The sequence below is a fragment of the Synergistaceae bacterium genome, assembly GCA_017450125.1.
GTDB lineage: Bacteria > Synergistota > Synergistia > Synergistales > Aminobacteriaceae > JAFUXM01.
On sequence record JAFSWZ010000007.1, the window covers coordinates 1 to 57671 of the forward strand.

The 57671-nt window shown below is 54.9% G+C and carries 52 protein-coding genes and 3 tRNA genes (1 of these 55 running past the window's edge); 23 read left to right on the forward strand and 32 right to left on the reverse strand.

The features are described 5' to 3' along the window. Nucleotides 1-514 (reverse strand): 30S ribosomal protein S2 (rpsB, locus tag IJT02_00135; protein ID MBQ7543335.1); only part of this gene is annotated, 514 nt, incomplete at its 3' end. A gap of 448 nt (nt 515-962) precedes the next feature. On the opposite strand from rpsB, the gene IJT02_00140 reads away from it, so the two are divergent. From IJT02_00140 to IJT02_00165, 6 genes are all read left to right on the forward strand, one after another. After that, entirely contained in the window at nt 963-2222 is a 1260-nt protein-coding gene (locus tag IJT02_00140) for a hypothetical protein (protein ID MBQ7543336.1), read from the forward strand. A 172-nt stretch (nt 2223-2394) separates the two neighbouring features. Beyond that, a complete protein-coding gene (locus tag IJT02_00145; protein MBQ7543337.1) occupies nt 2395-2868 on the forward strand; it encodes a hypothetical protein in 474 nt (157 codons plus the stop codon). Next, nucleotides 2855-3493, forward strand: a complete 639-nt coding sequence (locus IJT02_00150) for an HAD family phosphatase (protein MBQ7543338.1) — start codon at nt 2855-2857, stop codon at nt 3491-3493. Before IJT02_00145 ends, IJT02_00150 begins: the two co-directional genes overlap by 14 nt. Next, nucleotides 3486-4208: a glycosyltransferase family 2 protein gene (locus IJT02_00155; GenBank protein ID MBQ7543339.1), complete on the forward strand. Its 723-nt coding sequence runs from the start codon at nt 3486-3488 to the stop codon at nt 4206-4208. Before IJT02_00150 ends, IJT02_00155 begins: the two co-directional genes overlap by 8 nt. Beyond that, nucleotides 4205-4534: a hypothetical protein gene (locus IJT02_00160; protein ID MBQ7543340.1), complete on the forward strand. Its 330-nt coding sequence runs from the start codon at nt 4205-4207 to the stop codon at nt 4532-4534. Before IJT02_00155 ends, IJT02_00160 begins: the two co-directional genes overlap by 4 nt. Nucleotides 4535-4752: 218 nt before the next feature. Beyond that, nucleotides 4753-5487: a glycosyltransferase family 2 protein gene (locus tag IJT02_00165; GenBank protein ID MBQ7543341.1), complete on the forward strand. Its 735-nt coding sequence runs from the start codon at nt 4753-4755 to the stop codon at nt 5485-5487. Nucleotides 5488-5547: 60 nt separating this feature from the next. Here the strand turns inward: IJT02_00165 and IJT02_00170 are convergent, their stop codons facing one another. From IJT02_00170 to IJT02_00180, 3 genes are read right to left on the reverse strand one after another with little or no spacing between them, the layout of a single operon-like run. Beyond that, nucleotides 5548-6921: an amidophosphoribosyltransferase gene (locus IJT02_00170; GenBank protein ID MBQ7543342.1), complete on the reverse strand. Its 1374-nt coding sequence runs from the start codon at nt 6919-6921 to the stop codon at nt 5548-5550. Further along, on the reverse strand, nt 6914-7624 hold the full coding sequence (locus tag IJT02_00175; protein ID MBQ7543343.1) for a phosphoribosylaminoimidazolesuccinocarboxamide synthase: 711 nt from the start codon (nt 7622-7624) through the stop codon (nt 6914-6916). The genes IJT02_00170 and IJT02_00175 overlap by 8 nt, the downstream gene beginning before the upstream one ends. A gap of 38 nt (nt 7625-7662) precedes the next feature. Beyond that, the gene (locus IJT02_00180) at nt 7663-7878 is read right to left on the reverse strand and encodes a hypothetical protein (GenBank protein ID MBQ7543344.1); all 216 of its coding nucleotides are present in this window, start codon (nt 7876-7878) and stop codon (nt 7663-7665) included. Nucleotides 7879-7983: 105 nt separating this feature from the next. On the opposite strand from IJT02_00180, the gene IJT02_00185 reads away from it, so the two are divergent. Next, nucleotides 7984-11850, forward strand: a complete 3867-nt coding sequence (locus IJT02_00185; protein ID MBQ7543345.1) for a putative Ig domain-containing protein — start codon at nt 7984-7986, stop codon at nt 11848-11850. Between the two features lie 50 nt (nt 11851-11900). Here IJT02_00185 and IJT02_00190 read toward each other — a convergent pair whose 3' ends face one another. From IJT02_00190 to ilvB, 4 genes are read right to left on the reverse strand one after another with little or no spacing between them, the layout of a single operon-like run. Next, nucleotides 11901-13259, reverse strand: a complete 1359-nt coding sequence (locus IJT02_00190) for an MBOAT family protein (protein ID MBQ7543346.1) — start codon at nt 13257-13259, stop codon at nt 11901-11903. Further along, nucleotides 13256-14302 (reverse strand): hypothetical protein, encoded by a 1047-nt coding sequence (locus tag IJT02_00195; GenBank protein MBQ7543347.1) that lies wholly within the window; start codon nt 14300-14302, stop codon nt 13256-13258. Before IJT02_00195 ends, IJT02_00190 begins: the two co-directional genes overlap by 4 nt. A 59-nt stretch (nt 14303-14361) precedes the next feature. Continuing rightward, nucleotides 14362-14874 carry an acetolactate synthase small subunit gene (gene ilvN / locus IJT02_00200; GenBank protein MBQ7543348.1) on the reverse strand — a complete coding sequence of 171 codons (513 nt, stop codon included), beginning with the start codon at nt 14872-14874 and terminating at the stop codon, nt 14362-14364. A 15-nt stretch (nt 14875-14889) separates the two neighbouring features. After that, complete coding sequence (ilvB, locus tag IJT02_00205) at nt 14890-16629, reverse strand: biosynthetic-type acetolactate synthase large subunit (GenBank protein ID MBQ7543349.1); 1740 nt, start codon at nt 16627-16629, stop codon at nt 14890-14892. An 83-nt stretch (nt 16630-16712) separates the two neighbouring features. On the opposite strand from ilvB, the gene IJT02_00210 reads away from it, so the two are divergent. Beyond that, nucleotides 16713-18677 carry an FAD-dependent oxidoreductase gene (locus IJT02_00210; GenBank protein MBQ7543350.1) on the forward strand — a complete coding sequence of 655 codons (1965 nt, stop codon included), beginning with the start codon at nt 16713-16715 and terminating at the stop codon, nt 18675-18677. Here IJT02_00210 and mnmE read toward each other — a convergent pair. The 9 genes from mnmE to IJT02_00255 all read right to left on the reverse strand — a co-directional run bounded on the left by mnmE (nt 18585) and on the right by IJT02_00255 (nt 29876). Further along, on the reverse strand, nt 18585-19910 hold the full coding sequence (gene mnmE / locus IJT02_00215; protein ID MBQ7543351.1) for a tRNA uridine-5-carboxymethylaminomethyl(34) synthesis GTPase MnmE: 1326 nt from the start codon (nt 19908-19910) through the stop codon (nt 18585-18587). The two genes, IJT02_00210 and mnmE, sit on opposite strands and share 93 nt — an antisense overlap. Further along, nucleotides 19903-21198 (reverse strand): CCA tRNA nucleotidyltransferase, encoded by a 1296-nt coding sequence (locus tag IJT02_00220; protein ID MBQ7543352.1) that lies wholly within the window; start codon nt 21196-21198, stop codon nt 19903-19905. Before IJT02_00220 ends, mnmE begins: the two co-directional genes overlap by 8 nt. A 4-nt stretch (nt 21199-21202) precedes the next feature. Next, nucleotides 21203-22627 carry a hydroxyacid dehydrogenase gene (locus tag IJT02_00225; protein ID MBQ7543353.1) on the reverse strand — a complete coding sequence of 475 codons (1425 nt, stop codon included), beginning with the start codon at nt 22625-22627 and terminating at the stop codon, nt 21203-21205. After that, complete coding sequence (locus IJT02_00230) at nt 22617-23519, reverse strand: NAD-binding protein (GenBank protein MBQ7543354.1); 903 nt, start codon at nt 23517-23519, stop codon at nt 22617-22619. Before IJT02_00230 ends, IJT02_00225 begins: the two co-directional genes overlap by 11 nt. A gap of 112 nt (nt 23520-23631) precedes the next feature. Next, nucleotides 23632-23705 (reverse strand) — tRNA-Cys (locus tag IJT02_00235). A 57-nt stretch (nt 23706-23762) separates the two neighbouring features. Then, a complete protein-coding gene (locus IJT02_00240) occupies nt 23763-24908 on the reverse strand; it encodes an AI-2E family transporter (GenBank protein ID MBQ7543355.1) in 1146 nt (381 codons plus the stop codon). A gap of 92 nt (nt 24909-25000) precedes the next feature. Then, nucleotides 25001-26128: a hypothetical protein gene (locus IJT02_00245; protein ID MBQ7543356.1), complete on the reverse strand. Its 1128-nt coding sequence runs from the start codon at nt 26126-26128 to the stop codon at nt 25001-25003. Nucleotides 26129-26201: 73 nt separating this feature from the next. Next, nucleotides 26202-27215, reverse strand: a complete 1014-nt coding sequence (gene gap / locus IJT02_00250) for a type I glyceraldehyde-3-phosphate dehydrogenase (GenBank protein ID MBQ7543357.1) — start codon at nt 27213-27215, stop codon at nt 26202-26204. A 144-nt stretch (nt 27216-27359) separates the two neighbouring features. Then, entirely contained in the window at nt 27360-29876 is a 2517-nt protein-coding gene (locus tag IJT02_00255) for a flagellin (protein MBQ7543358.1), read from the reverse strand. Nucleotides 29877-30082: 206 nt separating this feature from the next. Here IJT02_00255 and IJT02_00260 point away from each other — a divergent pair. Then, nucleotides 30083-30157 (forward strand) — tRNA-Val (locus IJT02_00260). A 106-nt stretch (nt 30158-30263) separates the two neighbouring features. Here IJT02_00260 and IJT02_00265 read toward each other — a convergent pair. From IJT02_00265 to rpmH, 5 genes are read right to left on the reverse strand one after another with little or no spacing between them, the layout of a single operon-like run. Continuing rightward, nucleotides 30264-31016, reverse strand: a complete 753-nt coding sequence (locus IJT02_00265) for a Jag N-terminal domain-containing protein (GenBank protein ID MBQ7543359.1) — start codon at nt 31014-31016, stop codon at nt 30264-30266. A gap of 18 nt (nt 31017-31034) precedes the next feature. Continuing rightward, entirely contained in the window at nt 31035-31865 is an 831-nt protein-coding gene (locus IJT02_00270; GenBank protein MBQ7543360.1) for a YidC/Oxa1 family membrane protein insertase, read from the reverse strand. A gap of 3 nt (nt 31866-31868) precedes the next feature. Next, the gene (gene yidD, locus IJT02_00275) at nt 31869-32105 is read right to left on the reverse strand and encodes a membrane protein insertion efficiency factor YidD (GenBank protein MBQ7543361.1); all 237 of its coding nucleotides are present in this window, start codon (nt 32103-32105) and stop codon (nt 31869-31871) included. A 6-nt stretch (nt 32106-32111) separates the two neighbouring features. Continuing rightward, the gene (rnpA, locus tag IJT02_00280; GenBank protein ID MBQ7543362.1) at nt 32112-32438 is read right to left on the reverse strand and encodes a ribonuclease P protein component; all 327 of its coding nucleotides are present in this window, start codon (nt 32436-32438) and stop codon (nt 32112-32114) included. 4 nt (nt 32439-32442) lie between these two features. Beyond that, complete coding sequence (rpmH, locus tag IJT02_00285; protein MBQ7543363.1) at nt 32443-32583, reverse strand: 50S ribosomal protein L34; 141 nt, start codon at nt 32581-32583, stop codon at nt 32443-32445. Nucleotides 32584-32697: 114 nt separating this feature from the next. Between rpmH and rapZ the strand changes: the two genes are divergently transcribed. Then, complete coding sequence (gene rapZ, locus IJT02_00290; protein ID MBQ7543364.1) at nt 32698-33561, forward strand: RNase adapter RapZ; 864 nt, start codon at nt 32698-32700, stop codon at nt 33559-33561. Further along, nucleotides 33558-34637 carry a uridine diphosphate-N-acetylglucosamine-binding protein YvcK gene (gene yvcK / locus IJT02_00295; GenBank protein MBQ7543365.1) on the forward strand — a complete coding sequence of 360 codons (1080 nt, stop codon included), beginning with the start codon at nt 33558-33560 and terminating at the stop codon, nt 34635-34637. Before rapZ ends, yvcK begins: the two co-directional genes overlap by 4 nt. Here yvcK and IJT02_00300 read toward each other — a convergent pair. After that, a complete protein-coding gene (locus IJT02_00300; protein MBQ7543366.1) occupies nt 34634-35086 on the reverse strand; it encodes a hypothetical protein in 453 nt (150 codons plus the stop codon). The genes yvcK and IJT02_00300 overlap by 4 nt on opposite strands. Before the next feature lie 90 nt (nt 35087-35176). Between IJT02_00300 and IJT02_00305 the strand changes: the two genes are divergently transcribed. Continuing rightward, entirely contained in the window at nt 35177-37084 is a 1908-nt protein-coding gene (locus IJT02_00305; GenBank protein ID MBQ7543367.1) for a hypothetical protein, read from the forward strand. Nucleotides 37085-37202: 118 nt separating this feature from the next. Here IJT02_00305 and IJT02_00310 read toward each other — a convergent pair whose 3' ends face one another. Beyond that, nucleotides 37203-38864 (reverse strand): DUF4153 domain-containing protein, encoded by a 1662-nt coding sequence (locus IJT02_00310; GenBank protein ID MBQ7543368.1) that lies wholly within the window; start codon nt 38862-38864, stop codon nt 37203-37205. Between the two features lie 6 nt (nt 38865-38870). Further along, a complete protein-coding gene (locus IJT02_00315) occupies nt 38871-39611 on the reverse strand; it encodes a DUF2993 domain-containing protein (protein ID MBQ7543369.1) in 741 nt (246 codons plus the stop codon). 55 nt (nt 39612-39666) lie between these two features. Between IJT02_00315 and IJT02_00320 the strand changes: the two genes are divergently transcribed. Continuing rightward, nucleotides 39667-41361 carry a DNA primase gene (locus IJT02_00320; GenBank protein ID MBQ7543370.1) on the forward strand — a complete coding sequence of 565 codons (1695 nt, stop codon included), beginning with the start codon at nt 39667-39669 and terminating at the stop codon, nt 41359-41361. Here the strand turns inward: IJT02_00320 and IJT02_00325 are convergent. Further along, nucleotides 41353-42402, reverse strand: a complete 1050-nt coding sequence (locus IJT02_00325) for an FAD:protein FMN transferase (GenBank protein ID MBQ7543371.1) — start codon at nt 42400-42402, stop codon at nt 41353-41355. The two genes, IJT02_00320 and IJT02_00325, sit on opposite strands and share 9 nt — an antisense overlap. Before the next feature lie 52 nt (nt 42403-42454). Here IJT02_00325 and IJT02_00330 point away from each other — a divergent pair, with 52 nt between their 5' ends. After that, nucleotides 42455-43387, forward strand: a complete 933-nt coding sequence (locus tag IJT02_00330; protein ID MBQ7543372.1) for an ROK family protein — start codon at nt 42455-42457, stop codon at nt 43385-43387. Between the two features lie 40 nt (nt 43388-43427). On the opposite strand, the gene IJT02_00335 is transcribed toward IJT02_00330, so the two are convergent. The 6 genes from IJT02_00335 to IJT02_00360 form a co-directional block, all read right to left on the reverse strand. Beyond that, a complete protein-coding gene (locus IJT02_00335; protein MBQ7543373.1) occupies nt 43428-44687 on the reverse strand; it encodes a glycerate kinase in 1260 nt (419 codons plus the stop codon). A 78-nt stretch (nt 44688-44765) separates the two neighbouring features. Then, nucleotides 44766-45770 (reverse strand): tRNA (adenosine(37)-N6)-threonylcarbamoyltransferase complex transferase subunit TsaD, encoded by a 1005-nt coding sequence (tsaD, locus tag IJT02_00340; GenBank protein ID MBQ7543374.1) that lies wholly within the window; start codon nt 45768-45770, stop codon nt 44766-44768. Then, entirely contained in the window at nt 45770-45955 is a 186-nt protein-coding gene (locus tag IJT02_00345; GenBank protein MBQ7543375.1) for a hypothetical protein, read from the reverse strand. The genes tsaD and IJT02_00345 overlap by 1 nt, the downstream gene beginning before the upstream one ends. A 1-nt stretch (nt 45956) precedes the next feature. After that, nucleotides 45957-47054 carry a 2-C-methyl-D-erythritol 2,4-cyclodiphosphate synthase gene (gene ispF, locus IJT02_00350; GenBank protein MBQ7543376.1) on the reverse strand — a complete coding sequence of 366 codons (1098 nt, stop codon included), beginning with the start codon at nt 47052-47054 and terminating at the stop codon, nt 45957-45959. Next, nucleotides 47051-47647 carry a recombination protein RecR gene (recR, locus tag IJT02_00355; GenBank protein MBQ7543377.1) on the reverse strand — a complete coding sequence of 199 codons (597 nt, stop codon included), beginning with the start codon at nt 47645-47647 and terminating at the stop codon, nt 47051-47053. The genes ispF and recR overlap by 4 nt, the downstream gene beginning before the upstream one ends. Before the next feature lie 3 nt (nt 47648-47650). Further along, nucleotides 47651-47962 carry a YbaB/EbfC family nucleoid-associated protein gene (locus IJT02_00360; GenBank protein MBQ7543378.1) on the reverse strand — a complete coding sequence of 104 codons (312 nt, stop codon included), beginning with the start codon at nt 47960-47962 and terminating at the stop codon, nt 47651-47653. A gap of 86 nt (nt 47963-48048) precedes the next feature. On the opposite strand from IJT02_00360, the gene IJT02_00365 reads away from it, so the two are divergent. The 9 genes from IJT02_00365 to IJT02_00405 form a co-directional block, all read left to right on the forward strand. After that, nucleotides 48049-48753 (forward strand): DUF554 domain-containing protein, encoded by a 705-nt coding sequence (locus IJT02_00365; protein ID MBQ7543379.1) that lies wholly within the window; start codon nt 48049-48051, stop codon nt 48751-48753. 181 nt (nt 48754-48934) lie between these two features. Beyond that, entirely contained in the window at nt 48935-49816 is an 882-nt protein-coding gene (locus IJT02_00370; protein ID MBQ7543380.1) for a Coenzyme F420 hydrogenase/dehydrogenase, beta subunit C-terminal domain, read from the forward strand. A gap of 46 nt (nt 49817-49862) precedes the next feature. After that, nucleotides 49863-52511: a copper-translocating P-type ATPase gene (locus IJT02_00375; protein MBQ7543381.1), complete on the forward strand. Its 2649-nt coding sequence runs from the start codon at nt 49863-49865 to the stop codon at nt 52509-52511. A gap of 31 nt (nt 52512-52542) precedes the next feature. After that, nucleotides 52543-52625 (forward strand) — tRNA-Leu (locus IJT02_00380). A gap of 41 nt (nt 52626-52666) precedes the next feature. Further along, nucleotides 52667-53557 (forward strand): glucose-1-phosphate thymidylyltransferase RfbA, encoded by an 891-nt coding sequence (gene rfbA, locus IJT02_00385; protein ID MBQ7543382.1) that lies wholly within the window; start codon nt 52667-52669, stop codon nt 53555-53557. Continuing rightward, a complete protein-coding gene (gene rfbD / locus IJT02_00390; protein MBQ7543383.1) occupies nt 53550-54449 on the forward strand; it encodes a dTDP-4-dehydrorhamnose reductase in 900 nt (299 codons plus the stop codon). The genes rfbA and rfbD overlap by 8 nt, the downstream gene beginning before the upstream one ends. Next, nucleotides 54436-54993 carry a dTDP-4-dehydrorhamnose 3,5-epimerase gene (gene rfbC / locus IJT02_00395; protein ID MBQ7543384.1) on the forward strand — a complete coding sequence of 186 codons (558 nt, stop codon included), beginning with the start codon at nt 54436-54438 and terminating at the stop codon, nt 54991-54993. Before rfbD ends, rfbC begins: the two co-directional genes overlap by 14 nt. Beyond that, nucleotides 54990-55967 carry a dTDP-glucose 4,6-dehydratase gene (gene rfbB / locus IJT02_00400; GenBank protein MBQ7543385.1) on the forward strand — a complete coding sequence of 326 codons (978 nt, stop codon included), beginning with the start codon at nt 54990-54992 and terminating at the stop codon, nt 55965-55967. Before rfbC ends, rfbB begins: the two co-directional genes overlap by 4 nt. 20 nt (nt 55968-55987) lie before the next feature. Then, nucleotides 55988-57671, forward strand: partial view of a UvrD-helicase domain-containing protein gene (locus IJT02_00405; protein MBQ7543386.1) — the beginning only. It continues 2468 nt past the right edge of the window; the window shows 1684 of its 4152 coding nt (coding positions 1-1684); its start codon is at nt 55988-55990; the stop codon falls past the right edge of the window.

Genomic DNA, 57671 nt, shown 5'->3' on the forward strand with positions numbered 1-57671 from the left:
CGTTTTCTTCTCTGCGGGGGTCAATCAGGAAGATTGCATCAGGCGTGGAAGTCATGTTGGCGATGCCGCCCAGATACTTCTCGAGCTTGAGCTGTTCCTGCTTGATCATGGCGATTTCCTTCTTGGTGAACTCTTCCCACGTGCCTTCCTCGTCGTACTTCCTGAGTTCGAGCATACGGGAAATCCTGCGGCGTATCGTCGGGAAATTGGTCATCAGTCCTCCCAGCCATCTCTGGTTGATGTAGAACTGCCCGCACCTTGTTGCTTCGTCGCGGATTGTCTCCTGAGCCTGACGCTTAGTCCCCACAAAGAGAACGTGCCCGCCGTTTGCGGCTGTCTCGCGGATGAAGTCATACGCACGGTCAAGGCCCTTGACGGTCTTCTGAAGGTCAATGATGTAGACTCCGTTGCGTTCGGTGAAAATATAGGGCTTCATCTTGGGGTTCCAGCGGCGTGTCTGATGTCCGAAGTGGACTCCGCATTCGAGCAACTGCTTCATACTAGCTACTGCCATAAAGAATAAATACCTCCTAAAGGTTGATATATGCGCTCATTCATAATCCCGCCGTCAAGAAGACGGGACACCTTTAACGAGAAATGAGCGTAAAGATTTGTATCGGTGTCAGGTAAGTATATCACAAGGGGAATTAGTACTGAGCACAAACTTTTGAAAGACGCGGAAGAAAAATATTGCAATGAACCTGTAAGGAAGAACACAAAAACAACGGACAAGTTTTATGCTATAATCATACTTACCGAAAATATGAAGCACACGACTTTGCGGGTGCGAACCGCAAATCTTAATCTTGTCCTGTGTCCATTATAGCATAGTGTGCGGACAAGGTGATTGTTAGTTGTGTGCAGAAATCGATTTTGCGCGCGGATTGTATCTGCATTAAGCAGTGAATATTGATTCGGCGCAATATTTATATCTATAACAATACAGGAGGCTGTTCGGACTGATGTGGAATCGCATCAAGAAGTTCATCAATGCTACAGCAATCCAAATCTTCAGTGTGTGGTACAGTCTGCCGCTGATGTTCGTAGCACTTGCCAGGAAGCTCAGGATCAGCAAGGGCGAAAGGATGCTCACCTACACTTCGGCAAATGCATTCACTAGGGTGTTCAGCAAGTTCTCACGGTACTACGGGCTGATAGAGTTTTTGCCGAAGTCTGCTGAGGACGTTACGGCGTGCAATCTCTTGACGGACACTAAGGATAGAGAGTACGCCGTAGTGATTCAAGGGCCCGTGCTGAACGGATTTACTGCGGAGAGCATCAGAGTGTACAGGAAGATATTACCGAAAGCACATATTATCGTCAGCACGTGGAAGGGCACGGACGGGAAACTTGCTGACGAGCTCCGGGAGCTTGCGGATGACGTTCTGCTTAACGAGCCGCCGGAGACAAACGGACTGCTGAACGTGAACTATCAGGCTAAATCGTCATATGCCGGAATGAAGAGAGCGAGCGAGCTGGGGATACCCTACGCGATAAAGATACGCTCCGACATGCGGATGTATACGCCGATGGTGTTCGAGTACATGAAGAGCCTGATTGAGGCGTTCCCGCTGGATGAGTCGGTCTCACAGCGGCAGAAGGAGCGGATAATTGCAACTTCAAGAGGTGGGGCTGTCGCGAGAAAGTACTTTATCCGTGATTACTTCTACTTCGGGGCAACGCGGGATCTCCTGAACTTCTTCGATTTTCCTCCTGACCCGGTAAATTACAGCGGCTTAACTACAGAGGACATAGGTCTTTACCTGCACAGCATCAAAAAATGGGTGGACGACAACGGCGAAAACCTGATACACGTATCACCCGAAATTCAGCTGACGAAATCATACCTACAGCGCACAACTACAGGCAATTGCGAGTCAACCGTAAAACGTTTCTGGGAGGATGTCAGTAAACGCTTCCTTATAGTAAGCCTTTCTGAGCTGCGGCTCTACTGGGACAAGTACAATGCTTTTAGAGTGAACTTCTGGAACATGGGGCAAACTTGGGACGGCCAGCCTAAAACGGACGAGGGCAGAGATTTCATCACTCCTCTATGCCTGTCTCTGATAAAGGGACATTTATTGTACAGCAGCAATCTTGAAGAAGCACACAGGTACAGGATTGAGCCTTTCCATAATCTCGGAACTTTCTGCAGCGGCTATGAACATATCGATGAGGTCCTGAAAGATTTTCCGCTTTTGAGGGGAGACGGTCAGCATTAACATTCTCGCACACAGAGGCTGCTTCACTTCCGCTTTTACGCCCAATTCACCCGCCGCACTCCTCGAAGCCTGCAGGAGAGGTTACGGCATTGAGACGGATCTGCGCGATCTCTCGGGCCGCCTCGTAATCGCACATGACCCTGCCGGGGCTGACTCGCCGGACGTTGCGGAATTGCTGGGCTCTCTCGCACGGTTCAACGCTCAGTGCTGCTTTGCCCTTAACATCAAGGCTGACGGTCTCGCATCGATGCTCAGAGACTGCCTCGCGAAGTTCAGCATCAGCAATTACTTCACGTTCGACATGTCTGTTCCGCAGATGCTCAGCTACAGGGACGCAGGACTCTCATTCTTCACAGGGCAGAGCGACATTCAGCCCTCGCCTGTGCTCTATGACGAGGCGGCGGGAATCTGGGCTGACTGTTTCACGTCAACGGACTGGATCACCTCAAGCATCATCAGCGGACACATCAGGAACGGCAAGAGAATATGCTTTGTATCGCCGGAACTTCACGGGCGCAATGATTATTATGCATTCTGGGAAAAGCTCAAGGGTTGGGATGACGATGAAGCCTTAATGCTCTGTACAGATTTCCCTGACGAGGCATATGAATTTTTTACAGGGAGGCGCAGAAATGACGCGGATTAAGGCTGTCCTGTTCGACATGGACGGCGTATTGATTGACGCTAAGGACTGGCATTATGAGGCACTCAACAAAGCACTCGGGCTCTTCGGGCTGACCATAAGCCGCTACGACCACCTTCACACTTTCGACGGGCTTCCGACGCGCGACAAGCTCAAGATGCTCAGCGAGCAGTACTTCCTGCCGTCTCAGCTTCACAGCTTCATCAACAAGGTGAAGCAGAGGTACACACTCGAGATAACGAACGCGATGTGCCGCCCGATGTTCCAGCATGAATACGCGCTCTCAAGGCTGAAGCATGAAGGGTTCAAGATTGCGGTGTGCTCAAATTCTGTCAGGGCGACAATAGAGCTCATGATGAGTCTTTCAGGCCTCAGCGGATACATCGACCTCATCCTCTCGAACGAGGACGTAACCCGGGCAAAGCCTGACCCCGAAATTTATACCGCCGCTATGGAAAAACTCGGCATGACTCCCGGTGAGTGCCTCGTCATTGAGGACAACCCTAAGGGCATTGCGGCAGGCAGAGCCAGCGGTGCGTTCGTGCTTCCGGTCGCTGGTGTCTACGATGTCAACTACTGGAACATCAGGGACGCAATAACAAAGTTCGAGGAGGGCGGCCATGATTAATATTCTTATCCCGTCGATGGGCAAATCTTTATTCTTCAAGGACAGCTATTTCCCCAAGCCCATGATTGAAGTTGCCGGGAAGACTATGCTTGAACAGCTCGCAGAAAACTTCAGCACAATACCTGACAGAAGGTTTATATTCATATTCTCGCGCAAAGACTGCACAGAGTTTCACCTTGACGAGTCCGCAAAGATTCTCACGGATTACGCAGCTGAAGTCATCGTGCTGGAAGAAGAGACAGCGGGAGCGTTGTGCACGTGTCTCATGGCGGCCGATCTTATCAACAGCGAATCCCCCTTAATCATCTCGAACGCCGACCAGATAATCAGCACTGATTTCGCAGGCATCTTGGCCAAGTTTGAGGACGAGTCGGCAGAAGCAGGGCTGATTACGTTTGACAGCATACATCCGAGATGGAGCTATGCACGGATAAAAGACGGCGAAGTCATAGAGGTTGCGGAGAAGCGTCCGCTCTCGAAGAATGCCATTGCGGGCTTCTACTGGTACAGGCACGGGAGCACGTTTATTAGAGCGGCTCAGAGAGCAGTCCTGAAGGGCAGCGAATTGAACGGCAGGTACTACATCTCGTCGTCAGTGAATGAGGTGATCCTTGAGGGCGGAAAGGTAGCGTATTTCCCTGTAGGGCGGGACTGCTATCACTCGTTCTATTCGCCGGAGAAGATTACGGATTATGAGGAGGGGCTTAGGGCATGAGGACAGCGAAACTTTCGGACATGGTCAAAGGCTGGTTCATAGGGAATTTTTCCCCGAGCATGTACCGTACGAATGACTGCGAAGTCGCGGTGAAGAACTATTCAGCCGGAGACCGCGAGGAGAAGCATTACCACAAGATAGCGACGGAATACACGGTAATAATCAGCGGCAGAGTAAGAATGTTCGGGCAGGAGTTCGGCGAAGGGGATATTATCGTGGCCGAGCCCGGAGATGCTACGGACTTCAAGGCACTTACGGACGCGGTGAATGTTGTAGTGAAGATACCGGGTGCGAACAACGACAAATATATTTCACGGGAGGAATAAAAGTACGGGTCTGCTCAACGATTCGGCCTCAATGAGAATCTGCACTTTGTGTTCTCTACTCATGAAGCAGTTTTCTCACAGCCAACAAATCCGGCGCATCGGCCCGCAAAATCAATAAGGACTGTGCGGAACTCATGGGGCTCGGAGATGCGGGCTCAAGGGTCAGGCAGGTTCAAGCGTACAGTCAAATACGTACTAAGGCTCAGGAGGTAATTGACATGCTCAATATAGTTATACCAATGGCGGGAAGAGGCAGCCGCTTCGCAAACGCAGGCTACACAACGCCGAAGCCGCTGATCAGCGTTCACGGGCATATGATGATTGAATGGGTAGTACGCAATATCACTCCGTCGTACCCTCACAGGTTCATATTCATCTGCCAGCATGAGCATATAGAGACATTCGCGCTTGATGATGCTCTGCGGAAAATGGCTCCTGAATGCGAAATTGTGGAGATTGACCATATCACTGAGGGAGCAGCATGCACAGTTCTGCTTGCCGAGAAGTATATAGACACCGGCGATGCTTTGATGATTGCTAACAGCGACCAGTTTGTGGACACGGATATTAACGCGTACCTTGAGGCTATGGGAGATTCTGACGGGCTGATCATGACGATGCCGGCCACTCATCCGAAGTGGAGCTACATAAAGTATGACGCTGGCGGAAGGGTTACGCTTGTCCGTGAAAAAGAAGTGATTTCCGACGAAGCAACCGTCGGAATCTACAACTACAGGCACGGCAGGGATTTCGTGAAATACGCTCACCAGATGGTAGACAGGAATATACGCGTGAACGGAGAATTTTACGTTGCTCCTGTGTACAACGAAATGATAGAAGCTGGGATGAACATAGGCTTTTACGACATAGGCAGCAGGATGTACGGTCTAGGGACTCCTGAGGACCTTGAAGAGTTCATGAAGCTGGACTTGTGCAGTTCATACTGGAACTGAAAAACAAATCCCCCGTGAGAATCTGCGCGGGGGCAATATTCTTGATATGCTGCTTTACATTCAGCTCGCCGGAACTTCCATCGGGTACTGGCCGTCAAAACATGCCTTGCAGTACACGTCCTCCCCGCAGACTTCACGCAGGCTCTCTTCACTGAGGTACGTAACCGAGTCTGCCCCGAGATACTCGCAGATTTCCTCGCGCGAACGCTGGACGGCTATAAGTTTCTCCCTGTGCGGCGTGTCTATCCCGAAGTAGCACGAGTAACGCACTTCCGGCGAGGCCGCGCACGCGTGAACCTCCTTCGCCCCTTCATCGCGGAGCAGCTTCACGATTCGGCGCAGGGTTGTGCCCCTCACGATTGAGTCATCAATCAGGATCAAGCGTTTGCCCTCGATGTTGTGCTTTATCGTCGCGAGCTTGATTCGTACTGCCGCGTCCCTCTGCTCCTGGTCAGGCAGAATGAACGTCCGCCCCATGTACTTATTCTTGATGAGACCTTCGCCGTACGGAATCCCCGAAGCCTCCGCGTAGCCTATCGCCGCAGGAATCCCCGAGTCCGGCACGGCCATAACTACGTCCGCATCAATCCTGCCCTGACGGGCGAGCATCATCCCGCAGCGTCGCCTGAAGTCGTACACGCTGACCCCGTCGACGATTGAGTCCGGGCGCGCAAAGTACACCAGCTCGAACACGCAGAGCTTCTTCCTGCACCAGCACGAAGGCTCGAGGGAGTGCAGGCCTTCACGGTCAATGATGACTATCTCGCCTGGCTGAACATCCCTCACGAACTCAGCATCAAGTGCCTCGAGAGCGCATGTCTCCGACGCAAGCACGAAGCCTTCCTCCTGCTTGAGACGGCCGATGCACATCGGGTGAAGTCCGTACGGGTCTCTTACACCAATCAGCTTGTCCCCTATCGTCAGAACAAGAACGTACGCTCCCTTGATGAGGCTCATTGCGTTGCGTATTCCGGCCTCAACGCCGCGTGCTCCGTGCTGGCAGATTAGGTTGAGGATGGATTCTGAATCTGTCGTCGAGTGGAAGATTGCTCCCTCATCCGTGAGCATCTCGCGGAGGGAGTCGGCGTTCACTAGGTTTCCGTTGTGAGCTAGGGCAAGTTCCCCGAGCCTGCAGATTGCCGCTAAGGGCTGGGCACTGCGTTCGCTCTTGTCTCCGGCGGTGGAGTAACGGACATGACCGATGGCTATGTTGCCCGGCATGTTCAGGGCAGAACCCCGAAACACCTCCCCGACGAGCCCGAGCCCCTTGCGAAGCTCAATGTGTCCGCCGTTGTTGGCGGCTATTCCTGCGGATTCCTGCCCTCTGTGCTGCAATGCGTAAAGCCCGTAATAGACGAGGGGCGCAGCGTTCTTGGCCTCGTCCTTGCGGTATATCCCTATCACTCCGCACTCCTCGTGTAATTCGTCAAGCATTGGTTATGCGCCTGAAAATCTCTTCGTAGGCTTCTTCTACTCTGCCCATGTCTCTCCTGAACCTGTCCTTGTCGAGCTTCTCGTTGGTCTTTGCGTCCCAGAAACGGCATGTGTCAGGAGAAATCTCGTCGGCCAAGATTATCGTGTCGTCAGGAAGCCTTCCCGCCTCTATCTTGAAGTCTATCAGCTTCACGCCGATACCCGCGAAAAACTCCTTCAGCGCATCGTTCACACCGAAAGCCAGCCTGCGTATCTGTTCCAGCTCCTCCTCCGTCGCAACTCCCAGCGCAATAATGTGGCTGTCGTTGATGAGCGGGTCATTGAGCGCGTCATCCTTCAGCGAGAACTCCAGAGTCGGGCGCAGAAGCTCCCTGCCTTCCTCGACACCGTAACGCTTCGAGAACGACCCTGCCGCAACGTTCCTGATGATTATCTCGAGCGGAACGATCTTCACGGCACGCACGACTGTTTCACGGTCAGAGAGTTCTTCCACAAAGTGAGTGCGTATGCCCTTGCCCTCAAGAAGACGGAACATGATATTACTCATGCGGTTGTTGATGATGCCTTTGCCGGTTATCGTGCCCTTCTTGAGGCCGTTGAAGGCTGTCGCGTCGTCCTTGTACTCGACAATGTAGTAGTCAGGGCTGTCGGTCGCAAATACCTTCTTGGCCTTGCCCTCGTATATCTGGTTCAGTTTGGTGATGTTCATGCTGTTAGTCCTTTCGCGTGGAATGCGCAATATTATACAGCGTTATCATCATCGTAATCGTAGAAGTCCCTGCGCTTCCAGTACCACAGTCCCAGCGCAAGACCTGCACACGCAAAGCCCGCCGCCAGTCCGCCAACAACGTAGTCAACACGTACGGGGTTTCCGAGCAGAGAAGTCCCGTAGCCCGCAAGAGCGTAGCCGAAACCTATCATGCTCAAAAGTGATAGTGTGGTGATGAACAGTCTCATGAATCTTTCTGCCTCCCTCGATTGGTTGCCGGTATAATAAACCACATTCACAATTATTCCGAGAATTAACTAATCACAAAATTTACTGCAAAGGAGTTTTTCACAATGCGAAGATATTTCTGCCTCATCATAATGCTGGCAATAAGTTTCTTCACTGCTCCGTCTTACTCTGAAGAGGAGATGCGCAAGCCCGTAACGGCTCCGCTGTCCCCGCGCTTCCTGGAGTGGCAGGCAAAGCAGCTCAACAGTGGCAAGCGGTCTGCTGATGCCTCGCCAGCGTCATCACCGCTCGTCAGCAACAATGCTCTTACCGGTGAAGACTACAGCGGCTACGTGCCTTTCCCGGTAGACTTGTCGTATCTTGCTGACAACCCGCCGGACGAGAATTTCGGTCTGTTTGCCCCGAACTACAAGGCCAGTGCTTCGGACACAAAATATGACCTCAGGAGCAGTAATCTTGTTACGAGCGTCAAGGATCAGAACCCTTACGAGACTTGCTGGGCACACGCCACAATCGGCGCGATGGAGTCCAACGCCCTCAAGAACGCTCTGGGAACGGTCGACCTGTCGGAGATGCACGCCGCGTACTTCAGCTTCATCAACTCCACAAAGTCAAAGGCGTTCTACAACATGAGCTCCTTTACTGCCGCGATGGGACACGGCGGAAACGCCTTCTACCCCACCGCACTATACTCACGTCTTGACGGCCCTGTGCTAGAGAGCGACGTACCTTACGGCGCGAACAGAGAACCCAACAGCAAAACGCCGGACAGCTACCAAAGAGCCCTGAGGCTCAAGGACGTGTACCTTCTTACGTTCGTCGGCGGCGACGGGCAGAGGGTCAACGACAACAGGGCTTCCGTCAAACAGAGGATAGTAGACAACGGCGGAGTCATGGCGAGCTACTACCACTTAGACAGCGGCTACCAGACTACGACAGACGGCGGAACTTCCTACTACAACAGCAGCGAGACCACTAACCACGCGGTACTTATCGTGGGCTGGGACGACAACTACTCGCGCACAAACTTCAAGTCGAGGCCGAACATGGACGGGGCTTGGCTGTGCAAGAACTCGTGGGGCACAGGCTGGGGAACGGGCGGCTACTTCTGGATGTCGTACGCAAGCTACCTTGTTGAAGGGACAGCTTTTGTTGTCGAGAAGAACAATCCTGACCTCAAGGCGTATTACTATGACGCGCTGGGCTGGTGCACTAGCATGGGCTGGCCTGGTTCGGACAATTACGCGGCAAACGTCTTCAAGGCAGAGCGTTCGGGCGAAAGGCTCATCGAGGTAGGACTGTATGCACCCGCGAACAATAAGAGCTACGAGATAAGCATCTACACGGATCTTGGTTCGTCAATGCCGTCATCACCGGTCAAAGCTCCGGCGGCGGCAACAAAGACGGTCTCGATAGCGTACGCAGGCTACCACACTATCACGCTTGATGCTCCTGTACCGCTCACGCAGAATCAATATTTTTCCGTTGTCGTGAAGTACAAGGATCAGGAGATGATGCCGGTAGAAAAGAAGGTATCAGGTTTCTCCGACAACGCATCAATAGAGGCAGGGAGCTTTTTCTCCTACAACGGCACAAGCTGGCAGACCGGCTCGCAGTTCAGCTCCAGCAACGCGACGATAAAGGCATTCACGACGACGGCGGCTTCTGACACAGCACCCGACATCAAGACCACATCCCTCACGGTAGCAGCACTGGACGTGGAGTATTCCGCAATGCTCTCTGCTTTCGGCCAAGTGCCCATGACGTGGAGCGTTACAGCAGGAAGTCTGCCTGACGGGCTGACGCTGAACCCCAACACGGGCGTGATTTCCGGCATCCCAACCACGAAGGGTGAATACACGTTCACCGTAGAAGCTCGCAACACAAAGGGTGCTGACACGCAGGAACTGACCATCACGGTAACCGACCTGCCCGTCATCGTAACTTCTGCCTTCACTGCCTACAAGGGCAACTCGTTCGAAGGACAGCTTCAGCTGAATATAAGCATGCCAGCAGAGTGGAGCGCGGAAGGACTTCCGGGCGGATTGAAACTCGACAGCGAGAGCGGCTTAATCTCCGGCAAGCCCAAGAAGACGGGAGAATTCAGCGTTACGGTAACAGCCACGACTTCTGCCGGAACGACGCTCCCTGTTACAGTTATCATCACGGTGAACGACGCGCCGACCAAGCCGAGCATCAAGACATCCAAGCTCACGCAGATAACCATAGGCGACTCGGTTACCGACAAGCTGCAGTACTCCGGCACTGAACCGATAACGTTCGAGGCTATTGAGGGGATGCCGGACGGTCTTTACCTTGACTCAAGCACCGGGCAATTCAGCGGGACGCCGACGGAGGCCGGGAACTTCACAATAAAGGTTACCGCCCGGAACATCTACAACGACCTAAAGGACAAAGATCCGACCGTCAAGAAGATAAAGCTGGTAGTTATGGCAGTTGCACCGAAGATAGACGTACCAGAGATACTTGGCCCGGCAAGAGTTAATGAGCCTTACAGCACGACAATAACACTTTCTGAGGGCACGGCGCAGGCTACGACGTGGAAGGCCTCAGGACTGCCGAAGGGTATGGTACTGAGCTGCGACAGTTCCTATAACTGGTACATCATAGGAACTCCGACGAAGGCAGGTAACTTCAACGTGAAGCTGACGGCAAAAAACAACGCGGGCACGGACAAGACGGACAAGATTCCGTTCCCTGTGTACGCAGTGCCGGAGATTACGACGAAGGCACTCAAGAACGCGACGACGGACAAGGCTTACTCCGTGAAGCTGGCGGCCAAGAACTCGCCGACACAGTGGACTGTAAGCGGTCTTTACGGCACAGGCCTCACCCAGAGCAGCGACGCTAAGGGCAACGTACTCATTGCTGGAACGCCGACAGTGCCGGGTGAATACGCCATAACGGTAACCGCGAGCAACGAAGCCGGATCAGCAACTAAGGAATTTACGCTGACGATAAACGGAGTAAAGCCGAAGATAAAGGCATCGCTACAGAAGGGCAAGACCGGCACAGCGTACGAGGGCACAATCACCGTAACGGGCACGAAGCCTCTGGAGATAAGCTACAGCATCGCCGAAGCTGACAGAACAAAGCACGGCTTCAACAGCCTCGAGGAACTTGGCCTGACGTTCACGGCAAATTCTTCGACGGGTATAGCGACGATTACGGGAACTCCGCCGTACTCGGTGAAGGGACTTCCGCTCACCATCTCGGCGACCAATGCTGCGACGGGTGATTCGCCGGTCGTCAAGAAGGTGAAGCTGACGATCGCGGGGGACAAGCCGGTGTTCACAGCTCCTGCTGATTCGAAGCCGACAATTTCTCCTGCGGCAGGAACAACAGTCGCGGTGAATCTTGAGGTTACGGGAAGCCCGAAGATGACGTGGAGCATGAAGGGAGCTGCTGGCTTTACGCTTACGCCGGACACGGAGAACCCCCTCAAGGCGACGCTGACAGGTTCAGCACCGTCGAAGAAAGTGAGCATCACGGTAACAGCCCAGAACGCTGACGGCAAAGCGGCGAAGAAGATAACCATCAACGCGGCATCAACTGCCTCGAACACAACGGCACTGCCTGAGAACTACGGCGAGGCACGCCCGGACGCGATAAAGTTCGGTGAACCGCGTACAGCCGGAGCACTCACGGACGCTGAACGCAGAGTGATTGAGACGGAGGGTTACGCGATAGCCGCAGTTCTGCCGGAAATCAGCGTGAACGTGTCGGGGATGTATGACCTCGAGGCCGAGCTTGACGGTAAGGCGGAGACCGGCGCAAAGCTGGTGTGGCTGGCGTTCGCTGAGCCTAAGTCGGAGGATGACGGGATTGCGGAGTTCTTTGACGAGGACGGCGCGGAGATCGAGGGAGTTCCCGAGTCGCACAAAGTAACGGTGTCCGTGTGGCTCAACGAAGGGACTACGTACAGGCCTGTTATAGCAGTGAAGCAGTAACAGCGCGGAAAAGAATTGCCCACCTGCCTTCGCGGTAGGGGGTTTTGTTGTCAGAACTGGAAGTACACGAACGGGTTTTCGCCTGTGAACATGAGCATCAGAATCAACCCGACAAAAACGAAGTACGCAGTCATTCCCTCAATGGTGCTGAGATTCAGGAGAGGACAGAAGCCCTCCGCCTCAGCAAGTCCATCACGCTTAGACCTCATGACGGCGCAGGCCTCCGAGACTATCAGGATAACCGCCGCTATGAATGCCCACGAGAACGGCTGAACAATTCCGGGCTTCAGGGTGAATATCCTCTTGATGACGAGCCATGCCTTGCCGAAAGTCTCTGCCCTGAAGAATATCCACGTGAACGAGATGAACGCGAACACTACGGGTATCTTCACGGGAGATTTTCTGCGCGGAGGAAACAGCTTCTCGAGGCACAATGCAATGCCGTTGAGGCCTCCCCAGAAAACGAACGTCCAGTCCGCTCCGTGCCACAAACCGCCGAGAAGCATGGTTATCATGACGTTGACGAGCTGACGGAACTTCCCGTGCCTGTTTCCGCCTAACGGAATGTACAGGTAATCCCTGAGCCAGCCTGACAGCGAGATGTGCCACCGCCGCCAGAACTCCGAGACACTGCGCGAGATGTACGGGAGGTTGAAGTTCACGGCGAAGTCATAGCCCAGACACTTTGCGCAGCCCGTCGCAATGTCGCTGTAGCCCGAGAAGTCAAAGTATATCTGCATTGAGTACGACACGACAGCAAGGAGTATTGTCGCCCAGTGGAAGGCCGCCGGTGTCCTGAAGACATCATCAACGAACACGGACAGGTTGTCAGCGAGCACGGCCTTCTTGAAGAAGCCCATCGCCATAACCTGAATGCCTGCGCAGAAGTTAGAGGCTGTGAGCCTGCGCGACGGGTCATGAAGCTGTGGCAGGAAGTCCGAAGCCCTGACTATCGGCCCGGCAACAAGCTGCGGGAAGAACGAGATGTACAGTGCAAGCCGGATAAAGTCTCTCTCAGCAGGAATTTTCCCCCTGTGAACATCGATGACGTAGCTCAACGCCTGAAACGTGTAGAACGATATGCCGACGGGCAGGATGATTCTCAGGGAGGAGAACTGCGTCAGCCCCAGACTTTCCACGAAGAACCCGAAGTACTTGAACACCCCGAGCACCGCCAGAGGCACGAAGACTCCCGCGAAATACACCAGCTTGCTGCGCGAGAACAGAGCCGTGAGGTATGACGCGGCAGTTACGAAGAGCAGGAGGAAGCAGAACCTCCAGTCCCACCAGCCGTAGAAGAAGTAGCTTGCGCACAGAAGGAAGACGTGTTCAGCCCTGCCGGAGAGTACGAGGCTTGCAAGGAGGACAACAACGAAAAACGCAATGAATGCTAATGACGTGAATATCATGCTCCGGCCTCGATTCTCTGGATGAGCGAATATATCTCTTCGGCGAACATTCTGTGTCCGTGCTTGTTCATGTGAGCCTTGCCGACAGAAGTATTGATGAAGCCGTAGGGCAGAACGAAATTGCTAGCGTATTCTCTCAGAAATTTTTCGGACATGTCAAGGAAATATACTCCGTTCTGCGAACACAGCTCCGAAAACTTGCGGGCAACATCCGGGTCAGACTTGATGTGCAGAGTGCCGTCAAGATTCAGGTCAACAGAGGGATGATAGGCGATGATGACCTTAGCACCGCAGGACGAAGCCGCCTCGCTGAGCCTGCGCATGACAGCTTCAAGCAGAGCCGGAGAGTTTGAGGGCGCATTAACATCCGCAGCTTCTGAGGCCCATAACTTCCTGAACTTGTTCCACAGAAGCACGAAGTATCTGTTCCGCCTCAAGAGAAGGCGCAACGTTCCTCTGTTCACTACGCCGATTTCAGGCAGGGTATTATTGATGGCCATAGTGAGCTTCTCGTCGGGGAATGTAACTGTGCCGGTCTCTATGACGATGTATTTTGCGGGCTGGTATTTGTGGACGGCATTCTCGATGTTGCAGGTGCACTCCAGAAAGCCATGCGCGGAAACTCCGATGTTGTAGACCGTGAGCCCGGAAATCCTGCCCAGAACGCTGGAAGCATTTTCCGGTGTCAAGACTTGATGCGCCTCCATGTGAGAAGAGCCCATTACGAGAACGTCTATCTTCATGCCGCGCTTGTAGTTGTAGGTGTTGCTGTAGCCTTCGTTGTTGGTGCTGCCGAACGAGAAGCCTTCATTGCACTTGATACGTACCACGTCAGCTTCAGGACGCACGTCAGTTGCGCCGTCAGGGTCTGGATTGATGAGTGCGCCGGTGTCCCAGAATGCTGCAAGTTCAAGAATACTTAGGGCTAATATACCTGATAAGATTAACCTGAAAAGTTTTAGGGCATAGCTATGGCTCTTGGCTCTTGGCTCTTGGCTCTTGGCTCTTGGCTCTTGGCAATGATACACGCTGTTATCCTGCATTGTCAATAACTCCTTTCACGTAAAAAGCCCCCGAATGTCCTTCAGGGGCAAAATCTCTGCTACATTTCTCCGCGCTCGATAGCAACTATCCCCGTCCGGGCCAAGTCCAGAATCCCGAACTCCTTCAGCAGTTCCTCGAACGCCTGTGTCTTCTGGTCATCGCCCGTAACTGACAGAGTGATGCTGTCCGGCGTAATGTCCACAACACTCCCGCGAAAGATATTCCCGATCTGTATTATCTCGTTGCGCGCGGCTCTGTCCTCCGCCTTCACCCGCACAAGCATAAGTTCACGGCGTATGCTCTTCGACGGGTCAAGTATCTCCACGTAGTGAATCGGCACGAGTTTTCTCAGCTGGCTGCACAGGAGCTTCACTCTTGCTTCATCGGAGTATATCTCTATCGTGAAGCGCGTAACGTTCTGATCAACCGTCCAGCCCGCCGCAATCGTCTCGATGTTGTAGCCCTTCCTGCTGAACAGGTGCGCCAGCTGCGAGAGGACTCCTGCCTCGTTGTCCATCGCCGTAATTATCGTGTAACGCTTCAAGTTCTGGCTGTTCTCTTTTGCCTGCATTGTCTTCACCTCCGGCTAGTACAGCATGAAGTTCGTGATGAAACTGTTTCCGCCGACCATAGGCCTGACCATCTCGTCAATGTCTATCCGGCAGTCTATAACCCAGCCCAGCCCGTCAGAGCGCGAGTTCACCGCCTCAGTGAGAACCTTCCGTAGTGTTGCCTCGTCCGTAACTCTCCTGCCGTGAACGCCGTAAGCCTCCGCAAGTTTCACGAAGTCCGGGCCTCTGTCTAACGTGGTCTGCGAGTAATGCTCGTGGTAGATTAAGTGCTGCCACTGCCTCACCATCCCGAGCGTCGAGTTGTCGAAAAGAAGCGTGATTATCGGGAGCTTGTAGTACTGCTCCGTCGCGAGCTCGTTGCAGTTCATCCTGAATGAGCCGTCGCCCGTAACGTGAAGCACTGTCTTTTCCGGGTTGCCGACCTGAACGCCGATTGCCGCACCGAGCCCGAAGCCCATAGTCCCGAAGCCTCCGCTGGTCATGAGCTGGCCGGGGTAGTCGAACTTGAAGTGCTGGATTGCCCACATCTGGTGCTGTCCCACATCGGTCGTAACCATCGTATCCTGCGGGAGAATCTCAGCGGCGGCGGAAAGTATCTCTTTCGGCGTTAATGTGCCGTCCTCTGCGTCGTCGTACTCGGTCTCGCGCGGGAAAGAGAACACGTAGTTCTTCCACTCGCTGCGGTCAACGTGCCCTCTCAATCTGTCGAGAAGGAGAGTCAGGATTCTCTTTGCGTCGCCGATTATGTGAAGGTCAGTCTTTATGTTCTTGTCGATTTCCGACGGGTCAATATCAATATGAACAATCTTTGCGTTCTTCGCGAAGCCCGCCGGATTCAGTGTAACTCTGTCCGAGAAACGGCATCCCACAGCAAGAAGCAAGTCGCAAGCATCACAAGCCATGTTCGAGGCCTGCGAGCCGTGCATTCCTATCATTCCCGTAACGAGAGGATGTCGGCCGTGAACTGCTCCGCCTCCCATTACCGTTATAGCTATCGGCGAGTCCACAAGCTCCGCGAGCTCCCTGAACTCCTTTGACGCTCCTGCCCTGATGACTCCTCCTCCGCAAATCATCAGCGGCTTCTGGCACTGCCCGAGCATTTCCGCGAGAGTGTCTATCGCATTGATGTCTATGTTCGGGTAGCCCATGCTGGGATGGTGAGTCGTCCTGAGCCTCTCGATTCGCGTGCCCTTGCTCTCGAAGTACTCTTCAGTAGTCGTCGGCGTGTATATGCACTCGTCAGCCGTTGCGTTCTTCTGGATGTCAATCAGCACAGGGCCGGGTCGTCCTGACCTTGCGATGGCGAAGGCCTCACGTACTGTGTCGGCCAAGTTCGCGACGTTGCTGACCGTGTAACTGCATTTCGTGATAGGGAGGGATACGCCGGTGATGTCAACTTCCTGAAACGAGTCGCGCCCGATCAAGTCGCTGTTGACGTTGCAGGTGATGAACACGACGGGCGAAGAGTCCATGTACGCGGTAGCTATGCCTGTGGTGAGGTTGGTCGAGCCGGGCCCGGACGTTGCGAGGCACACGCCGACTTTCCCCGTCGAACGCGCATAACCGTCCGCCGCGTGGGATGCTCCCTGCTCGTGGGCTGTGAGGATGTGGCGGATCTCGGGATGCTCGTACAGCTTGTCGTAAACGTTCAGGATTGCTCCGCCGGGATACCCGAACACTGTATCAACGCCTTGTTCTCTGAGGCATTGTATTAATATCTCTGAGCCGTTAATTTTTCTGCTGGAATTGTTCAAGAAAGGATTTCCCCCCGTGTAAAATTTTTCGTAGAATTGTAGCACACTCATATACAATATTCTTTCAGGGAGGTAATCAGTTAATGTACAGGAAAATTTTTGTGATGATGTTCTGTCTGTTTGCGGCGGGGTCTGCATTCGGAGAGAGCTGGGACATAGTGATAGCTGGCGGAGGAATGGGAGGAACTGCGGCGGCAGTACAGGCCTCGCGAATGGGAGCAAGCGTCCTAGTCGTTGAACCCACGAACATGCTCGGAGGCCAGGCAACTGCGGCGGGAGTCGCGACGATGGACGACATGAGCCGGATCGAGAGCGGGCTTTACGCTGAGTTCATCGATAGGGTTAAGGCACACTATAACTCTCTGGGAAAATCTATCGGGACGTGTTACTGGAAGCCCCACAGCAAGGCCTTCGAGCCCTCCGTTGGCCACAAGATTCTTGCTGAGATGGCGGGAAGTGCGGACATACTCTATCACGCTGAAGTCGTTGCAGTAAGCCCCGACAGCGTAACCATAACGACACCTGAAGGCACAATCACGGCGGGCTGCAAGATGCTGATTGACGCGACGGAGTACGGAGACGTTATACCGATGACGGGCGCACATTACAGGGCGGGAAACTCGGTACTTCCCGGAACGCTGAACGACACGATGATTCAGGACATAACGTGGACGGCGACGATCCGCAGCTACCCCGACGGAATCCCTGAGAAGCTCCGGCCAAGTTCACCATTGCCCGGCTACGAGAAGGCGCGCAAGAACTACGCTGAGTACGTTACGGCTAAGGGCTTCGACTTCAAGGGCAAGTACCCCGTGAAGATGCCCGTGAACTTTGTCTCGCACAATGCGTACCGTGCCGTTCCTGACTCGTTCAGCAGGGGCAACTACACAGGGGCGCAGGCCGACTGGAAGCGAATCACCAAAACCGGCGTGAATTGGGGCAACGATTACCCGGGACAATACAGGTGGAAGGACAGGTGGGGGATTCCTTCTGCGTACCTCGAGAGCCCAGATTTGCGCGCATACATCAACCGTGAAGCATTCATGAAGACCATGCACTTCATCTACTACATCCAGAACGAGCTTAAAGAATCATGGTCAGTTGATGAGAACGAATACGGAGACCTTCCCGAGTACGCAAAAGATTTGCCCGAAGACTGGCAGGAAGTCGCCCGCCACATGCCGCCGATTCCTTACGTGAGAGAGAGCAGGCGAATCGTCGGGGAATACACGCTGACTTCACGTGCAATCCGCAAAAACTCTCTGAGCTATCACGGCAACAAGGGCGCAGAGTTCGAGGACGCAATAGCAATCGGAGGCTACACTCTTGACCTTCACGGCTCGGACGACGACGACGACATAGAAAGCAGTCTCGGCGAGAAACAGGCTTCAATCTACTCGGACGAACCAGCCGGACCGTTCCAAGTGCCAATGAGGATACTTATTCCAGCGAGCACAGATAATTTCATCGCCGCAGAGAAGAACCTCTCGATGTCGCGCCTTGCTTCGGGAGGATTAAGATTACAGCCCATATGCATGATGACCGGGCAGGCCGCAGGAGCACTCGCCGCACTCTCGGTGAAGATGAACCTTCAACCCCGCGACGTGAAAGCGTTTTACGTTCAGCGCGTGCTTGCTGATGCGGGAGTAAGAATGTCGCTGTGCAGTTACTCGGATGTTCCAGAGAGACATGAATACTTCGGGAGCGTTCAGATTGCGACGATGTGGGGATTGTTAAAACCTAAAACGTACCCTGACCTGCCGAAGAGCACGATACACAATCCCGGCAAGGGCGGCCGACGGCAGGGAGTTTTCGGCGTGAACGACAGAATAACCGCTAAGGACTTGGCCGGACTGCTGGCACGTGCAGAAGAACTCTCGGGGAAGAAGATTGCTGTTCAGGGCGAAAGACTTACGCGCGGCCAAGCAGTTGATGCGGTTGTGCGTGCGATGTGCTCACTTTCCGACACAGAATCTGCTGAAGATAGCGTCGATAAGGTCATCTCCGGCCTCGAAGCCCAAGACGCGCATGATGGAATGCCTCGCTGAGTTCAGCAGTCCCGCAGTGATGTCCTCACTCTCACACTCGAGGGCATCACTTACTGCCCTGCGCGCACTGCGGATCTCCGCGAGCTGATTCACCGAGACGTTCAGTCCCTCAGAGACTGCCGCCTCGCCGCAAGCCGCATCGTACAGCCATGCTTTTAGTTCATCGAGGCCGGTGCGGTTCTTTGCCGACACAGAAACTTTCGGGAGAGCAATGCTTTCTGCGTCAATCATACAATGTAAATCGGCTTTGTTCAGAACAGCAAGAGCCTTCCTGCCTTCAAGTTCACGCAGATAGTTTCTGTCTTCGTCCGAAAGTTCACGCGACGAATCAACGACGTACAGGCAAATATCACCCTCATTCATTGCTTCGAGCGCAAGCCTCACCCCCTCAGCCTCAATGACGCTGTCCGTCTCCCTGAGGCCTGCTGTGTCGACAAGCCGGACGGGAACTCCGTTGATGATTATTCCCTCCTCGATGATGTCGCGGGTTGTGCCGGGAATGTCCGTAACTATTGCACGGTTGCGCCCGAGCAGAGCATTCAGCAGCGATGATTTGCCGGCGTTGGGCTTGCCTGCGATGACGACGCGCACGCCTTCACGGAGAATCGTCCCAGCCTCGCACTTTGCCTCAACCTCAAGGAAAGCATCCAGAATGCAGCGAAGCTCTGCCTCAACGTCCACACCTACACTCTCTCCTTCGGGAAAATCCAGCTGAACCTCAAGGCTTGCCTGAAGGTCTCTGATGTTCTCGCGGATGTACAGCAGAGACAGCGACAAATCACCCGTCATCGTTCGTGCGGCGGCTTTCAGTGCCTCGTCGCTTCTGGCACGAATCACGCTCAGCACTCCTTCTGTCTGCGTAAGGTCTATGCGGCCGTTGATGAATGCTCTTCGCGTGAACTCTCCGGGCTCGGCAAGTCGCGCACCGTTCGCTATGGCGAGTTCGAGGCACTTGCGGGCAATGAAGCTCCCTCCGTGCGTGTGAATCTCTACGACATCTTCCCACGTGTAGCTGTGAGGAGCTTTGAACACTACCGCCATCACACGGTCAAGAAAGCTCCCGTCAGAATCAAGAAGCCACGTGAGGAACATTCTTCCTGCTTCGGGAAACTCTCTGCGCCTCAAAAGTTTGTGGGCAACAAAAACGGCATCAGAGCCGGAGATGCGCACAACTGCGATTCCTCCCTGCCCCAATGCCGTCGATATTGCCGCTATCGTGTCAGTGCTAGCCAACTTGCGCGCGAAGCCAGTCCTCAGCCGCTGATCTGCTGGAGACCTTGCCTGTACCTACTGCCATGTCGAGCCCCTCGAGAAGCTCGCCGATCTTCCTGCCGGGCTTCATGCTGAGCAGGCTCATGACTTCACGGCCGGTCATGTAGCGCGAAGCTCCTTCCGTCTGAAGCCTGACATTCTGGAACCTCCTAAGCACCTGCGAGAGATTCCACCTGTTGGACTCCAGAACGTCCATCACATCGTCCATAAAGCCTTCAGACTGCGCAACGCACCGTGCAAACTCCAGAGCAATTTCCACTGCGTCAGCCGAGTACTCCAGCACGTCCTTGCAGAAATATTCCTCAGTAACCGGCTTGTAGAACGTCTTGTAGCCGTTGATTATCGCGATGACCTCATCAATTGTCTCTGAAGGAACGTTCCAGCGCGTAAGGTACTCGTTTACTTTGTGGTCTGCTGCCTTCGTCCTGTCGCTGCCGTCGGTCGTGCGTGCGTCGATGAGGCTGAACAGTCCCGCGAGAACGAATGCGTCGCTCTGCATGACCTTGCTGGTGTCCAGCTTGTGCTCTATAGTCTCCAGCACTCCCAGAACATGCTCATAGAGGCTTCTCGCTTCGGGCTTGCCGTCTTTAACGGACTTCAGCTCCTCGAGCTCGGGCAGGAAGTAGGGTATCAGGTCGTAGTCGTCGCACAGCTCTATAAATCTGAACGGCCTGCGGTGAAGCCCCTTCATGATTTCGCGCCCCCAGCGTTCCGGCGGAATGTCGTTCATCCTGTCCGCCTGAACCTCGAGGAACTTCCTCACGTCAGACTCGCTCTTCCAGAAGATGTCCATCTCGAACTCTGCCGAGAACCTCAGCATTCGCAGTATCCTCAACGGGTCAGCGTCTATCAGGTCTACGTTGTCGCCCGTGAGACGTATAACCTTGTTCCTGATGTCGAACCTTCCGCCGAACGGGTCAACGACTCCGCCGTCAGAACGTATCGCTATCGCCTCTATGCTTATGTCCCTGCAGGCCAAGTCGTCCTCTATCGTCTCTCCTCTGAGGCCGAACGCGCGGAACTTAGACCCGAGAATTTCTCCCCTTATGGCCGGGTAAGACCCTCTCGCGTCAACTGTTCCTGTTCCGAGTGCACGTGCCATGTGGTACATGTCCTGCGAGTCGAGCGCGAGCGTTATAATTTCGGGCTCAACTCCCATCTCTATCATACGGGCGGTGTCGCCTACAATCCACGCGCGTATACCCGTCGTCTCCTCTATCTTCTGCAGAATTTCCAGGTAATTAGCCATTGCTTCACTTCCTCATTAAGATTTCTGCTGCTTCCTTCAGTGTAGAATCCTCACCGACATTGCCCGGGAATATCACGTACGGTGTGCCGGGAAATCTGCTCTCTTCGCCGGTCTGCCACACGGGGATGCCCGGACGGATCTGGCCAAGAACAAGAGCGCGCTTGACCGCGAGTGCCTTTGTGCCCACGTCGCTGGATGTGATTCCGCCTTTCGCGATGACGAACGCTGGCGTAACCTTCAGCCTTCCTACGAGGGACTGAACAGCGTCAGAGATTTTCACTGACAGCCTGAGCTCGTCTTCCTTGTCGCCGGTGTCTGCGGTGATTAACGCTCTGGTTGTGTAGCAGCACACGGTCTTTCCGGCGGTGATGGCCTTCTCCTCGAGGGCTAAGCAGCGTTCAACCTCAGCAGCAAACGCCGCATCGTCCTTCACGAGCCGTGCGTCCAGCTCGATGAACTCGATGCCGTCAACCGTCTTGAGGGCTTCGACCTGACGCGTGGTCTTGTCCGTGTGCGAACCGACTACGATGACTCCGCCGTTGTCGCTCTTGAGGGTAACCATGTCCTTGCGGGTGAGAAGCGGAATGTCCGTTACGCCGCCCATGACCTTGACGATTGCCGCCGCAGTCCTGAACATGAAGACTTTTCCCTTGCGCATTGCACGGAACAGAGCAACGCAGAACACCTTGACATCAACATAGTCCACAGCGTTCACTATGATTTTGTTGAAGCCCTTGACCGCCATCAGCTGTGCCTCTATCTTGTCGAAGGCCATTGCGTGGATGTCCTCGAGGCTTATGCACGTAACGCTGTCCGCCTTGAACTCCCCGCCGGTCTTTTCCTCGATGTATGCGGGCATTGTCGCGGCTGTGTAGCCGAAGGTCTTGTCTTTCGCGAACTCTGTTTCGTTTGCGGGCACAAGTTCATCACCGTATTTCACATAGTGCACGTTGTTGATGGTGAAGCGTCCGCCTTCCTTGAAGAACGGGCACAGAATCTCGCCGTCAATCACCTTGCCTGTGTATTTCTGGTAGTCCTCGCTGAGTATCCTTGTCTCGAGCGGGTAATGTCCCCTTAACGTCGAGTCGCTTCGGCTGATGAAGATGTACTCTCTTCCTGTCTCGCGGGCAACGTCATTCACGACAGACGCAATCTCGTGATGCGCCTTGATGGTCTGCTCCTGCGTAAAACCGCGCGAGTTCGTGAGCACGTAGAACAGATTGTTCTTCTCCTGAAACCCCGCGAGGATGTCATCATGCCCCCAGCCCGTGTAGACGTGAACATCATGCACCGTCTGGACTCCCGTCGGGTCATCGTCAAGGACGACAATCTTTGTGGTGTTGGCGGCTATCTCTGCATTGAGGAGCTCATTGACCCGAGCTTCATCAATCACGGGATACGACGTTAGGACGCTGGCATTAAGCCTCATGCTTCTTCACCTCAACATCCGCAAGATACTCGAAATACTGCACGATTCCGCCGTGATCGTCGTTCATGTGGCCGTGAACCTTGAGGCTCTGGAGAATCTCGTAGAGCTGTGCCGTGTACGGGATGGGCACGTCGATTGCGTGAGCACTCTCTACGCAGTTCTTGATGTCCTTGTGGTTGATGCGGATTGGGCCGCCGGGCTTGAAGTTGCGCGCAATAATCATGGGTATCTTAGCGTCGAGCACTGCACTTCCCGCGAGGCCGCCCCTGATTGCCTGATAGACTTTCTCGGGGTCTGCCCCTGCCTTCGCCGCGAACACGAACGCTTCACTGACGACAGCTATTGTGTTGTTCACTATCATCTGATTCGCGAGCTTGGCCGTACTGCCTGAGCCTGACGGGCCGATGAGCAGCGCGCTTGACCCAAGAATGTCGAAGAACGGCATCATACGGTCAAAGTCCGCCTTGTCTCCGCCGCACATTATCGCTAACGTTGCGTTGACTGCGCCGGGCTCTCCTCCGCTGACGGGTGCATCAACGAACCCGACACCCATAGCCTTAAGTTTGTCGTAGCAGAACTTGCTCTCAACGGGGGTAACTGAGCTCATGTCGCAGACCAGCGCACCGGCCTTTATTGTGGAAGCTACTCCGTCCGCGCCGAACAGGATGTCCTGAACTATCTTTCCGTTGGGAACCATCGTGATGATGATCGAGCACTCACGCCCCATCTCAGCATACGTCGCCTCTCGTGCCCCCGCCTGAACAAGCGCGCTCACTGCCTCTTTGTTGAGGTCAGCCACAAGGAGTTCTGACGCGGGGTCATCCTTAGCCTTCAGCAGGTTGAGTGCCATAGGCTTGCCCATAATTCCAAGTCCGATAAATCCGAGCTTCATAAATGCCATCTCTCCTGACTGTCTTAGATTTGTGTGTGATAAATGGAAATGTATTGTGTAGATTTTAACACGCGCAAAGATTTTCAGGAAATTTATTGATTGGGGGAAATTTTGGAGGCGGCACCCAGAATCGAACTGGGGTTAAAGGATTTGCAGTCCTCTGCCTTACCGCTTGGCTATACCGCCTCAAGAAATGAACGGGGAATATTTTAGTGAGTGATTAATGTTTCGTCAAGCAAGAAATTACTTCCCTCTGTCCTTTCTGTGCTCATGAACTCTGCGTGCTACTTCACGGAGGCTCTTCCTCACCGCCGCCGCCGCTTCCCCTGCGATACCGTTCTTCAGGGAGTCATCGTCCGGCGTGGTATTGGCAGGAATCTTCCTGACTGCCTCGCCGCTCCCGATTAGTACGGCTATCGGGTGAAGTACCGGGATGTTCTCGCAGACAATCTTGATGATTGAGATTATCGGCGTAGAGAGCAGTGCACCCGGAATCCCCCATATCATCCCCCACAGAAGCAGCGAGAGCAGAATCATCAGCGGGCTGACTCCCAGCCTGTCCCCGACAACTTTCGGCGTAATGATGTTGCCGATTGTAACCTGTATAATCGTCAGCAGTGCAAGAACCAGCACGGGCTTGAACAGTCCGGGCGAGAACTGGATTATTGCCATGACGACGGGCGGGATTGTCGCGATGATTGACCCGACGGTCGGGATGAAGTTCAGCAGGAACGTGAGCACCCCCCAGCCTGCGGCGAGCTTGACATCAAGAATCACCAGCACAATCCACGCACAGACTCCCGTAGCGAAACTTATCAGCGCGAGCGTCCCCAAGTACTGGCTGACCTGCTCGGAGATGGATTTCAGTATCTTCCTGACCCTGTCAGAGTTCCTGCCGAACGCCTTATTTACCTTGTCGTCAAGGAACGGAGCTTCAACAAGCATGAACATCAGGAACACGAAGGTAAGCACGAACTTTGTCGACAGCGCGATAATCAGCGACGAGATGTTGCGCGCATTCTCCTTGAGCAGTCCGAGCCAGTCTATATTCCGCACGGCCTCAGTGGGAACGCCTAGCACCTCCATAACGTGCACGACCCATTCAGTGAGCTTGTCGGAATAGAGGCCGTAAACCTGCCCGAACTCCACAACCTGCATCGCAAGAAACCTGAACGCAATCAGCCCTGCAATCACCAGAACCGCAATCACCAGAAAGACGTTCAGCCACGCGTTGCGGCTGAGCCTGTTGCCGATCTTGAGGATGGGACGCAGAACCTGAAGGATGAACCATGCGATAACGAGCGGAATGAACATGCTGCTTGCGATGTGCAGGACAGAACACAGAACGACAGCGGAGAGGAAGCCAAGAAGTCCGAGAAGAGTTTTCATTGTCAGAGTATCAGCTCCTGAATTTATGGATGGGGTAATTATAGCGCAGAAAAAAACTCCCGCCCCAGCGAACGAGGCAGGAGCTTCAACGGTTACAGTCTGGATAATGCTCGTTGAGCAGGAACGTAGTCAGGATTGATGTCTAGTGCCCTCTCGAACCACGTGCGGGCATCGTCCTTCTTCTTCATGCTCCGCGCAATCTCCCCAGCCCTGAACGCCGCGAGGTAGTCATTGCTGTTTTCCTCGAACATACTGGTGTAGGCATCGTAAGCTTTTTTACCGTTCCCGAGCTTGGCCGCGTTTATGTGCTTGACCCTCAGTGTGTTAGCCTCGCCCGAAGGCAGACCGTACGACTGAACGACTTTCGCGGGGTCAGTGGAGTTGTTCTCGAACTTCGGCGTTGTCGCTGCTGCAGGAACAGACGCAGCGGCGAAGCCTGAAGTCTTTACCGGCGCGGGTGTATCCTCTGCCTGCGGGGCTGTCTGCCCTTCGGACTTCTTCCTGCTGGACTTGCTCTTTGACGACGAGACAGGGGCTTTCTCCTTAGCGGCCTTCTTGCCCTTCTTGGGCGTGGGGGTGAGAATCTCGGTGAGGGTGTCTTTGCCGGTCAGAGCCTTCTCGATTCCGGGTGCAAGTTTTGCGGCGGCCTGAGCTATGGCTACGTTCTCGATGCCTCCGAACTCAGAATCAGCGAAACTTATTCCGTAGAATGTGGTTATGTTGTCGGACTTCGAGGCCTCTCCGTCTGCACCGTCCGCGAACACTACCGCTGCCGTCTCCGTGTCAATCACCCTGACATCAAGCGTTGCCTTGACCTTCTGTTTTGCGTTTCCGACTGCTATGGGCAACACCATGAGCGGCACGGCCATTCCTGAGGCACCGCGCGCAAGGTTGGTGATCGAGCCCAGAAGAATATACTGGCATCCGGCGAGCTTGCCCACACGTGCGGCTGTCCTGTTGTCGATGAGGCCGGACATCCCCAAGTTGATTTCGCTCCCGACTGCCTCGAGGCGGTCGCGTTCCAAGAGCTGTATGCCTTCGGACTTGAACAGCATCCTCCCGAAGAAGTCGCCGATAACTGCGGCCATTCCGTCGGGCACATCGTAAGTCTTGCTCGAGAATCTCATGATACCGAGCCTCACGGGTTCAGCTTCATCATCAGCGAAAGAGCATCCCGCAATCATCATAACAGCCAATAACGCACACAAAACCTTCTTCATAAATTTCTGCCTCCATTGTGTAATAAAAAGCTCCCGCCCCAACAACAGGGACAGGAGCACAGATCCTGAATGACTACTTCAGCTCGGAGAAGTACTTAATGGTGCGTACCATCTGGCTGGTGTAGCTGTTCTCGTTGTCGTACCAGGATACCACCTGAACAAGCGTCATGTTGTCGCCTACGGGCTTGCACTTCGTCTGTGTTGCGTCGAAGATGCTTCCTGCAGTGCTGTCGATGATGTCGCTGGAGACGATCTCGTCAGTGTTGTACTCGAAGGACTCGGTCTCTTCGGCCTTCATCTGCGCGTTGACCTGATCCTTAGTTACCGTGCCCATGACCACCGCGTCAAGGATTGTCGTTGAGCCTGTCGGTGTCGGAACTCTCTGTGCTGCGCCGTCAAGTTTGCCTGCCAGCTCGGGGATAACGAGGCCGATTGCCTTCGCCGCGCCCGTCGAGTTGGGGACGATGTTGCATGCAGCTGCGCGTGCCCTGCGGAGGTCGCCCTTGCGGTGAGGTCCGTCAAGAATCATCTGGTCGCCGGTGTACGCGTGGACTGTCGTCATGAAGCCGGAGACGATGGGTGCAAGGTCATTGAGTGCCTTTGCCATAGGAGCAAGGCAGTTCGTGGTGCAGCTTGCGGCGGAAATGATCGTGTCGGTCGGCTTCAGTGTCTGGTGGTTGACGTTGAAGACGACTGTAGGAAGGTCATTGCCTGCGGGTGCGGAAATTACTACCTTGCGCGCACCGGCCTTGATGTGGGCTTCGGCCTTTGCCTTTGACGCGTAGAAGCCTGAGCACTCAAGCACTACGTCTACCTTCAGTTCTCCCCAAGGAAGCTCCTCTGCTTTGGGCTTCGCGTAAATGGTGATGACTTTGCCGTCTACGGTGATTGTGCCCTTCTCGTCGTCGAAGTCCACAGCGTGCGGATAACGTCCGTGCGTAGTGTCGAACTTGAGCAGGTGAGCAAGCATCTTGGGTGCGACAAGGTCATTGATAGCTACGACTTCATAGCCCTCCGCGTCAAACATCTGACGGAAAGCAAGGCGGCCGATGCGTCCGAAGCCGTTAATAGCGACTCGTACAGCCATGATAAATTCCTCCAGTTTGTGAAAAGTTTGAATGTGCACAGCTATTATACAACACTTTGTGCGCAAAAAAGAAAGACCCCGCGAATTTCACGGAGTCTTCTGGGTTGGAGTTTGTATGTGTGAAAATTTCTGCTGTCGTTAATCCTACTGGAGCAGGCTCAGCACTGACTGCGGGAGCTGGTTTGCCTGAGCAAGCATCGAAGTGCCGCTCTGGTTGAGTATCTGGAGCTTCACGAACTCCATCATCGTTGCCGCCATGTCCGCGTCCCTGATTCTGCTCTCTGCCGCCGTCAGGTTCGTCATCGTCGTGGTCAGGTTCTCGCTGGTGTACTCGAGGGCGTTCTGGTACGCACCGATCTTCGCGCGCTGGGTCGAGACCATGTTGATGGCCGCGTCGATCTGCCCGATTGCCTTTGAGGCCGTCTCGCGGGTCGTAACGTTGATGTTCGTAACGCCGAGCGCACCTGCAGACATGTTGCCGATGTCTATTGCGATGTCCTCGCCCTCGTTCGCGCCGATCTGGAAGACTGTCGACGTGTCAACGATGTGGATTACTGCCTCATAGAGGTTGTCGTCCTGCACAAGGTTGAAGTTGTCATCGCCTTCGCTCCAGCTGGCCTTGATGTTGGCCGTCGGGCTGAACTCGATGTCTACGTTGTCGTGAAGAACGCCGATGAGCCTGTTGTCCGCTACTTTGACGTTCGTTACGACAGGAGTGCCGGTGTGAGCGTCGTAGATTGATGCCCTGAAGGCCGTCGTAGAGCTCTCCTGCACAACGTTGAGCGCAAACGTGTTGATGAGGTCTTCGTCGCCGCTGAATGTCAGATCTCCTGCACCGCCGGGAAGCAGTGAACGGAAGATGAACGTTCCGCCGACTGTCTCGAGGCCCTGAGACTTCTTCTCGCTCTCCTCGACGAACGTGCAGAACTTGTCAGCATATGCTCCGTCAAGGTACTTGCTCTGCCCGAGCCCGTTGGCTATCGCGTCGTTGAACTTGTCGCGCAGCTCGTTGACCGTGTCGGTCGCGTAGATCGTTATTTCGGTTGACTTGCCGTCACCCTGAGAGATCGTGATGGTCTTCGGGGTGTCGAGCATGAACACGCCGGACTTGTTCCAGAACGTGTTGAGGTCGCGGAGCTTCGTGTCGCCGGTTGCGGTCTTGCCGATGTACGCGGCCGTGAACTTCGCAAGCGTCTGCTCCGTGTTGTCGGCGGAGAACTTATTGTCCGTCGTGATGATTACGTCGCCTTCGTAGACTGTGCCGTTCTCGCTGTTCACGTAGAAGTTCCTGAAGTGAAGATCCTTGTTCTGGCTGGCTTCGGCGTTGAGGTTATAGGTGAGCTGCTTGGAGACCATGTACAGCGGATTCGTTTCCTCGTCGTACTGCTCGCTCTCCGTGTCCTGCTCGGCCTGCCACCCGTCCGGCCACTTGGGGTCTACGTAGCCCTTCACCGTTACTGCCATATCAGCTTCTACGTCTTCGGTGTCAGAGTCGCCGTCGATGTCTCCGCCTGTGCCTGTAACGTTCAGCACGAACTTTGCGCCGCTCGAGAATTTCACTGCGCTGTCGTCATCTGAGTCCGGCGCGGTGTACGAGAGGCTTAATGCGGCCTCGTAGTCGTCGCTGTCAGTGTCTATCTTGACACCCACAAGATCAGAAATGTCTATGCTGTCGCTGTCCGTCTTAAGGATGATGTTCTCGCGCACTGCGTTGCTGACTGTCCCGTCAACACCCAGAATGTTCGACTGCGCCTTAAGAGTTACCGTGCCGTTCTTGTCATCGACTGACAGAACCTCGAACAGTATGCTTGCGTTGTTCATGATGTCGCCGGCCTCTGTCGAGAATATCCCTTCGACATCTTCTGCAAGAGCTGCTACTTTCTTTGTGTCGTCGTCTTCATCGGCCTTCGTGAAACCGTACGCGCCTACAACTGTTGCTCCGGCCTCTGCCACCGAATCAGCCTCTTCCACAACATAATCACCTGCAGGAAGCTGGTCGACCGCTACTCCAGTTACTCCGTATTCTGTATTGAGCTCGGTATCAGTTATGACGTTGGGATGCTTTATGGTCATGATTGAGGACTTCTGCACCTGACCCTTGCCCGTCTGGTTGGGGTCTACCGTAACCTGAATCCTGTAGTTGCCCTCAAAGGACTTCTTCTGCCCGAACTGGTCAAGCTCACGGAGCGAACCCTTCACGTATGCCTTGACATCGAGATTGCTGGATGACGTGATTCCTGCGCTCGAGCCGTCAAGAAGCCTCTTCTTGTTGAACTGCGTGGTGTTGGCTATGCGGTTGATCTGATCCTGTAGCTGATCGATCTCGAGCTGTATGTAGCTCCTGTCCTGTGCCGTCAGCGTGTCGTTGCTGGCCTGAACCGCAAGCTCGCGCATTCTCTGGAGCATCGAGTTCGTCTCGCCGAGCGCGCCTTCTGCAACCTGAAGCATTGACGTTGCGTCCTGAGTGTTCCTGATCGCCAGCTCGAGGCCGGAAATCTGGGAGCGCATCTTCTCGCTGATTGCGAACCCTGCCGCATCGTCGGCCGCGCTGTTGATGCGCAGTCCTGTGGAGAGCTTCTGTATCGTCTTCTCCATCGCGCTATTGGTACTGTTCAGCGAGTTGTACGCTGTGAGTGCCGGTATGTTGTGATAAATCCTCATCGTATTTAGCCTCCTGCAAACGGGATTGTGTCAATCCTCGTCTCTCAATATTTGTTCTCCTTCTTAAGGTTCGTGCTGCAGTCCGTTGCAGTAAATCGGCTTCCGTGCCCTCACGTGTTAGTTATCGGCCTCACCGATTCAGACTTTAGCACTCTCAATTTGACAAACGCACAAATTCTGATATGATAAGCCGCGTTTTGCTTCAAGGGTGGTTAGTTCAGAGGTAGAACGCTTCCTTGACACGGAAGAGGTCAGAAGTTCGATTCTTCTATCACCCACCATCTGGACGTTGACAGCTCCGAAGGATTGCGAGAATCTTTCGGGGCTTTTCTGTTGCCGCGCGCAAAAAAAAAAATTCCCCCCGACTTGGCCGGAGGGATTTTGTCTCTAGCGTCTGAAGCGTCTTCTCGGGGAATCGGTGTTCCCGCGTTCGCCCCTCTCGCGCTCGCTTCTCTCTCTCTGCGCACGCACCCTCGTCATCGCAGGGCCGGGAAGCCTAACGCTGTCAGGGTCGTACTTCGGCATCACGACAACCTTCCTCATCGGTGCTTCTCCGACAGACTCCGTCGTAACATCGCCCCTGTTCTTCAGCGTCGTGTGTATAACCCAGCGTTCCCACGAAGCCATAGGGTCAAGCCGTATCGGTCGGCCGTACTTCACTGCCTGCCGTGCCGTAGCTTCCGCCAGACGCTCGAGGCTCTTCGTCCTGCGCTCGCGGTAACCGCACGAGTCTACCTTCAGGCGCGGTTCGCTTCTCGGGTCGCGAAGAGCAAGGTTCACGAGGTATTCCATGCCCTTGATTGTGTCGGCATAGCGTCCCACAACGTAGTCCGCCGCGTCCTCGCCCTCAATGTCCAGCATGTTGCCTTCCTGCGCCGTGCATTCTGCGCTGAAGTCCATCAGCTTCAGAACTTCGTTGACGAAATCTACTCCGCGCGACACCAGGTCTTCTTTCGCGATGGCCGTAACTTCGACGGTCAGCTTCTTCTTTCCGCCGAACAGACCGCCCAGAAATCCGCTCTTCTCCGTGCTGAGAACTTCTGCCTTAAGGTCTTCTACTGGTATCTTCCACTGCTTGGAGGCCTCGATCAATGCCTCGCTGACTTCTGAGGCTTCAAGTGTAATTTTGCGCTCAATCATTCGTTACACCTCCGCGCACTATTTTACTCTCGGCTTGTCCCTGTACAACGTCGGCTTGTTCTGCATTTCTGCGCTGGTCTTCTTCGCAACTCTCATTTGGTGCACTATTCCCATCAATGACGAGACACCCCAGTACAACAGCACCCCTCCTGGAAGCCCGAAGCAGATGAACGTCAGGAACAGCGGCATAAACCAATTCATCATCGCCATCTGTGAGTTCCCTGCAGTCGTAAGGTGCTGCTGAAGCCACGTGAGATACGCAATCAGCACCAGCAGAATGAAGTTGAATATCCAGATGCCTATGTTCGAGAACAGAAGGCTTAAGTTGGTGAAGGACGAGAACAGCACCATCACGAAGCCGAGCTGTTCGTTAGGTATTCTCACGCCGGACTCGTCGACGAGCCTCAACGCTTCGGCAACTGTGGTGAGTACGCTTCCTCCGAGATTCACGCCCAAGAAGGTTACATCGGTGAAGGCTTCCGTCTTCGTGAGGTCGTAAAGCACTCCGTAGAGCAGGATGAATATCGGGAGCTGAATGATTAACGGAAGGCAGCCGCTCGCAGGGTTGACCTTGTTCTCCTTGTAGAGTGCCATCGTCTCCTCGTTCAGCTTGTCCTTGTCGTCAGCGTATTTCTCCTGCAGGACGTTGAGCTGTGGCTGGAGCTTCTGCATCTTCTGCATACTCGCCATCTGCTTTGCCGTCAGCGGGTGCATCAAGAGCCTGACCAGCAGGGTAAGGGCGATAATCGCCAGTCCCCACGCGAAGTTAGTGCTTATTCCGATGGAAGTTATAGCGTTGTGGATGATCTGCAGCAGACCTAACAGCAATACTTTTGCCTGTGCCCACATGTCTTATTGTTTCACCTCTCGTGATTTTTTCGGCGGAGGGTCATAGCCTCCGGGATTCCATGCCCCGCACTTCAGAAGCCTCTTCACGGTCAGGACAGTACCCTTGACGAAGCCCCATTCCTGGTAGACGGCAGCGGCATAGCTCGAGCAGGTCGGGTAGAACCTGCAGTGCCGGCCGATGTATGGGGAGATAAGTATCTGGTATGCCCGGATGAGTAGGACTGCGATGCGGGAAAGCATGACGTGTTACTTCAGCAGTAACTTTTTGCGCCTGAGGAGACGTTCAAGGTCGCGCGCGATGTCATGAGTTTTCGCGCCGAGTCCTTCGTTCTTCAGGCAGAGAACTAGGGAGATGCCGGGAGTTATTCTGTCCGAGAGATGACGGAACGCCTCACGCAGGATTCTTCTGCCGCGAACCCGTACGTGAGCCTTGCCCTGACGCTTTCCGACCGCTACGCCGAACCTCACTGCGTCCGTGTCCTCCCGCGCAAACAATAACCGCACAAGCTCTCCGTTGGTTCGTGTGCCTGTGCGGAATACTGCGTCAAATTCCCGGCCCTTCCTGAGCTTCAAGATGTTAGGCACGCGTAAGGTACTTTCTGCCTTTGCGCCTTCTGTTGCGGAGAATCTTGCGCCCCGACGGCGATGCTGAACGTGCAAGAAAGCCTATCTTTCTCCTTCTGGGGATTACGTGGGGCTGATATGTACCCTTCTTCATGATGCGAAGTACTCCTCTCTGTGTGAATAGTTATGATTGTTGGGATAAAGCTAAGGAATTATAGCACAGCGTTTTTGTGGTGTACAATTAGCGGGCAAAAGGAGGAATCAGCGAGTGAAACAGTTCATCATAGTTACCGGCATGAGCGGAGCAGGGAAGACCATGACCCTGAAGGTTCTCGAGGACTTCGGCTTCATCACGATAGACAACCTTCCGCCCGAACTTCTGCCCCAGCTTTTCCGCCTCATCTCTGACAGGCCGGAAGCGTCAAAGAGCAGGGGAGTCGTGGCGACGGTGGATGTACGCAACGTCAGCAGCAACTTCGTGAAGGTCATCGACGACATCTCTACGGCGTGGGGCGGCGACGTTAAGGTCATCTTCCTCACAGCGTCGGACGAGGAATTATTACGGCGTTACGAGAGGACGCGCAGGGTTCACCCGCTGAACAGAGGCTTGTCGACGGGCGAAGGCATACGGCTCGAGAGGGAGATACTTGCGCCGGTGCTGGACAGGGCGGACATTGTGATAGACACGTCGATGATGGATCTCCACCAGCACAGAGAACGCCTGCTTAAGGAGTTCTTCGAGTACGAGGGCGGAATATCAATCATAATAAGTTCGTTCGGGTACAAGTACGGAGTTCCTCAGGATGCCAGCTTCGTGATGGATGTGCGCTGTCTCCCGAATCCTTATTACGTCGACGAGCTCAAGAACTTAACGGGAATTGATGAGCCAGTGAAGAAGTACCTTCTCGATTTTCCTGAGACACATAAATTTATAGAGCTCAGCAAGAACTTCCTTGATTTCGCTATCCCGCAGTTCCTCAACAACGTGCGCGGTCAGCTTCACATCTCCGTAGGGTGCACGGGCGGCCGTCATCGTTCGGTTGCTGTGGCGGAATGGCTGTACAGCATATATTCACCCATCTACAAGGGAGTGTGCGTCATTCACAGGGACAAGGGGCACGGCCATCAATGAGCTTCGTTCTGGGAATAGTAACGACGCTGGCGGTTCTGGTTCTGTTCGGGCGGATAAAGTTCCGTTCCGGCAGGCCGGTGCTGAACAGAAGAATATCAAGCGGGCCGTACATTATGGCGGTCGGAGGAGGCACGGGGTTATCTACTCTGCTTCGCGGCATCAAGGCTTTCACGCGCAACATTACGGCTGTTGTCGCGGTAACCGATGAGGGAGGAAGTTCCGGCAGAATCCGCAATGAATGGGGAATGCTTCCGCCCGGAGACGTGCGCAACTGCATTGTTGCCCTCGCGGAGAACGACAACGAATTACGGAGCATCTTGGACTACAGGTTCGACAGGGGGGAACTCTCCGGGCACAGTCTGGGCAATCTCCTGCTCTTGGCCGTTACGGAAATGTGCGGGGACTTCAGCCTTGCGGTCGAGAAGATGAATCACCTGCTCTCAATCAGAGGAAGAGTCCTCCCCGTAACGACTGAGGGGATTACGTTGGTCGGCAAGACCAGAACAGGAGAGGGTGTCAGGGGTGAGCTGGACATTTCGCATCACGGGCACGAACTCAGCGAGATATGGCTTGAGCCCGTCAACGCGAAGCCGCTTCACGACGTACAGAGTGCTGTTGATGACGCGGAGATTATTCTTCTCGGGCCGGGCAGCCTGTTCACGAGCGTGATACCGAATCTCCTTCTGCCGGACTTTTCCGCGAAGCTCAAGGACGCGCAAGTCCCGAAGGTGTACATCTGCAACCTCATGACACAGCCGGAAGAGACGCAGGGCTTCAACATCGTACAGCACCTAGACTGGGTGAGTGCGGCTCTCGGGTGCGTGCCGGATTTCGTCATCGTCAACAGCGAGAAGATACCTGATGACATCGTCGAGCGTTACCGGCAGGACGGAGCAAGCCCGCTGTATCTGGACAGTTCCCAGCTGGAAATCATCAGGTCAATGGGCTGTGTGTGCGTTGAAGCGTCGATAATGAGCGTGTTCGAGAGCAGCAAGGAAGGCCGCGTACTGAGGCACGACTCCCAGAAACTGGCCTCCGTGATAATGCGTCTCATTCAGGAGATTAACGGGGACTAGCTCTTGAGCTGTGCGGTCTTCTGGGCTATCTGCGCCTCTATCAGCTGAAGCTGTGCGCGTAATGCCTTCTTCACGTCCTCGTCCTGCTCCCTGTTGAGCTGCTGCTTAATCTCGTCGCGCTGTTTCTTGAGCTTCTCTATCTCTTCTTCGATTGTGTCGGTGTCGTCTGATGACTGAGCTGCTCCTCCGGCACTCTGCGAGGCTTCACCTTTTGCGGCGGGCTGTGTGTAACTGACCTTCAGGTTTCCGTCCTCATCGTAAGATACGCTGTAGATTCCTTCTGCTTCTTCGCCGACAGGGTTAGCTGTGTCGTATTCGTCCGACTGCGCAACTTCCTGCACTGCCTGCTGAACCTGTACCTGTTCTGCCTTCTGTTCTTCCGTCTGCTTGCGGATCTGATACTGCCCGACGGACTGCGCCTGTCCCTGCAATGCCTGTATACTCATCATGAACTGCCCCCTTCATGAAAGATTTTCTGTGTAAATGTCGGATTATAATAACCCCGAATCTTATTCATGTTCAAGGAGAAAAATAACACTATGCGTAAATTTTTGCTCACGCTGTCAATCATTATTGCTCTCGAACAGTCAGCTTACTCCGCAGATATTCCGCGCGCAAACCTCGACGAGTCAGAACGTTACTTCAACAACGCCTACGTTCACTTCATGAGGCGGGAATACAGGGATGCACAGGTCTACCTAGACCAGGCAATACAGCAGAACACCTACCTTGTGGATTACTACCTGATGAGCGCGCTGAACCTCAGCCGGATGGGTGAGACCGACACAGCATTATCATCACTGAGGAGTTATCTCGAAGTCCGGCCTATGGACACTTCTGCTCCGAGAATGGAGAGAGTCTTTGACGAACAGGACAGGGTGCTGCGCTCGGTGCTGGGGACTGCGCCGATACCTGTGAGCTGGCGTTACGCGGAAACTACCGTGCAGAGCGAGTGGAACACCGGCTACACGCGTCCGTTCAGTATCAAGGGTCTGGGGAAAATCCGTGCACTTGGCCAAGTCGTGAGCATTCCCGACCAGTTCGGCGACAAGCTGTATATACGCTCATTGTCGCGCGGGCTGATTGCGGGGACTTTCTCGGCGGGTTGGACGATGAGCGAGGTTGAAGTACCTTCGCCGGTCATCGCAATACCGATGGGCGACGGGACTTTTACGGTCTTCAACGATGACGGTGAGGTCTACACCGTTCGGACGGTAGATGAGGGCGTTATCTCGTCGGACTACACAATGACGCTGCCGTCGCTGGTTGTGTCTGACGCGGAGATAATCACCGCAAACCTCTTCGCCGTCGCTGACCCTGCCGAGCGAAACGTAGCCTTCTACTACGAGGGCAATAACGGCCTGATGGTGAGACGGTGGGCTCCTCCTCTGGGTGAAGGTGATCTGCTGTTCGAGCCGGTTGCTGTCGAGGCATATGCTGACTGGCTGGCAGTAGCTGACCGTGCGAACGACAGAATCTACATCGTGAACGTCATCAGCCAGGAGTATTTCGACATCAAGGGAGTTCCTCTGCCCAGAGATCTTGCGTGGTCTGCGACAGGAGAACTTTTCGTGCTCACGGAGAAGGGCACTGTGTACGACTTCATGATAGATTTCGGGACAAGGACGTACGCGAACAGGAACGGAGGCCCGCTCTATGAGAACATGGACAACATCTGGACGTTCTACCATTCGCCGGAAGGTGATGTAACATGGATGGAGATAGGAGCGTCGAGAATCTACAAGGCAGTGATGATGCCTTCGCGCGAGGACGTGCCGGGCTTCCTGAGCGTCTACAACCCTGTTACCGCAACGAACGTCGAGAACAACGAGAGCTTTATAGTTGACGCGACATTCATGAGCCCGTACATGAACTACACGCACAACACGAGGATTATTGCGCAGACAGTCTGGAACGACCGCAACATGAGGGCAAATGTTATGTGGCAGAGGCCGCAGAGGCTGGACGCATTGCTGCTTCACGCGCCGATGCCGAGAGGGCAGGCTTTCCCGCTGAACGTGAGGCCTACGCAGGTTCGCGGAGGGCAGGACATACGGACGGTGCTTCCTGCGTTCTGGCTTCTGCACAAGGACACGCTGACACACATAATCGTTGACGCGTCGGTTCCGATGAGCCTCGAAGACACGTTGATGCTCCTGAAGTTCTGTGTCCTCAACGGGCTGGAACTGGACATTTACGCGCGGGATGTGCCGTCGCTGGGATTGACGAGGGCGAGCAAATTCACCGGCGGGAAAACGATTTACGCACTGGGCAACACGCTGGAACTTCCTGTGCAGAGGACACACCTTCAGCTTCAGATTCCGTTGCCGTATGAGCTGTCGTCGTCGGGTTATCCGGGACGGTCGATGCTTGCGGTGTATCTTGATGCGGGGCTGATACAGTCGAGGGCGTGGATTCCTCTGTGGCCTGACATGTTCGAGAGGTAATGTTAAGGGGGGTGGGTGGGGCAACGACACGGGCATGTGTCGTGCGCGACGCAGGGGTTGTTGAACGTGAAGGCACGCCGAACGTTCAACACTCACAGCCCCTCCCCAAATCCCCCTCCTACTGTATGACCTGATACACTATGCCGTTGATGATGAGGTCGTAGAACTTCGGCTCTGCTGTCCGCGCGTCAAGATTCTCTGCAGTGAAGCTCCCTGACACAGACCCCAGCAGCTTCGGTTCTGCGTCGATGTTGTACACAAGCCCCGTGTCCTCCGTGAACACCACAACATTATTCCCTGCACGCTCGACGTTCACGAACACGAACCACACATCCCTTGCCGTCTTGACCTCCTTCAGGTACTGCCAGTGCTCCGCAAAGTAAGTTATCTGTTCGTCGGTCAGCTTCGCTCCGTGCGGGAAAACCTTAGCGTTCCTGACAATTTCCAGCCTTCTCGTCTTCGGGAGAATGCCCGTTATCGTGTAATTCAGGTACTCTTCTGGGTTGATTGCACGCGCCGCCTTCACGCCGGACTTTATCCGCGAGCCTCCGTTTTTCTCGAGCTCCGAGAGTATCGCGCTCCCGTAACGGCCAAGACTGAACCGCGTGTATATGTAGTCGAAGTCTTCCGGCGGAATCTTGCCCGTCATCAGCCGCTGGTACTGGTTCTCAGACGCAAGGCGGTACGGGTCAAGAAGAGGCGAGTTCATCAGCAGGACAATGATTATCATGAAGAGTATTGATGTGATGTTGACCTTGCCGATTGAGCCAGGCCACTTCCTGAAGATTACCGCGCCCGCATAGCCCAATCCCCAGATTCCCGCCGTAATCGTGAGGAACATCGCCTGAATCCTGTCCGTTGTCAGTCCGTACTGCTGAATCCTCAACCCCAGCGAGTAGAGGCACAGCGCAGTGTAGACCGGCAGGCACAGCAATGAAGCCCGCGCGAGGAAGCTAGCGTACTTGTTCGGGAAGACGGGCTTTGTGCCGTCGAGGTATGCGGCATTCGCGAGGATTATCGTCCCGAACTGCAGGAGAAGCATTAGCGTTGATGCCTGGCCGGTGTCCCACAAAGTTTTGAGCCCCGAGAACGGCAGGCACAGGATGAACATTACCGACAGCACCGAGAAGAACGGCAGAAGCCACGCCAGCACCGACAGAATCCACCTTCCCAGCGAGTCGATGCCCGGATGTTTCACCGCAACGGAGAGTGATATTGCGATGGTCAGGCTCGACAGCGGGACGGCAGTTATCGGGTTGAAGATGAGGAAGGGGATGTTGGGCAGCCCTACAATCTCGAACAGAAGCCCCGCCGTTACGAGCAGTCCCCAGAACACGGCAATCACTATTCCGGCCTGAAACAGCAGGAACAGATTGCGGCAGAACTGGAAGAATATTTCGCTGTAAGGGAATTTCCAGCTCCACGCGGCCATCCTGCACTGGAAGAACGGCAGGACGAGAAACACTGCCATTGATATGCGTATGAGGTCTGCTTTCTGCGACGGAACAACGTAGAAGCTCCCTTCCTGCGAGTACAGAGACCACAGACGGTAAACCCACAGTGCGCCGAGCACGAGAGTGAGCCCGACGAGAAAACTCAGCAGGCGCATCCCCCAGTGTTCCTGCGAGAGCCAGAACGCGAACGGCACGAGGAAAATGATTGTTAGAGGGAGTGTGCGCAGAGGCCCGGCCGGAATCACGGCATACAGCCCGAGCAGCAGCCCCTGAATCACTGCAGAGACCGCTACCCACGTATAACGCTTGTTGTCGATGGTGTTCATGATGGGCTATTTCTTGTAGGAGTACTTGAGACCCTTAGTGAGTGCCTTAGGGAGCGTGCGTGTCGAGAGCGTCGCGCTTCCCTTCTTGAGGTTAACCATGTGAAGCGTCAGAGGCAGCGGGAATTTCCGCAGGTCAACGAGAGGCTGAATCCGTGTGAGTGCCTTCCGCGTTACGTAGTCGGGAACATCGAGCTTGTTGACCTTCACGATGGGATTATTGAGCCACAGCTCTTTTCCGCCGACGATCTTGAGGCCGCTGGTTATCTCGAGAAGTATGTCGAGGTTCATCAGCATTGCATCAGCGGTGTAGTAGCCTTTGCCCTTCAAGCCCTGCGGAGTTATAGCAAGCGACACGTCATGCCACTTGTCCTTCTCGCCGAAAGTCTTGGACTCTATCGCCCTGTTGATGTCGCCTTCAAGGATTGAGGCCAGAGCCTGTATCTGTATCGCGTCCTTGCACTCGACCTTGCCGTCTTTCCACTCAGAAGGTTCGTTGAACTGCACTCCCCTCATCCTGAACGTCAGGCTGTCCATCCTGAGGTTCTCGACAACTACGCCCTTGAGCTCCATGTACAGGTCAGAGAACAACCCTGTATCGTCGGGTTTCGCTGAAATGACGAGCGAGGCGGTCTCCGGGCTGAAACGCTTTACGTAGTAGTGAAGCAGGTCATCAACTTCATCTGCGCAGGACGTGCCTGTGAGAGCAAGTACTATAATCATGACAGCAACAACTAATTTCCGGGACATTGTGAAACATCATCTCCTGTAAAAATCTTTGCGACGGATATTATTATAATGGACAATGACCATGTACAATAACGAGATAATCAACCAGATAAAGGACAGCCTCGACATTGCGGAGATAATCAGCGAGCGCGTCAAGCTGAGGAAGACCGGCAGGGGCTATGTCGGGTTATGCCCGTTCCACCGCGAGAACACGCCGTCGTTCCACGTCTACGAGGACACGCAACATTATTACTGCTTCGGATGCAAGGCAGCAGGAGATATTTTCACGTACATCATGAGGGCGGAGGCGGTAGCTTTTCCTGACGCGCTGAGGCTTCTTGCTGACAGGGCGGGAGTGAAGCTGCCGGAGTACTCGCGGGAAGGGACGGACACCCGCGCTGTCTTGGACTTGGCCGCAAAGTTCTTCACCGCTAACCTCACCGGTACGCAGGGCATCGCCGCACGAGCCTACATGTCGCGGCGCAAGCTCGACGACTCCGACACAGCACGTTACTCGCTGGGCTACAGCCTGAACTCGTGGGACAGCCTCACGCAGTACCTTCGGAAGCAGGGCATCACGGACAGGGCAATCCTTGACGCTGGGCTGGCGATCGAGAACAAAGGCAGCATCTACGACAGGTTCAGGGGAAGGCTGATGTTCCCGATACATGATGTTACCGGCAAGGTCATAGCGTTCGGAGGGAGGCTGATTGACGGCGAGGGCGCGAAGTACATCAACAGCCCTGAGAGCACAACTTACAGCAAGCGCAGAAACCTCTACCTTCTCGACGAGGCACGAAAAGTTATGCTGAAGCGCGGGCGGGCAATACTCGTTGAGGGGTACATGGACGCGCTGAGGCTGCACAAGTGCGGCTTCACGGAGGCCGTTGCGTCTCTGGGAACGTCCCTCACGCCGGAGCAGGCAAATATGCTCTCGCGTTACGCGGACAAGTGCTACATCTGCTACGACTCCGACGAAGCAGGACAGTCCGCCGCCGTCAAGGGAATGTACATCCTCGCGGAAAACGGACTGAGCGTGTACGTCGTGAGCCTGCCAGAGGGCAAAGACCCCGACGAGTTCCTGAGCACAAACGAACCGGCCAAGTTCACGGAGGCTCTGAGTTCGGCGAAACCGTTAGTCATGAAGCACATCGAGCTGTTGAGCCAGTCCCTCAGCAGCGAACAACACCGCCGCAAGGCACTCGAGCAGCTGTTCGCGAGCCTGCGGAGGCTCAGCCCTGACGAAGTTCTGCGCTTCAAGGGGAGCATCTGTGATGCGACGATGCTTCCGCCTGAGGCCGTCGAACGCTACCTTCTTGGCGGCAGAGCCCGCAAAGCCTCTCCGCGAAAAACAGCCCTCCCCGCTCAGCCGAAAGATGCGGACGACACCCTCGAGGCCGCTATGTGCTTCCTGCTCTGGGACAGCCCGGAATGCCGCACGAGCATTACCCCGAGCGAAGCAGTCAGCCTCCTCACGACGAACCTTGCGCGCGAGGCAGCACTGGCGATTCTCACCGAGAACACCGACAACCTGCAGGCTGTGTGGCACAATTCCGGCGAAGAGGAGAAGATAGGCCTCCTAACGAGGGGAGAGGTCTTCTGCTCACAGCTGCAGAGCCCGTCGGCAGGGAAGTTCTTGAAGGTCTACAGCGGCCTGAAGCGCAGAAGCATCGACAGGCAGATAGCGGAAATACAGTCGCTCCCTCCGTCGGATCAGGACATGGAGGAACTGCAGAGCCTCCTGACACAGCGGGGAAAATTCTCACTCTGACTTCAGGCTGAAGAAGTGTACAGGGTGTGCGGACTGAAAGATCACATCGCGGAGGTTTTCGCTAGCAAGAATCTCGGGTTCGCTGTCCTTCTCGCGAATGAATACCACTCCCGGAGCGTCCTTCATCGCCGCCAGAATCGCCGCAGACTTCTCGAAGCCGGCAATCATGAACGCCGTAGCCAGCCCGTCGCCTAACGAACCGTCAGGAGTAATTACGGTAACCGACAGCAGGTCGCTCATTACGGACTCGCCGGTCTTCGGGTCAAAGAAGTGCGTGTATCTCTTGCCGTCTACCTCCTTGAAGCGTTCGTAGCCTCCCGACGTAATCACAGCGCAATCGTTCACGCTCACGGCAAGTTCCGCTGCTCCGTAGGGGTTGAGGGGGTTGCGCACGCCTATCTTCCAGTTCCCGCCGTCAGGCTTTGTCCCGACAACGTAGATGTTCCCGCCCAAGTCTATGAGCCCGGAAACTGCTCCCCTGCTCTTCGCGAGGTCAGCAATCTTCTTCGAGGCGTAACCCTTCGCTATGCCCCCCAAATCGATTACACAGCCCTTCTCCTTCAAGCAGATGCTGTCGTCAGCGACATCAAGGTTCTCGATTCTGCTCAGGCCGATAACAGCATCAAGCTCCTCCTTCGTCGGCACGGTGTTGTCTGCGCGGTTAATCTTCCACAGCCTCGTTACCGCACCGATCAGCGGGTTGAACACGCCCCCCGTAACCTCGTACAGCCTCACCGAATCCCTGACTGCCTCGACGACGTACGGCGGGACATTCACGCGTTCAAGGCCTGCCTGAGAGTTTATGCGCGAGATGTCGGAGGAGGGGTTGTACATCGAGAGCGCGTTGTCCAGCTCAGCGAGAAGAGCATACGCGTCGTCAATGAGCTTGTCGTCCTTTGTTGTGAAGGACATGCGGATAACGGTATTCATTGCGAAGCCGTCGCGCTTTACCTCAGGGACAGGAGCAACAGCCCACGACAACAGCCCGGCAGCAACAAGCAGTGCAGCGACAAAATATTTGCGGTACATGAAATCAATCACCTCGCCCGTATTATAATTGTCGCAGCTAATTTTTTGTGAGGAGCAGAGAACAATGACGTACTTTATCGGAGTTGACATAGGGGGCACGAACCTCAAGGCCGGAGTTGTCGACACAGAGGGTCATATAGTCGGCGAGGCCTCAGTACCTACGGGGGCGGACAGGCCGCAGGACGTTGTGCTCGAGGACATTCTGGGGGCAGTGAGCAAGGCGGTAGAGGCTTCGGGCGTGAGCATGAAGGAGATTCGCGCTGTCGGTATGGGCTCGCCGGGACTTATCGACTACACGACAGGGACTGTGGTCTACAACAACAATCTTGGCTGGCGGGACTTCCACATCTGCGAGAAGATGAGCGATGCCCTGAGTATGCCTGCACGCCTGGAGAACGACGCTGACGCGGCGGCACTTGGCGAGGTTGTCGCAGGGAGTGCTAAGGGAGCAAAGAGCGCGATGATCATCACGCTGGGGACTGGCGTGGGTTCGGGTTACGTTCTCGACGGAAAAATCTTCAGGGGCTGTGAGTTCGGGCACATGGTTATAGCTTACGGCGGGAGGAAGTGCACCTGCGGACGGCACGGGTGCTTTGAGGCGTACTGTTCCGCGACGGGACTAATCAACATGACGAAGGAAGCTATCGCCGAACATCCCTCAAGCACGCTCGCTGAGATTGCGGCGAAAGAAGGAACTGTGAGCGGGCACACTGTTTTTGTCGCGGCGGAAGAAGGCGACAAGGTAGCAGAACACATCATCGACGAGTACACCGGGTACTTGGCCGGAGGGCTGGCGAACCTCATCAACGGACTACAGCCTGAAGTAATCAGCATAGGCGGAGGCATCGGCAAGCAGGGCGAGAGGCTGTTAGTTCCTCTTCGCGGAAAAGTTGCAGAGGAAGTGTACAAGGGGCTGCCCGTCCCTAAGATCGTGAGCTGTACGCTGGGCTACAAGGCCGGGCTTATCGGCGCGGCAATGGCAGCAAGAGACCTGTAACAGCAAAAAAGGGGGAGCAATTTCCCCCTTTCGTGATATCTTACGCTATCAGGGCAATCGCTACATCGTTGACGTTCGTACCTGTCGGGCCGGTCATCAATAATGCATCAGCCGCCTTCAGCGCGTTGTACGCATCATTGTTCTTCAGAACCTCCGCAATGCTGATACCTTTGCCCTTCAGCTTTGCTTCCGTAGTCCCGTCAACAATTCCGCCCGCCGCATCCGTAGGCCCGTCCGTCCCGTCAGAACCCAGAGACGCAACTACAACGCCTTCCAGCCCCGCAATTCCCTGCGAAGCCGCAAGAGCGAACTCCTGATTACGTCCGCCGAGACCCTTGCCCGTAAGATGCACTACAGTTTCTCCTCCGGCAATCAGTGCGCACGGAGCACTAACCGGCCTTCCCGAAGCCTTGACCTCGCGCGCAATACTTGCCATGAACGAGCCGCCTTCACGTGCCTCACAAGTCATCGTCGTCGTCAGCACAAGCGGAGTGTAGCCCTTTGCCTTCGCGATGTTCGATGCGGCCTCGCACAGTGCGGTAACGCTCCCCGTTATCGTCGCCGTAACGTTGCCGAGCTCCTTCGGTGTCTCCTGAGCAAGTACGTTCATGAGCTCGGGCTTGACCTTGAGACCGTACTTCTTCACGATTGCGAGAGCCTCTTCACTCGTCGACATGTCGGGAGCCGCCGGGCCTGAAGCGATGCTGTCGAGCCTGTCGCCCAGAACATCACTCAGCACGACCATGAACACATGAGCCGGTGCACAGACCTGCGCGAACCTGCCGCCCTTGACGCTGGATAAGTGCTTGCGGATTGTGTTTATCTCCACGATGTCCGCCCCGCAGGCCAAGAGCTGGCTCGAGATGTCCTGCATGTCCCCGAGAGTTACCCCTTCCGCCGGAAGCTCGAACAGCGCAGACCCTCCGCCGCTCACGAGGAACAGAACTGTGTCGTCAGCAGTGAGGTTCTTGACGTGCTCGAGGAGTGCCTTAGTGCCCTTGATGGTGTTCTCGTCAAGCACTGGATGTCCGGCCTCGTAGATCTCCAGACCCGGAATGTCGCCCATCGAGTGATCGTACTTGGTTACGACTGCACCAGAAATTCCCGAACCGAGAATGTCGCTTGCGGCTTTGGCCATCCTCCAGGCTGCTTTTCCGATTGATGCGACGATGATGCGTCCCTTGCCCTTGCGTGAGGTGAAGGCGGGGTTGTTCAGGGCTTCACGGACTGCTGACTCGGGAAGCACGGCCTTGATTGCGTCGTCGATTATTGCGCGCATGTCCTGCATGAGATTCGGCATGAGTTTAGATTCCTCCGTTGTGTATGAATGTTTGGTGTGGATGGAGCTATTGTATCACGAAAAACTTTGCGGCTTCTGTTACCCTGCGATTTCGTGCAATGACGGGTCAGCCGTTACCTCAGCGTCTCCCTCACGCCCTCTGCGGATGAAGGCATTTCGTCCCGCCATCGCTATCATCACTGCGTTGTCCGTGCACCTGCTCAGCTTCGGAAGCCACGCCCTTACCTCACGGCACGAACCCAGAGCCTCCCTCAAGGCACTGTTCGCTGACACTCCTCCCGACGCAGAGACGCGCTTTATGCCGGTCATACGCGAAGCCAAACGAACCTTGCTCATCAGAGCTTCCGTTACGCAGTGCTGAAACGACGCGCACAAGTCCTCTAGCGGAAGCTCCTGCCCCGCCTCCTGCAGTTTCTTCACCTGCCACAGCAACGCAGTCTTGAGCCCGCTGAAGCTGAACTCTACCTTGTCCGTGTTCTTCATGGGAATCGGGAAGCTGAATGCGTGAGGGTTGCCCTTCGTAGCTAGACGGTCAATCTCCGGCCCGCCCGGGTACTTCAGGCCAAGAATACGTGCCGCCTTGTCGTAGGCCTCTCCCGCCGCATCATCGCGCGTCTGCCCTAACAGCTCGTACTTCCCGAATGCCTCAACCTTGATGATTTCCGTGTGCCCGCCCGAAACTATCAGCGAGAGGAACGGAGGCTTCAGGTCTTCCGCGTCAACAAGAGGCGCGAACAAGTGCCCTTCGAGGTGATTCACGCCGATTAAGGGAACATTCCACACCTGCGACAACGCACGTGCTGTCTGCACCCCCACAATCAGCGAGCCCATAAGTCCCGGGCCTCTCGTTACGGCGATCAAGTCCAGCTCGCGGGGGGAAATGTTGCACTCCTTCAAGGCAGCATCAACCAGCGGAAGAAGATTCTCGAGGTGCTTCCTTGCCGCGAACTCGGGGATTACTCCGCCGAAACGCGAATGATCCTTTATCTGGCTGGAAAGATACTCGCACAGCACCTCACGTTCTCCGCGAAGCACCGCAACTCCCGTGTCATCACAGCTCGTCTCTATTCCCAGCGTAAGCATCACGAGTATGAGTTATCCTCGACGAACACAGGCCACGCGTGGTTCACGAAGTCATCATAAGCGTCGAACAGCGGAGGCTGCATTATCTCATCATTGAAGATGAACTGCTCAAATCCTCCCAGCGCGATTTCCCCGAACCACATTTTTTTGTCGCATTCATGATTATGACTGAACAACTCTGACACGCTAAATCATCCTCCTCATCGTCGCAGTCGCAAAGCACGTCATCGACAGTCCTGCTCCGGCATCGTCGAGCCCCTCTGCGGACTTGAACTTCAAGTTACAGGGGAAATGTTCACTGAGATTCGCGATGATTGCTTCACGGTATTTGTTCAGGCGGGGGACTTGCGCTTCCACCACAGCATCAACAAACACAACCTCCCAGCCCTCAGCCTCAACGCGCCTCATGACCTCGTCAAGCAGCTTCATGCTGTCCGCACCCCTGAACTCCTCAGAGCTTGCGGGGAAGAGATTGCCGATGTCAGGAAGCCCCGCTCCGCCGAGAACTGCATCCATCACTGCATGAGCCAGAACGTCAGCATCACTGTGCCCGAGCAGTCCGAGAGGAGAAGCTATCTCCACGCCTCCGAGAATCAACCTTCTTTCCGGCACGAGCCTGTGAACGTCATAGCCCAGACCAGTGCGCATTGTTCCCTCCGTCAGCGCGCGTGCAATCATCATGTCCTCCTTCTGCGTAACCTTGAAGTTCAGCCGTTCTCCCTCAACATAACGCAGTTCATGACCTACATTCTGCCACGCTTCTGCTTCGTCCTTAGCGAGAGGACAGGCCTTCACCGCCTCAATGAGTTTTTCGCGCGGGAAACTCTGCGGGGTCTGCGTTATGTACAGTCCTTCACGGTCAACGCACTCTATCTCCGTGCCGTCAATCCTCTTCAGCGCGTCGCTCACGGGCAGGACTGGAACAACCCCAGCGTCATCGTCTGTGCTGTCCATCAGCCGCCGGAAAAGCTCCTTACTCCCGAACGGACGTGCCGCATCGTGAACCATAACGTAATCACACGCTGCCTCGCGAAGTCCGTTAAGCACCGAGAGAGCACGCTCGCTCCCGCCGTGTGTTACTTTAACGGGGTACGGAGCAGAGATTTCACCGTCAAAGCCCGCCGGAACGATTAAGACTATCTCCCGCACTCCGTCTGTCTTGGCCGCAACGTCTGCGCTCCAACGCCACAGAGCTTTTCCCCCGAGCGTCATGAACTGCTTGCGCACATTGCCCATCCTCGAGCCGCTTCCTCCCGCCGCAATCACAAAGCTGAACTCCCTCACAGTACCTGCCTCCGTGCCTCTAATGCTGTGTTGAGCGTCATTCTGTCCGCGAACTCTATTGCCCCGCCGACAGGCAGTCCGTACGCTATGCGCGTAACCTTCTCCGCGCCGCTCTTCCTTAGAACGTCTAGCAGCGTGTAGTACGTCATGTCCCCTTCAACCTTCGGGCTTGTAGCGATGATTACCTCATCAGCTCCTAGTGCCTCAATGTGCCCCAGCAGGAAGTCGATTGCCTCGCTGCTGAGTTCTTCGCCGTCTATCGGTGAGACCCTTCCGCCAAGTATGTGGTACAGTCCGTTGTAGACACCTGACTGCTCGAACGTCGAGAGTGCCTCGATGTCGTCGACGATGCACAGCGTCTTTCTGTCGCGCAGAGGGTCAGTGCATATGCTGCAGGGGTTGTGCTCGGAGATGTTGCCGCACTGCCCGCAGGTGTGCAGTCCCTTCTTCAGGTTAGCAATCAGTGTCCCGAGAGCTTCTAGGGTATCGTTGTCCTGCTTAATCAGGTGGTAGGCTATACGCCGTGCACTCTTGAGGCCGATGCCCGGAAACTTCTTCAGGGCAGTTACGAGGTCGTTAAGGGCAGTGCTCACAGGTTACAGCCCCATTCCCATAGCTCCGAGTGCGCCGGTGATTCCTCCCATTCGTTCGCTCATGAGTTCGCGGCTTTTGCGGAGGCCTTCATTGACGGCGGAAGTTACGAGGTCTTCGAGCATCTCCCTGTCCTCAGGGTTGATGACTTCGGGGTCTATCTTTATGCTCACGAGGTCTCCCTGTCCCGTGAAGACTGCACTGACCATTCCTCCGCCGACGCTGGCTTCTACGGTCTCGCTGGCTAGCTTCTCCTGTATCTGCATCATCTGTGTCTGCATCTGCTTGGCCTGCTTCATTATGTTGTTGAGCTTCATAAAAATTTCTCTCTCCTAAATCTTTGGGATTGGTAAATTCTATCACGTATAATTATGCGAAAACGTTAAGGAGCAAAATTTTCACCATGCTTGAAATCTTCAAGGCTATTCCTGCAGGAGGAACTGTCTTCAACTGCATAACCGTACTCATCGGAAGCACGGCAGGACTCCTCTTAGGGAAATTCATCCCCGATCGCATGAACACAACCATCTTCAACTGTCTCGGACTCTTCACGCTGTACGTGGGAATCAATATGTCCCTGAGCACAAAGCATTCTATTGCAGTACTCGCTAGCCTGATGCTCGGGACGATTACCGGCGAACTCTTAGGCATTGAGCGTCGGCTCAACAATCTGGGCGACACACTGAAGGCCAAGCTCCACACCAAGAACGAGACCTTCACGCAGGGCTTCGTGAGTGCAACCCTGCTGTTCTGCGTGGGTTCGATGGCGATAATCGGTGCGTTCAACGACGGACTCCGCCATGACCCGGAACTGCTCATGACTAAGGGCATAATGGATGGCATTGCGGCGACGATGTTCGCTTCTGGCTTCGGGCTCGGGACGGTGTTCTCGATTGTGCCGATGTTCATCTATCAGGCAGGGCTGACGTTCGCGGCTTCGGGACTTGAAGGCGTAATCACTCCCGACATGTACGCGAATATTTCCGGCATCGGAGGGCTAATGATTATGGGAATAGGCTTCAACATGCTGAAGATTACGAAGCTGAAGCTCGGTGATATGCTGCCGGGCTTGGTGTATGTTGTGTTCCTCACAATGTTATTCGAGTAGAAAGGAGAAATGTTTATGAGCTTTGACTGTTCAGGATTGAAGGCGTATTCGGGCTACTGCAACGATACTGCGGAGCTGCTGAGCTGTTCTTCAGGCGGAGGAGCATTTATGCTATCAAAAGCTATCATTTTTGCGGGGGGGGGGTGCTAGTGTATTTGGCGTATGCTACTCTCCTGACTTCATGGACGCAGAGTATGCGTGTGTTGAACGTGTCGAGGACTTAGGGAAGCTCAAGGGTTCTAAGTATATACCCTCAAAGAAGAGAGTCCTCATTAATGGAGAATATGTATCTCTCTGGCCGATGGTTTCGCAGAAGCTGGAGGAAGGACGCACGGTATTATTTACAGGGCTGGGCTGTGATGTAGCGGCCCTGTACGCTTATCTGAAGGCCAAGAACACCGACACTTCACGTCTCTTCACGGCAGAACTTGTCTGCTTCGGCCCGGCACTCCCTGAGGTTCACAGGCAGTACGTCGCGGGGCTCGAGGCCAAGTACAATTCACGCATAACGTCATTCACGGTGAGGCACAAGGCGAAGGGCTGGACACCTCCATACATTCGGGCGACGTTCGAGGACGGCAGGGAGTTCGTTACGGACTTCTACGCGTCGGACTACGGACGGGCATTCGGGCTGTACACGCGCGATGTGTGCTACGGGTGCAGGTTCAGGGGCGCGAACCACAAGGCAGATGTTACGCTGGGTGATTACTGGGGGCTGACCCCGGAGATGCCCGGCTGGAACAAAAACGGCGTATCAATCTTCATCGTGAGGACGGAGAAGGGAGAGGAACTCATCAGGATGCTTCCGCGCACGGAGTTCACGCTAAGGGAAGAAGATGTGAGCTTCGCCGTCAGGAACAACCCGATGTATTACGAGCCAAGAAAGAAGCCGGAAAGTTACGGGAAGTTTCGCCGTGAGCTCGAGACTTTGGGGCTTCACAGTGCTGTCGTGAACCATTACGGACGGCTGAAGTTCTGCGCGCTTGTGCTGAAGGAACGCGTGAAGAGTGCTGTACCTGCTCCAGTAAAGAGAGTGCTGAAGAAGTTATTGCGGAGGGGATAAGTATATAATTGGCGGCATAAATCACTAAGAAGGTCGTGAAAAGTTTATGCCGGATACTTATGACATTACAGGGATGAGCTGTGCTGCCTGCTCAGCACGTATTGAACGCGTCGTCAAGAAGCTCGACGGTGTTGCGTCGTGCAGTGTGAGCCTCCTCACGAACTCAATGAACGTTGAGGGAACAGCCAGCCCGTCCGCCATCATTGCCGCAGTCGAGAAGGCGGGTTACGGCGCGAAACTCAGGACACCAGAACCGGAAATCTCCCACGCTCAGGAGGAAGAAGCCCTAGCTGACCACGAGACCCCGAAGCTCAAACGCAGGCTAATCGCGTCGCTGGGGTTTCTGCTTGTCCTGATGTATTTCTCGATGGGGCATATGCTGAATCTTCCTCTGCCAGCGTTTTTCGTGGACAACCACATAGCACAGGGACTAGCTCAGCTGCTCTTGGCCGGAATCATCATGGTCATCAACCAGAAATTCTTCATCTCAGGCTTCAGCACTCTTCTTCACCTTGCGCCCAACATGGATACTCTTGTAGCTATGGGCTCGTTCTCGTCGTTCGCGTGGAGCGTCTACGTGCTGTTCATGATGACGAAGCCCCACACGTTCACGGTGCATGATTTCTACTTCGAGAGTGCGGGAATGATTCTCACCCTCATAACCATAGGCAAAATGCTTGAAGCCCGCTCCAAAGGCAGGACGACGGACGCACTTAAGTCGTTAATGAGGTTAGCTCCGAAGACGGCAAACGTAATCAGGAACGGGCAGGAAGTTACCGTGCCGGTCGAGCAGGTTCGCAGGGGAGATGTCTTCACTGTCAGGCCGGGCGAGAACATCCCTGTTGACGGTGTAATCATCGAGGGCACGAGCGCGGTCAACGAGTCAGCCTTAACCGGCGAGAGCATCCCCGTCGACAAGGCGGAAGGTGATTCGGTTTCGGCGGCAACGGTGAACCAGTCGGGGTTCATAAAGTGCGAGGCAACCCGCGTCGGCCAAGACACAACGTTATCACAGATCATCAAGATGGTCAGCGATGCATCAGCCACAAAAGCACCCATCGCCGGCATTGCGGACAAGGTCTGCGGAGTGTTTGTGCCTGCAGTTATCGCGGTCGCAGTCATCGTTGTTGCGGGCTGGATGTTCGCGGGAAAATCCTTCGGCGATGCGCTGGGCTACGGAATTGCGGTGCTCGTAATCAGCTGCCCGTGCGCTTTGGGGCTTGCCACGCCTGTTGCGGTTATGGTCGGGAACGGAGTCGGCGCGAAGAACGGAATACTCTTCAAGACAGCGTCATCACTTGAGGAGGCTGGGAAGATTCAGATTGCGGCACTCGACAAGACAGGGACGATAACGAGCGGAGAACCCAAAGTTACCGACATAATCACTGCGGGGGATGTCCTCGAGGACGAGCTGTTATCTCTTGCGTTTTCGCTTGAGGCCAAGAGCGAGCACCCGCTGGCACGTGCTGTTGCGGCCTACGCGAACGAACAGAAAATCTCCGCGCGTGAGGTTGAAGGTTTCAGGGCACTTCCCGGAAACGGACTGACCGCGAAACTCCCGAACGGCTCGGAGCTCACCGGCGGAAGCGTGAAGTTCATGGGAGAGAAGCTCAGCGTTGAGGAGAGGTACATTGCGCAGGCTCAGGCACTGGCTGAGGCTGGGAAGACTCCGCTGATGTTCGCGCGTGATGACGAACTGCTGGGGATTATCGCCGTCGCCGACACGATAAAGCCCGACAGCACTCAGGCCGTCAAGGAGCTCCAGGAGCTCGGGGTCAAAGTAGTGATGCTGACTGGCGACAACGAACGCACTGCGCGGGCAATCGGAGCACAGGCAGGTGTTGATGACGTAATCGCCGGAGTCCTTCCCGACGGCAAAGAAGCGGCAATACGTGAACTGCAGCAGGGCGGCCGTGTCGCGATGGTCGGGGACGGGATCAACGACGCTCCTGCGTTGACGCGCGCGGACATCGGAATAGCCATCGGTGCAGGGACGGACATAGCAATTGATGCGGCGGACGTTGTGCTGATGAAGAGCAGCCTCCTCGATGTTCCTGCGGCAGTACGTCTCAGCCGTGCAACACTCTTCAACATCAAGGAGAATCTTTTCTGGGCGTTCATCTACAACGTGATAGGCATTCCGCTGGCGGCTGGATTGTGGGGCTGGAAGCTCGACCCTATGTTCGGTGCGGCGGCTATGAGCCTCTCCAGCTTCTGCGTCGTAACTAACGCGCTCAGGCTTAACCTGTTCAGCATAAGGGGGAAGAAGTCATGGGAAAAAGTCATGGGGAAGCTGTTTGTTTGCGTGATGCTCCTACTCTTGGCCGGTACTGCACGGGCTGATGTTGAGGAGTTCCGCTATTTCTCGCTGGATGTTCCTGACGGCTGGACTGCGATGGAGGACGGTGCGGCTGTTACGGTGATGAAGGACGACAAGACCGGCTCGCTCTCAATCACTGCCGACAACCCGCAGGGCAAAACGATAGAGGAACTTGCGGCTATGTTCTCCTCCGAGCTCAACGGCACAGCACCAGAACGGGACGAGGAAGGAAGCTACACGTTCAGCTTCAACAACGGAGTGAGCCAGGCCGCGATAGACGGGACGGATGACCTGTACCTGCTGATAATTGGGACGGGAATAGAGCAGAACAGCGAGGCGATGCTTGAGATTTTGGAGTCACTAGAGATGAAGTAAAGCATTGTCCGTGTTAAAATAGATGGTCATTGCGGGGGTGGCGGAATGGCAGACGCGCCAGACTTAGGATCTGGTGTCCTAGACGTAGGGGTTCAAGTCCCCTCCTCCGCACCATCATTCATTAATTCCATGAGAGAGGATTACACACAAAAATCATGAAGGGTATAGTTCTTGCAGGAGGCAGCGGGACACGTCTTTACCCTCTGACACTCGTAACATCAAAGCAGCTCCTTCCGGTCTACGACAAGCCGATGATATACTACCCCGTCTCTGTGCTTATGCGCGCTCGTATCCGCGACATCCTCATCATCTCTACACCCGACGACCTTCCGCGCTTCGAGAAACTTTTAGGGAGCGGCTCACAGTTCGGAGTGAATTTCTCCTATGCCGAGCAGCCATCACCTGACGGACTAGCACAGGCATTCATTATCGGCAAAAAGTTCATCGGCACGGACTGTGTAGCAATGATACTCGGCGATAACATTTTTGCGGGCAACGGCCTCGTGAAGAAGCTCCGCGAGGCTTCAGGAAATGCCTTGATGGGCAATGAAGCAACAATCTTCGGCTACTACGTCGATGACCCCGAGAGGTTCGGCATCGTTGAGTTCGACGGGCAGGGGCACGCGGTCTCGATCGAAGAGAAGCCCGAGCACCCGAAGAGCAACTACTGTGTTACGGGGCTATACTTCTACGACAACAGAGTCATAGAGTTCGCGGAGAGCCTCAAGCCCTCAAAGCGCGGAGAGCTGGAGATTACCGACCTCAACCGCATATATCTCGAGCGCGGAGAACTTAACGTCGAGCTTCTTGGGCAGGGGTACTCGTGGCTGGACACAGGAACTCATGAGAGCTTGGCCGACGCAACTAACTTTGTGCGCACGCTCGAGACACACCAGCACAGAAAGATTGCGTGCCTCGAGGAGATAGCGTACCTCAACGGCTGGATTACGCGCGACGACGTGATGAGAATCTGCGAGCAGTTCAGCAAGAACCAATACGGGCAATACCTGCGGGACATTCTGGAGGGGAAATACATCGATGCATAGGACACTAATAACCGGCGCGAACGGCCAGCTGGGCAGAGACCTTGTCCGCGAGCTCACGTCAAGAGGCGTTGACTGCACAGCGTCGGACATTCAGGAGAGATACTCGGGCAGCGAAGACTGCATGTATATTCCGCTGGACATAACGGACGATAAGGACGTAACTTCTGCGTTCATGTTCACCCAGCCGGAAAGGGTAATACATTGTGCGGCATGGACTGCTGTTGACGCGGCAGAGGAGACGGCTAACCGCAAGAAGGTATTTGCTGTGAACGCTCAGGGCACAGAGAACATTGCGAAGGCGTGCAGAGATTACGGTGCCGCCATGACGTACCTCAGCACGGATTACGTTTTCAGCGGGGAGGGCGTTGATGCCTGGAAGCCGGATGAAAACTCATTCTCGCCCCCGAATTATTACGGCAAAACTAAACTTGCAGGCGAGCTTGCTGTCAGGCTTCACGTCGAACGATACTTCATCGTCAGGATTGCGTGGGTCTTCGGCCGGAACGGCAATAACTTCGTCAGGACAATGCTGAAGCTCGCGGAAACTCATGACACTCTGCGCGTCGTCAATGACCAGATAGGCACGCCGACATACACGCCGGATCTTGCGCGTCTTCTTGCGGACATGAACGAGTCCGACAAATTCGGCATCTACCACGCGACGAACGAGGGCGGGTACATCAGCTGGTACGACTTTGCGTGCGAGATTTTTGCCCAAGCCGGAAAGTCCGTGAACGTCATTCCCGTAACGACGGAGGAATACGGCCTCTCGAAGGCGAAGCGTCCCCACAACTCGCGCCTTGACAAGAGCAAGCTGGTCGAGGCAGGCTTCACGCCCCTTCCTGACTGGCGGGATGCACTGAGGAGGTATTTGGCTGATGGGGCAGATTAGCGTCGAGCACAACGCCGGAGGAATTGAGGGGCTGTGCGTGATTACCCCGACGCTTCACGGCGACAGACGGGGCTACTTCATGGAGACGTACAATCTGCGCGACATGCAGGAAGCCGGAATAGATACAGTGTTCGTCCAAGACAACCAGAGCAGCAGCACTAAGGGGGTACTTCGCGGACTGCACTACCAGATACATTACCCGCAGGCAAAGTTAGTGAGGGTGATTAGAGGAAGTGTGTATGATGTGGCTGTTGACGTACGGAGAGGAAGCCCGACGTTCGGGAAGTGGTACGGCATCGAGCTCACTGCGGAGAATCACAGACAGTTCTTCATTCCGAGAGGGTTCGCACACGGATTTCTTGTGCTGTCGGACGAGGCGGAGTTCTGCTACAAGTGCGACGACTTCTGGCATCCTAACGACGAGGGCGGCATAATCTGGAACGACCCGACAATAGCTATCACTTGGCCGGATGTTGGCGTTCCGCTGACTCTGTCGGACAAGGACAAGGTTTTGCCGTCATTCAAGGAGGCAGTGTTACCGTGAAGATAATCGTAACAGGAGGAGCAGGGTTTATCGGGAGCAATTTTATTTTCCACATGCTGGAGGCTCACCCTGAAGACAGAATAATATGCATCGACAAGCTGACTTACGCGGGCAACATCAACACCCTCAAGGACGTAATAGAGCAGGACAGAATATCGTTCTTCCGTCTGGACATCTGCGACAGAGAGAGAATCTACAGCCTGTTTGAGCGTGAACATCCTGATGTTGTCGTGAACTTTGCGGCAGAGTCCCACGTTGACCGCTCAATCAATGACCCGGGAATCTTCCTGTTCACCAACACTCTGGGGACTGGTGTCCTGCTTGATGCGTGCGTGAAGTTCGGGATAAAGCGTTACCATCAGGTGAGCACGGACGAGGTTTACGGGGACTTGCCGCTTGATCGGCCGGATATGTTCTTCACGGAGACATCGCCGATACGTACATCATCGCCGTATTCCGCGTCGAAGGCTGGGGCTGATATGCTGGTGCTCGCGTACCACAGAACTTACGGCCTTCCTGCTAGCATATCGAGGTGCTCGAACAACTACGGCCCTTACCATTTCCCCGAGAAGCTGATACCGTTAATGATAATCAACGCGCTTCACGACAAGCCGCTTCCAGTTTACGGCGAGGGCATCAACGTGAGGGACTGGCTTTACGTGGAGGATCACTGCCGGGCAATCGACGCGATAATCCACGATGAAGCGTCTGTCGGAGAGGTGTACAACATCGGCGGGCACAACGAGATGCGGAACATCGACATCGTGAAGCTGATTTGCCGCGAGCTGGGGAAGCCCGAGAGCCTGATACAGTTTGTTACGGACAGGAAGGGGCATGATTTGCGGTACGCGATTGACCCGACGAAGATATATTTACGTCTGGGCTGGAGGCCGGAGACACGCTTTGCGGACGGCATAAAGCGTACAATCCGCTGGTATCTGGACAACGGAGAGTGGTGGAGGCCTCTGCTTTGACCCCCGAAGAGAAACAGCAGGTGCAGAACATAATAATTGCGCGCACAAGGTTACTTTCCGAGAAGATAGCCCTGCAGGAAGACCAGATAGCCGGACTGACCGCAGAGCTTGCCGGCAAGGACGAGGAGCTTGCGGGTCTGCGGTCTCAGCTCGCAGAGTCTCAGGAACAGAATGCCGCGCTTCAGTCAGCACTTCAGGCCTTGAAGCTGCGTCCCGTCCCTGTATCTGCACCCGCACAGTCCCAGCCGGTTCCGGCCAAGACAGCGAAACCCAGCTACCTCGTCTCGCTCTTGCGGCAGCATTTCTCGCTGGATTCCTTCAAGGCGGGGCAGGAAGAGGTGATCGACGCGCTGTTGTCGGGGCGGGATGTCTTCTGCTCGATGCCGCGACATTACGGGATGAGCATATGCTTCCGTCTTCCGGCTCTGCTGATGCCCGGCCTTACCCTAATCATTACGAAGTCAGAGCCCGAAGGCCTTCCTCCTCAGCCGCACACGGAGTACCTGACCTCATCGATGACTCCGGCCAAGAAACGCGAACTCCTCCGAAAGCTCAAGAGCGGAACGAGCAAGCTGCTGTGTTCGACGCTGGAATTGTTGTCGTCCGACGAAATCTTCCCGTCCCTAAAGGCCGTAGACATCTCGCTGGCGATTATCCTCAGCGGAACAGAAACCCTAAAGGACTGCGAACAGTTCCTCGAGATGCTGAGCAAACGCCGAATCAGTCGGGGAGTCTTTGCGCAGGCAACGAGCCCCTTCGAACGTCAGGAGATATTCCGTCATCTTCGTTCGCCGCTAAGGGTAGTTACCGGCTGGAACAAACCGGAAGTGTCATTCAGGATTGTGCGCACGGAGGACAAGAGCCGTGAACTCGCGGAGATTCTGCGGCAGAAGGCCGGACGGCCGGGAGTGATTTACTGCACCTCGCCGGAGGCCGCCTTCAAGCTCAGCGAGACGCTCTCTGCTTCAGGGCTTCTCTCCGACGCAATCACTGTCCTTCCTGCTCGTCTGTACAGTGAGGTTCAGCGCAAGGACGTACGCTTCATCGTGCACTACGAACCGCCGGAGAATCTAGCGTCATACTCACAGCAGATTAACCCAGCAGGCCTCGACGGACAGAAGGCGGAATGCATAATCATTCTTTCACGGCAGGACTTCAGGGAGGCCGACAAGTCTATAGTGAGATTTTGCGAGGACACTGCTTCACTGCTTACGTATTTGGGGCAGGATGATTCTATGATTGCACCTGCACAGCCCGAAGAAACGGAGAGCTTCCTTCCCGAAGACTTCTCTGATTTCGACTTTGGGACAGCAAACGAGGCACAGAAGGAAGCCATAACCTGCACGAGCGGGCCTCTGCTGGTGCTCGCCGGGCCGGGAACGGGCAAGACCTACACGATAATTCAGCGGGCAGTGTTCCTCATCCAGAAGAAGCACGCCGCCCCTTCATCGATAATGCTGGCGACCTTCACCGACAAAGCCGCACAAGAACTCCGCACGCGCATAACGGAGGCACTCTCCGCACGTAACATCGCCGCAGACACCGGCGCAATGTTCATCGGGACGTTCCATGCGATTTGCGAACGCATACTGAAAGATTACGCAGACTTCACGGAATGGGGAAAGAACTTCAGGATTCTCGATGACTTCGGGCACGCGTATATCATCATGCAGAACCTTAAGCAGTTCGAGGCGATAGACGGTA

Bases quoted from the DNA above. Each gene is read 5' to 3' on its own strand.
- IJT02_00195 (MBQ7543347.1), bottom strand. From the start codon at position 14,302: ATGCAGGATAACAGCGTGTATCATTGCCAAGAGCCAAGAGCCAAGAGC.
- IJT02_00245 (MBQ7543356.1), bottom strand. From the start codon at position 26,128: ATGAAGAAGGTTTTGTGTGCGTTATTGGCTGTTATGATGATTGCGGGA.
- rfbA (MBQ7543382.1), top strand. From the start codon at position 52,667: ATGAAGGGTATAGTTCTTGCAGGAGGCAGCGGGACACGTCTTTACCCT.
- IJT02_00190 (MBQ7543346.1), bottom strand. From the start codon at position 13,259: ATGATATTCACGTCATTAGCATTCATTGCGTTTTTCGTTGTTGTCCTC.
- IJT02_00240 (MBQ7543355.1), bottom strand. From the start codon at position 24,908: ATGAAAACTCTTCTCGGACTTCTTGGCTTCCTCTCCGCTGTCGTTCTG.
- IJT02_00140 (MBQ7543336.1), top strand. From the start codon at position 963: ATGTGGAATCGCATCAAGAAGTTCATCAATGCTACAGCAATCCAAATC.
- IJT02_00315 (MBQ7543369.1), bottom strand. From the start codon at position 39,611: ATGTCCCGGAAATTAGTTGTTGCTGTCATGATTATAGTACTTGCTCTC.
- yvcK (MBQ7543365.1), top strand. From the start codon at position 33,558: ATGAGCTTCGTTCTGGGAATAGTAACGACGCTGGCGGTTCTGGTTCTG.
- IJT02_00225 (MBQ7543353.1), bottom strand. From the start codon at position 22,627: ATGAGGCTTAATGCCAGCGTCCTAACGTCGTATCCCGTGATTGATGAA.
- IJT02_00300 (MBQ7543366.1), bottom strand. From the start codon at position 35,086: ATGATGAGTATACAGGCATTGCAGGGACAGGCGCAGTCCGTCGGGCAG.
- IJT02_00255 (MBQ7543358.1), bottom strand. From the start codon at position 29,876: ATGAGGATTTATCACAACATACCGGCACTCACAGCGTACAACTCGCTG.
- IJT02_00150 (MBQ7543338.1), top strand. From the start codon at position 2,855: ATGACGCGGATTAAGGCTGTCCTGTTCGACATGGACGGCGTATTGATT.
- IJT02_00220 (MBQ7543352.1), bottom strand. From the start codon at position 21,198: ATGGCTAATTACCTGGAAATTCTGCAGAAGATAGAGGAGACGACGGGT.
- IJT02_00370 (MBQ7543380.1), top strand. From the start codon at position 48,935: ATGGACGCAGAGTATGCGTGTGTTGAACGTGTCGAGGACTTAGGGAAG.
- IJT02_00265 (MBQ7543359.1), bottom strand. From the start codon at position 31,016: ATGATTGAGCGCAAAATTACACTTGAAGCCTCAGAAGTCAGCGAGGCA.
- IJT02_00305 (MBQ7543367.1), top strand. From the start codon at position 35,177: ATGCGTAAATTTTTGCTCACGCTGTCAATCATTATTGCTCTCGAACAG.
- IJT02_00320 (MBQ7543370.1), top strand. From the start codon at position 39,667: ATGACCATGTACAATAACGAGATAATCAACCAGATAAAGGACAGCCTC.
- gap (MBQ7543357.1), bottom strand. From the start codon at position 27,215: ATGGCTGTACGAGTCGCTATTAACGGCTTCGGACGCATCGGCCGCCTT.
- IJT02_00270 (MBQ7543360.1), bottom strand. From the start codon at position 31,865: ATGTGGGCACAGGCAAAAGTATTGCTGTTAGGTCTGCTGCAGATCATC.
- IJT02_00335 (MBQ7543373.1), bottom strand. From the start codon at position 44,687: ATGCCGAATCTCATGCAGGACATGCGCGCAATAATCGACGACGCAATC.
- IJT02_00170 (MBQ7543342.1), bottom strand. From the start codon at position 6,921: ATGCTTGACGAATTACACGAGGAGTGCGGAGTGATAGGGATATACCGC.
- rfbC (MBQ7543384.1), top strand. From the start codon at position 54,436: ATGGGGCAGATTAGCGTCGAGCACAACGCCGGAGGAATTGAGGGGCTG.
- IJT02_00375 (MBQ7543381.1), top strand. From the start codon at position 49,863: ATGCCGGATACTTATGACATTACAGGGATGAGCTGTGCTGCCTGCTCA.
- rpmH (MBQ7543363.1), bottom strand. From the start codon at position 32,583: ATGAAGAAGGGTACATATCAGCCCCACGTAATCCCCAGAAGGAGAAAG.
- IJT02_00360 (MBQ7543378.1), bottom strand. From the start codon at position 47,962: ATGAAGCTCAACAACATAATGAAGCAGGCCAAGCAGATGCAGACACAG.
- IJT02_00180 (MBQ7543344.1), bottom strand. From the start codon at position 7,878: ATGAGACTGTTCATCACCACACTATCACTTTTGAGCATGATAGGTTTC.
- IJT02_00365 (MBQ7543379.1), top strand. From the start codon at position 48,049: ATGCTTGAAATCTTCAAGGCTATTCCTGCAGGAGGAACTGTCTTCAAC.
- IJT02_00185 (MBQ7543345.1), top strand. From the start codon at position 7,984: ATGCGAAGATATTTCTGCCTCATCATAATGCTGGCAATAAGTTTCTTC.
- IJT02_00165 (MBQ7543341.1), top strand. From the start codon at position 4,753: ATGCTCAATATAGTTATACCAATGGCGGGAAGAGGCAGCCGCTTCGCA.
- yidD (MBQ7543361.1), bottom strand. From the start codon at position 32,105: ATGCTTTCCCGCATCGCAGTCCTACTCATCCGGGCATACCAGATACTT.
- ilvN (MBQ7543348.1), bottom strand. From the start codon at position 14,874: ATGCAGGCAAAAGAGAACAGCCAGAACTTGAAGCGTTACACGATAATT.
- IJT02_00230 (MBQ7543354.1), bottom strand. From the start codon at position 23,519: ATGAAGCTCGGATTTATCGGACTTGGAATTATGGGCAAGCCTATGGCA.
- IJT02_00210 (MBQ7543350.1), top strand. From the start codon at position 16,713: ATGTACAGGAAAATTTTTGTGATGATGTTCTGTCTGTTTGCGGCGGGG.
- IJT02_00155 (MBQ7543339.1), top strand. From the start codon at position 3,486: ATGATTAATATTCTTATCCCGTCGATGGGCAAATCTTTATTCTTCAAG.
- IJT02_00330 (MBQ7543372.1), top strand. From the start codon at position 42,455: ATGACGTACTTTATCGGAGTTGACATAGGGGGCACGAACCTCAAGGCC.
- tsaD (MBQ7543374.1), bottom strand. From the start codon at position 45,770: ATGCTTACGCTGGGAATAGAGACGAGCTGTGATGACACGGGAGTTGCG.
- IJT02_00310 (MBQ7543368.1), bottom strand. From the start codon at position 38,864: ATGAACACCATCGACAACAAGCGTTATACGTGGGTAGCGGTCTCTGCA.
- IJT02_00160 (MBQ7543340.1), top strand. From the start codon at position 4,205: ATGAGGACAGCGAAACTTTCGGACATGGTCAAAGGCTGGTTCATAGGG.
- rfbD (MBQ7543383.1), top strand. From the start codon at position 53,550: ATGCATAGGACACTAATAACCGGCGCGAACGGCCAGCTGGGCAGAGAC.